The 56,594-nt window shown below is 63.0% G+C and carries 51 protein-coding genes (1 of these 51 running past the window's edge); 24 read left to right on the top strand and 27 right to left on the bottom strand.

From position 1 onward, the window contains the following. From truB to DM872_RS01015, 6 genes are all read left to right on the top strand, one after another. Positions 1 to 281, top strand: the final stretch of a protein-coding gene (truB, locus tag DM872_RS01040) for a tRNA pseudouridine(55) synthase TruB (protein ID WP_179057717.1). Its footprint begins 637 nt before the window's first position; only the last 281 of its 918 coding nucleotides appear in the window; its start codon lies beyond the left edge, outside the window; it ends in the stop codon at positions 279 to 281. Positions 282 to 375: 94 nt separating this feature from the next. Then, positions 376 to 645, top strand: a complete 270-nt coding sequence (gene rpsO, locus DM872_RS01035) for a 30S ribosomal protein S15 (RefSeq protein ID WP_044874075.1) — start codon at positions 376 to 378, stop codon at positions 643 to 645. Positions 646 to 797: 152 nt separating this feature from the next. Continuing rightward, the gene (pnp, locus tag DM872_RS01030; protein WP_179057716.1) at positions 798 to 2,906 is read left to right on the top strand and encodes a polyribonucleotide nucleotidyltransferase; all 2,109 of its coding nucleotides are present in this window, start codon (positions 798 to 800) and stop codon (positions 2,904 to 2,906) included. Positions 2,907 to 2,995: 89 nt separating this feature from the next. Further along, positions 2,996 to 4,414 carry a hypothetical protein gene (locus DM872_RS01025; RefSeq protein WP_179057715.1) on the top strand — a complete coding sequence of 473 codons (1,419 nt, stop codon included), beginning with the start codon at positions 2,996 to 2,998 and terminating at the stop codon, positions 4,412 to 4,414. 207 nt (positions 4,415 to 4,621) lie between these two features. Further along, complete coding sequence (locus DM872_RS01020; protein WP_120654518.1) at positions 4,622 to 4,981, top strand: BON domain-containing protein; 360 nt, start codon at positions 4,622 to 4,624, stop codon at positions 4,979 to 4,981. 57 nt (positions 4,982 to 5,038) lie between these two features. Then, positions 5,039 to 5,236 carry a CsbD family protein gene (locus DM872_RS01015; RefSeq protein ID WP_179057714.1) on the top strand — a complete coding sequence of 66 codons (198 nt, stop codon included), beginning with the start codon at positions 5,039 to 5,041 and terminating at the stop codon, positions 5,234 to 5,236. 45 nt (positions 5,237 to 5,281) lie between these two features. Here DM872_RS01015 and DM872_RS01010 read toward each other — a convergent pair whose 3' ends face one another. The 9 genes from DM872_RS01010 to DM872_RS00970 all read right to left on the bottom strand — a co-directional run bounded on the left by DM872_RS01010 (position 5,282) and on the right by DM872_RS00970 (position 17,000). Further along, entirely contained in the window at positions 5,282 to 6,736 is a 1,455-nt protein-coding gene (locus DM872_RS01010) for a rhomboid family intramembrane serine protease (RefSeq protein ID WP_179057713.1), read from the bottom strand. 189 nt (positions 6,737 to 6,925) lie between these two features. Then, positions 6,926 to 7,231 carry a DUF2845 domain-containing protein gene (locus DM872_RS01005; protein WP_179057712.1) on the bottom strand — a complete coding sequence of 102 codons (306 nt, stop codon included), beginning with the start codon at positions 7,229 to 7,231 and terminating at the stop codon, positions 6,926 to 6,928. A 55-nt stretch (positions 7,232 to 7,286) separates the two neighbouring features. Continuing rightward, positions 7,287 to 7,577: a DUF2845 domain-containing protein gene (locus DM872_RS01000; protein WP_179057711.1), complete on the bottom strand. Its 291-nt coding sequence runs from the start codon at positions 7,575 to 7,577 to the stop codon at positions 7,287 to 7,289. Positions 7,578 to 7,586: 9 nt separating this feature from the next. Then, a complete protein-coding gene (locus tag DM872_RS00995) occupies positions 7,587 to 10,505 on the bottom strand; it encodes a DUF748 domain-containing protein (protein ID WP_179057710.1) in 2,919 nt (972 codons plus the stop codon). A 91-nt stretch (positions 10,506 to 10,596) separates the two neighbouring features. Then, positions 10,597 to 11,616 (bottom strand): class I SAM-dependent rRNA methyltransferase, encoded by a 1,020-nt coding sequence (locus DM872_RS00990; protein WP_179057709.1) that lies wholly within the window; start codon positions 11,614 to 11,616, stop codon positions 10,597 to 10,599. A gap of 94 nt (positions 11,617 to 11,710) precedes the next feature. Beyond that, a complete protein-coding gene (locus DM872_RS00985; protein ID WP_179057708.1) occupies positions 11,711 to 12,889 on the bottom strand; it encodes an acetyl-CoA C-acetyltransferase in 1,179 nt (392 codons plus the stop codon). An 87-nt stretch (positions 12,890 to 12,976) separates the two neighbouring features. Continuing rightward, positions 12,977 to 13,852: an oxygenase MpaB family protein gene (locus tag DM872_RS00980; RefSeq protein WP_179057707.1), complete on the bottom strand. Its 876-nt coding sequence runs from the start codon at positions 13,850 to 13,852 to the stop codon at positions 12,977 to 12,979. A gap of 60 nt (positions 13,853 to 13,912) precedes the next feature. Beyond that, entirely contained in the window at positions 13,913 to 15,850 is a 1,938-nt protein-coding gene (gene acs / locus DM872_RS00975) for an acetate--CoA ligase (protein ID WP_179057706.1), read from the bottom strand. Positions 15,851 to 15,959: 109 nt separating this feature from the next. Continuing rightward, the gene (locus tag DM872_RS00970; protein WP_179057705.1) at positions 15,960 to 17,000 is read right to left on the bottom strand and encodes a DJ-1/PfpI family protein; all 1,041 of its coding nucleotides are present in this window, start codon (positions 16,998 to 17,000) and stop codon (positions 15,960 to 15,962) included. A 102-nt stretch (positions 17,001 to 17,102) separates the two neighbouring features. On the opposite strand from DM872_RS00970, the gene DM872_RS00965 reads away from it, so the two are divergent. Next, positions 17,103 to 18,077, top strand: coding sequence for a GlxA family transcriptional regulator (locus DM872_RS00965; RefSeq protein ID WP_179057704.1), 975 nt, complete (start codon positions 17,103 to 17,105; stop codon positions 18,075 to 18,077). Positions 18,078 to 18,197: 120 nt separating this feature from the next. Here DM872_RS00965 and pgi read toward each other — a convergent pair whose 3' ends face one another. The 11 genes from pgi to dksA form a co-directional block, all read right to left on the bottom strand. Further along, on the bottom strand, positions 18,198 to 19,862 hold the full coding sequence (pgi, locus tag DM872_RS00960) for a glucose-6-phosphate isomerase (RefSeq protein WP_179057703.1): 1,665 nt from the start codon (positions 19,860 to 19,862) through the stop codon (positions 18,198 to 18,200). Between the two features lie 70 nt (positions 19,863 to 19,932). Further along, positions 19,933 to 20,313, bottom strand: a complete 381-nt coding sequence (gene panD, locus DM872_RS00955; RefSeq protein ID WP_003457244.1) for an aspartate 1-decarboxylase — start codon at positions 20,311 to 20,313, stop codon at positions 19,933 to 19,935. Positions 20,314 to 20,393: 80 nt separating this feature from the next. Further along, positions 20,394 to 21,254 carry a pantoate--beta-alanine ligase gene (gene panC, locus DM872_RS00950; RefSeq protein ID WP_179057702.1) on the bottom strand — a complete coding sequence of 287 codons (861 nt, stop codon included), beginning with the start codon at positions 21,252 to 21,254 and terminating at the stop codon, positions 20,394 to 20,396. After that, positions 21,251 to 22,051, bottom strand: a complete 801-nt coding sequence (gene panB, locus DM872_RS00945) for a 3-methyl-2-oxobutanoate hydroxymethyltransferase (protein WP_179057701.1) — start codon at positions 22,049 to 22,051, stop codon at positions 21,251 to 21,253. Before panB ends, panC begins: the two co-directional genes overlap by 4 nt. 102 nt (positions 22,052 to 22,153) lie before the next feature. Further along, entirely contained in the window at positions 22,154 to 22,654 is a 501-nt protein-coding gene (gene folK / locus DM872_RS00940) for a 2-amino-4-hydroxy-6-hydroxymethyldihydropteridine diphosphokinase (RefSeq protein WP_179057700.1), read from the bottom strand. Between the two features lie 2 nt (positions 22,655 to 22,656). Beyond that, complete coding sequence (locus DM872_RS00935; protein WP_179057699.1) at positions 22,657 to 24,063, bottom strand: polynucleotide adenylyltransferase PcnB; 1,407 nt, start codon at positions 24,061 to 24,063, stop codon at positions 22,657 to 22,659. 680 nt (positions 24,064 to 24,743) lie between these two features. Continuing rightward, positions 24,744 to 26,171 carry a sigma-54-dependent transcriptional regulator gene (locus tag DM872_RS00930; protein ID WP_179057698.1) on the bottom strand — a complete coding sequence of 476 codons (1,428 nt, stop codon included), beginning with the start codon at positions 26,169 to 26,171 and terminating at the stop codon, positions 24,744 to 24,746. 22 nt (positions 26,172 to 26,193) lie between these two features. Next, entirely contained in the window at positions 26,194 to 29,148 is a 2,955-nt protein-coding gene (locus DM872_RS00925; protein WP_179057697.1) for a sensor histidine kinase, read from the bottom strand. Next, positions 29,132 to 29,308 carry a hypothetical protein gene (locus tag DM872_RS00920; RefSeq protein WP_003095129.1) on the bottom strand — a complete coding sequence of 59 codons (177 nt, stop codon included), beginning with the start codon at positions 29,306 to 29,308 and terminating at the stop codon, positions 29,132 to 29,134. Before DM872_RS00920 ends, DM872_RS00925 begins: the two co-directional genes overlap by 17 nt. Before the next feature lie 60 nt (positions 29,309 to 29,368). Next, positions 29,369 to 30,253 carry a tRNA glutamyl-Q(34) synthetase GluQRS gene (gene gluQRS, locus DM872_RS00915; protein ID WP_179057757.1) on the bottom strand — a complete coding sequence of 295 codons (885 nt, stop codon included), beginning with the start codon at positions 30,251 to 30,253 and terminating at the stop codon, positions 29,369 to 29,371. Between the two features lie 48 nt (positions 30,254 to 30,301). After that, the gene (gene dksA, locus DM872_RS00910; protein ID WP_077522916.1) at positions 30,302 to 30,745 is read right to left on the bottom strand and encodes an RNA polymerase-binding protein DksA; all 444 of its coding nucleotides are present in this window, start codon (positions 30,743 to 30,745) and stop codon (positions 30,302 to 30,304) included. Positions 30,746 to 30,938: 193 nt separating this feature from the next. On the opposite strand from dksA, the gene DM872_RS00905 reads away from it, so the two are divergent. Further along, a complete protein-coding gene (locus DM872_RS00905) occupies positions 30,939 to 32,114 on the top strand; it encodes a pyridoxal phosphate-dependent aminotransferase (RefSeq protein ID WP_179057696.1) in 1,176 nt (391 codons plus the stop codon). Next, positions 32,111 to 32,818 (top strand): DNA/RNA nuclease SfsA, encoded by a 708-nt coding sequence (gene sfsA / locus DM872_RS00900; RefSeq protein ID WP_179057695.1) that lies wholly within the window; start codon positions 32,111 to 32,113, stop codon positions 32,816 to 32,818. The genes DM872_RS00905 and sfsA overlap by 4 nt, the downstream gene beginning before the upstream one ends. Positions 32,819 to 32,821: 3 nt before the next feature. On the opposite strand, the gene DM872_RS00895 is transcribed toward sfsA, so the two are convergent. Continuing rightward, positions 32,822 to 33,145 carry a Rieske (2Fe-2S) protein gene (locus DM872_RS00895; protein WP_179057694.1) on the bottom strand — a complete coding sequence of 108 codons (324 nt, stop codon included), beginning with the start codon at positions 33,143 to 33,145 and terminating at the stop codon, positions 32,822 to 32,824. An 86-nt stretch (positions 33,146 to 33,231) separates the two neighbouring features. Continuing rightward, positions 33,232 to 35,529, bottom strand: a complete 2,298-nt coding sequence (locus DM872_RS00890; protein ID WP_179057693.1) for a TonB-dependent hemoglobin/transferrin/lactoferrin family receptor — start codon at positions 35,527 to 35,529, stop codon at positions 33,232 to 33,234. 225 nt (positions 35,530 to 35,754) lie between these two features. Between DM872_RS00890 and DM872_RS00885 the strand changes: the two genes are divergently transcribed. From DM872_RS00885 to DM872_RS00860, 6 genes are all read left to right on the top strand, one after another. Continuing rightward, complete coding sequence (locus DM872_RS00885; protein WP_179057692.1) at positions 35,755 to 36,462, top strand: energy transducer TonB; 708 nt, start codon at positions 35,755 to 35,757, stop codon at positions 36,460 to 36,462. A gap of 17 nt (positions 36,463 to 36,479) precedes the next feature. Further along, positions 36,480 to 37,544: a hemin-degrading factor gene (locus DM872_RS00880; RefSeq protein ID WP_179057691.1), complete on the top strand. Its 1,065-nt coding sequence runs from the start codon at positions 36,480 to 36,482 to the stop codon at positions 37,542 to 37,544. A 99-nt stretch (positions 37,545 to 37,643) separates the two neighbouring features. Continuing rightward, complete coding sequence (locus DM872_RS00875; RefSeq protein ID WP_179057690.1) at positions 37,644 to 38,543, top strand: heme/hemin ABC transporter substrate-binding protein; 900 nt, start codon at positions 37,644 to 37,646, stop codon at positions 38,541 to 38,543. Further along, entirely contained in the window at positions 38,540 to 39,577 is a 1,038-nt protein-coding gene (locus tag DM872_RS00870) for a FecCD family ABC transporter permease (protein WP_256873263.1), read from the top strand. Before DM872_RS00875 ends, DM872_RS00870 begins: the two co-directional genes overlap by 4 nt. Continuing rightward, positions 39,577 to 40,344 (top strand): heme ABC transporter ATP-binding protein, encoded by a 768-nt coding sequence (locus DM872_RS00865; protein ID WP_179057689.1) that lies wholly within the window; start codon positions 39,577 to 39,579, stop codon positions 40,342 to 40,344. Before DM872_RS00870 ends, DM872_RS00865 begins: the two co-directional genes overlap by 1 nt. Before the next feature lie 18 nt (positions 40,345 to 40,362). After that, complete coding sequence (locus DM872_RS00860) at positions 40,363 to 41,247, top strand: ChaN family lipoprotein (protein WP_179057688.1); 885 nt, start codon at positions 40,363 to 40,365, stop codon at positions 41,245 to 41,247. A 453-nt stretch (positions 41,248 to 41,700) separates the two neighbouring features. Here the strand turns inward: DM872_RS00860 and DM872_RS00855 are convergent, their stop codons facing one another. From DM872_RS00855 to DM872_RS00845, 3 genes are all read right to left on the bottom strand, one after another. Then, positions 41,701 to 42,501 carry a cyclic nucleotide-binding domain-containing protein gene (locus DM872_RS00855; protein ID WP_179057687.1) on the bottom strand — a complete coding sequence of 267 codons (801 nt, stop codon included), beginning with the start codon at positions 42,499 to 42,501 and terminating at the stop codon, positions 41,701 to 41,703. 105 nt (positions 42,502 to 42,606) lie between these two features. Beyond that, on the bottom strand, positions 42,607 to 42,879 hold the full coding sequence (locus DM872_RS00850) for a TfoX/Sxy family protein (protein ID WP_179057686.1): 273 nt from the start codon (positions 42,877 to 42,879) through the stop codon (positions 42,607 to 42,609). A gap of 264 nt (positions 42,880 to 43,143) precedes the next feature. Then, positions 43,144 to 44,703: a bifunctional aminoglycoside phosphotransferase/ATP-binding protein gene (locus tag DM872_RS00845; RefSeq protein ID WP_179057685.1), complete on the bottom strand. Its 1,560-nt coding sequence runs from the start codon at positions 44,701 to 44,703 to the stop codon at positions 43,144 to 43,146. 115 nt (positions 44,704 to 44,818) lie between these two features. Between DM872_RS00845 and mrcB the strand changes: the two genes are divergently transcribed. From mrcB to DM872_RS00830, 3 genes are read left to right on the top strand one after another with little or no spacing between them, the layout of a single operon-like run. Next, a complete protein-coding gene (gene mrcB, locus DM872_RS00840; protein WP_077522933.1) occupies positions 44,819 to 47,137 on the top strand; it encodes a penicillin-binding protein 1B in 2,319 nt (772 codons plus the stop codon). A 16-nt stretch (positions 47,138 to 47,153) separates the two neighbouring features. Then, complete coding sequence (locus DM872_RS00835; RefSeq protein WP_179057684.1) at positions 47,154 to 47,918, top strand: tetratricopeptide repeat protein; 765 nt, start codon at positions 47,154 to 47,156, stop codon at positions 47,916 to 47,918. Next, the gene (locus tag DM872_RS00830; RefSeq protein WP_179057683.1) at positions 47,918 to 48,247 is read left to right on the top strand and encodes a YqcC family protein; all 330 of its coding nucleotides are present in this window, start codon (positions 47,918 to 47,920) and stop codon (positions 48,245 to 48,247) included. The genes DM872_RS00835 and DM872_RS00830 overlap by 1 nt, the downstream gene beginning before the upstream one ends. Positions 48,248 to 48,256: 9 nt before the next feature. On the opposite strand, the gene DM872_RS00825 is transcribed toward DM872_RS00830, so the two are convergent. Next, positions 48,257 to 48,715, bottom strand: a complete 459-nt coding sequence (locus DM872_RS00825; protein WP_179057682.1) for a DUF4124 domain-containing protein — start codon at positions 48,713 to 48,715, stop codon at positions 48,257 to 48,259. A 409-nt stretch (positions 48,716 to 49,124) separates the two neighbouring features. On the opposite strand from DM872_RS00825, the gene DM872_RS00820 reads away from it, so the two are divergent. Beyond that, a complete protein-coding gene (locus tag DM872_RS00820; protein ID WP_179057681.1) occupies positions 49,125 to 50,849 on the top strand; it encodes an acetolactate synthase 3 large subunit in 1,725 nt (574 codons plus the stop codon). A gap of 2 nt (positions 50,850 to 50,851) precedes the next feature. Continuing rightward, positions 50,852 to 51,343, top strand: coding sequence for an acetolactate synthase small subunit (gene ilvN, locus DM872_RS00815; protein WP_028630051.1), 492 nt, complete (start codon positions 50,852 to 50,854; stop codon positions 51,341 to 51,343). Positions 51,344 to 51,393: 50 nt separating this feature from the next. Here ilvN and ilvY read toward each other — a convergent pair whose 3' ends face one another. Next, the gene (gene ilvY, locus DM872_RS00810; RefSeq protein WP_179057680.1) at positions 51,394 to 52,275 is read right to left on the bottom strand and encodes an HTH-type transcriptional activator IlvY; all 882 of its coding nucleotides are present in this window, start codon (positions 52,273 to 52,275) and stop codon (positions 51,394 to 51,396) included. A gap of 83 nt (positions 52,276 to 52,358) precedes the next feature. On the opposite strand from ilvY, the gene ilvC reads away from it, so the two are divergent. The 4 genes from ilvC (at position 52,359) to msrQ (ending at position 56,074) form a co-directional block, all read left to right on the top strand. Beyond that, complete coding sequence (gene ilvC, locus DM872_RS00805) at positions 52,359 to 53,417, top strand: ketol-acid reductoisomerase (RefSeq protein ID WP_265093677.1); 1,059 nt, start codon at positions 52,359 to 52,361, stop codon at positions 53,415 to 53,417. A 144-nt stretch (positions 53,418 to 53,561) separates the two neighbouring features. Further along, positions 53,562 to 54,377, top strand: coding sequence for a CDP-diacylglycerol--serine O-phosphatidyltransferase (gene pssA, locus DM872_RS00800; protein WP_077522940.1), 816 nt, complete (start codon positions 53,562 to 53,564; stop codon positions 54,375 to 54,377). 60 nt (positions 54,378 to 54,437) lie between these two features. Further along, positions 54,438 to 55,442 (top strand): protein-methionine-sulfoxide reductase catalytic subunit MsrP, encoded by a 1,005-nt coding sequence (gene msrP / locus DM872_RS00795; RefSeq protein WP_179057679.1) that lies wholly within the window; start codon positions 54,438 to 54,440, stop codon positions 55,440 to 55,442. Further along, positions 55,442 to 56,074 carry a protein-methionine-sulfoxide reductase heme-binding subunit MsrQ gene (msrQ, locus tag DM872_RS00790; RefSeq protein WP_179057678.1) on the top strand — a complete coding sequence of 211 codons (633 nt, stop codon included), beginning with the start codon at positions 55,442 to 55,444 and terminating at the stop codon, positions 56,072 to 56,074. The genes msrP and msrQ overlap by 1 nt, the downstream gene beginning before the upstream one ends. The last annotated feature ends 520 nt before the right edge of the window (positions 56,075 to 56,594 follow it).

Genomic DNA, 56,594 nt, shown 5'->3' with positions numbered 1-56,594 from the left:
CGATCAGCCTGGAGACTCTCGAAAAGGTCCACGCCGAAGGCGGTAATGAGGCAATCGATCAGTTCCTCCTACCGGTCGACAGCGGACTGGAACATTGGCCGCTGATCCAGCTTACCGAACACAGCGCGTACTACTGGCTCCATGGCCAGCCGGTGCGAGCTCCGGAAGCGCCAAAGTTCGGCATGATGCGAGTTCAGGATCATACCGGTCGCTTCATCGGTATCGGTGAAGTGAGCGATGACGGGCGCGTTGCGCCGCGTCGACTGATTCGGTCGGAATGACCGATCCGAGGGTGGCTGTTAATAGGCACGGTCAATCCTCCTTTTTAAACACGGGACGCAGGTTCCGGCCTATTACTCTCAGAGGAAGCCCATCATGGCACTGAGCGTTGCTGAAAAAGCCCAGATCGTTAACGAGTACAAGCAAGCTGAAGGCGATACCGGTTCTCCGGAAGTGCAGGTTGCCCTGCTGACCGCCAACATCAACAAGCTGCAGGATCACTTCAAGGCCAACGGCAAAGACCACCACTCCCGTCGTGGTCTGATCCGCATGGTTAACCAGCGCCGCAAGCTGCTGGACTACCTGAAGGGTAAGGACACCTCTCGTTACAGCGCCCTGATCGGTCGTCTGGGTCTGCGTCGCTAAGCGACACAGACGAGCTGGAAGCTGGAAACCGGAAGCTGGACATCGTTCCAGCTTTCGGCTTTCCAGCTTCTGGTTTTTTAAGGGATTGAAACGGGTCCGACTCCCGCCCTTCCCCCGATTTCCCCCAAGGCAACACAGAGAAGGAAAACACCGTGAACCCGGTAATCAAGAAGTTCCAGTTCGGTCAATCGACCGTAACCCTCGAGACTGGCCGTATCGCCCGTCAAGCCTCCGGTGCCGTACTGGTCACCATGGACGAAGACGTCACCGTTCTGGTGACCGTGGTCGGCGCCAAGCAAGCTGACCCGGGCAAGGGTTTCTTCCCCCTGTCCGTGCACTACCAGGAAAAAACCTACGCTGCCGGCCGCATCCCCGGTGGCTTCTTCAAGCGTGAAGGTCGTCCGTCCGAGAAAGAGACCCTGACCTCGCGCCTGATCGACCGCCCGATCCGTCCGCTCTTCCCGGAAGGCTTCCTGAACGAAGTGCAGGTCATCTGTACCGTGGTCTCCACCAACAAGAAGACCGATCCGGACATCGCTGCCATGATCGGTACCTCCGCAGCCCTGGCCATCTCCGGCATTCCCTTCGCCGGCCCGATCGGCGCCGCTCGCGTGGCCTACCACGAAGAGACCGGCTACCTGCTGAACCCCAACTACGAGCAGCTCAAGGCCTCCAGCCTGGACATGGTGGTTGCCGGTACCCAAGACGCCGTACTGATGGTTGAGTCGGAAGCCCAAGAGCTGACCGAAGACCAGATGCTGGGTGGCGTACTCTTCGCCCACCAGGAATTCCAGGCCGTGATTCAGGCCGTCAAGGAATTCGCTGCCGAAGCTGGCAAGCCGACCTGGAATTGGACCGCGCCGGCCGAAAACACCGCCCTGCTCAGCGCCATCAAGGCCGAGTTCGGCGAGGCCATCTCCCAGGCCTACACCATCACCATCAAGCAGGACCGCTACAGCCGCCTGGACGAGCTGCGTGACCAGGTCATCGCCCGCTTCGTTGGCGAAGAAGCTGGCCAGTTCCCGGCGGGTGAAGTGAAAGACGCTTTCGGCCTGCTGGAATACCGCACCGTTCGCGAGAACATCGTCAACGGCAAGCCGCGTATCGACGGCCGTGACACCCGCACCGTACGTCCGCTGAAGATCGAAGTCGGCGTGCTCGACAAGACCCACGGTTCCGCCCTGTTCACCCGTGGCGAAACCCAGGCCCTGGTCGTTGCCACCCTCGGCACCGCCCGTGACGCCCAGCTGCTGGACACCCTGGAAGGCGAGCGCAAGGACGCCTTCATGCTGCACTACAACTTCCCGCCGTTCTCGGTAGGTGAGTGCGGCCGTATGGGCAGCGCCGGTCGCCGCGAAATCGGTCACGGTCGCCTGGCCCGTCGTGGCGTTTCCGCCATGCTGCCGAAAGGCGACGAGTTCCCCTACACCATCCGTGTCGTTTCCGAGATCACCGAGTCCAACGGTTCCAGCTCCATGGCTTCCGTTTGCGGTGCTTCCCTGGCGCTGATGGACGCCGGCGTGCCGATGAAGGCGCCGGTTGCCGGTATCGCCATGGGCTTGGTGAAGGAAGGTGACAAGTTCGCCGTTCTGACCGACATCCTGGGTGACGAAGACCACCTGGGCGACATGGACTTCAAGGTAGCCGGTACCGCCAAGGGCGTGACCGCGCTGCAGATGGACATCAAGATCAACGGCATCACCGAAGAGATCATGGAGATCGCTCTGGAGCAGGCTCTGGAAGCGCGTCTGAACATCCTCGGCCAGATGAACCAGATCATCGCCCAGTCCCGCAGCGAGCTGTCGGCCAACGCGCCGACCATGATCGCGATGAAGATCGACACCGACAAGATTCGCGACGTCATCGGCAAGGGCGGCGCTACCATCCGTTCGATCTGCGAAGAGACCAAGGCTTCCATCGACATCGAAGACGATGGCAGCGTGAAGATCTTCGGCGAGACCAAGGAAGCTGCCGAGGCCGCGCGTCAGCGCGTTCTGGGTATCACCGCTGAAGCCGAAGTGGGCAAGGTGTACGTGGGCAAGGTCGAGCGCATCGTCGACTTCGGCGCCTTCGTCAACATCCTGCCGGGCAAGGACGGCCTGGTGCACATCTCGCAGATCAGCGACAAGCGCATCGACAAGGTCACCGACGTTCTGCAGGAAGGCCAGGAAGTCAAAGTCCTGGTTCTGGACGTCGACAACCGTGGTCGCATCAAGCTGTCGATGAAGGACGTAGAAGCCGCCGAGGCTTCGGGCGTTTGATAATCGCCGCACGATGAAAGAGAGGGCCCCTTGCGGGCCCTCTTTTTTTGCCCGGACAATGGCGAACCGCCATCGTGCCTGGAACAGTCATGGACAAGACGCTCTGCCAGTACCATCCCGCCCAACCCGCAACCTGGCACTGCGTGCCCTGCCAGCGCCATTTCGGCGATTGCTGCATTCCCCTGAATGCAGATGCGCCTGACGACAGCCCCGTCTGCCCACTGTGCCGCAGCCAGCTGACCTTCCTCGGCGCGGCCAACACCGCCCAGCCCTTCTGGGAACGCCTGCCTCAATTCTTCGCGTATGGCCTGCAGACCGGCCCGATGGCCTTCAGCGCACTGTTGGCCCTCGCAGGCCTGTTCATGCCGCGATCGCTGATCCTCTGGGTCATCCTGTTGAGCATCGCCACCAAGTATTTCCACAGCGTGATCGAGTCCAGCAGCGAAGGCGTTCGCGAAGCGCCCTCACTGGTGAGCGCGTTCGCGGGTGAAGGCTTTTCGTTGTTCTTCAAGCAGATGGCGGTCTTCGCCATTGCGCTGGGGGCATTGTGGCTAGCGGCGGACTTCAACAGCGAGACGATCTTCTGGGTGGTGAACATCGCCATCGTGCTCCTGCTGCCGGCCAGCATCATCCGCCTGGCGCTGAGCAAGGAACTCAGTGCGGCGCTGAGCCCAGACCAGGTGGGTGAAGTGATCAAGGCCATGGGCTGGCGTTACCTGATCCTCTGCGCCTTTCTCTTCATCCTCTGGCAGTCGCCCAGCTACGTGGCCTGGATGCTATCCGGTGGTCTGCCGAAGGTGGTGCTGATGCCCATCGCCACCTTCCTCTTCGGATACTTCGGCGTGGTGATGTGCAGCATGATGGGCTATGCCGTGTTCCAGTATCAGGGGGCGTTGGGCTTTGCCATTGCCGAGGAAGGCACCCAGCAGGGTTTGCCGGAAAGCGAGTGGCGCCGCCGCAAAGCACTCGTGGAAGCCGAGATTCGCCTTAAGGAAGGACAGAGTGACGGAGCACTGGAAATACTCACCAACGCCTTGCAGCGTGATCCTCAGGACCTGCGCCTGAACGAGCGTTTCCACCAGTTGCTGTTCGGATTGGGGGCCCGGGAGCGCTGTCTGCGGCACCTGGAGCATTACCTGCCCCTGGTCGCCCGCCAGAATTCTGCGCTGGCTGCCACGGCGCTGCTCAACGCCCGCCAGTTCCAGGCCGATTTTCTTCCGGGCGACGCCATGGTGTGCGAGCAGATCGCAGGCGCCTTGCTCGATCGCCACAAGGTTCGCGAAGCCCTGAGTCTGCTGCGCAACCTGCACCAGCGTTTTCCTGACTATCCGCACATTCCCCGCGCCTACCTGCTGGCGGCGCGCGGTTTCGCCGAAGGACTCGGGCAGGTGGAGCCGGCGCAAAAGCTGCTGGCCTACATCCGTGCACGCTATCCGGCTTCGCCCTTGCTGGACCAGGTCACTGCCCTGGAAGACACCATCGCGCGACTAAGCAACGTGGCACGCTGAGGCGGCTTTTATCGTGCAGTCTGCAAGGCCGCTCGGGAGAGAACTTGCAGACTGCATGTGGTGGCCCTTTTGGTGATTCTCCCATCTGGCTGATTTGATTGGTTTTTTTCTTTTATCGGAAGCTGGCACAGGCCTTGCGACATTCCTGGGGACCCTGCAGCCAGGAAGCTGCTGCAGATGTTCCGAAGAAAAGAGGAGAACCCCCTCATGAAACAGTCTTTCACCAAGTGGACCTTTGCCGCTGTTACTGCTGCCGCCATCAGCCTGCCGTTCGCTACCGGCGCTTATGCAGAAACCAGCGGTCAAACCATGCTGGCAGCTAGCGACACCGTTCAGAAGGCCGAAGAGGCTGTCTCGGACACCTGGATCACCAGCAAGGTCAAATCGACATTCCTGGCCGACAAAAACCTCAGCGGCATGGACATCAAGGTCGAAACCAACAAGGGCGTGGTCGCACTGTCCGGCATGGTGAAAACCGATGCCGAACGTGACTTGGCCATTGAAACCGCCAAGAACATCAAGGGTGTCACCGCCGTTTCCGCCGACGGCCTGAAGTCCGCCGATTAACCCTTGGCCGGGCCGCCTCTTTCCGAGCGGCCCGGCAACAGCAATGGGAGCATCTCTATGAACGCCGACATCATCAAAGGCAAATGGAAGCAGCTCAACGGCCGCATGAAGGAGAAGTGGGGCGACCTTACCGACGACGACCTGGACGTGGCTGAAGGCCATAGCGAGTACCTGGTCGGCAAGTTGCAGGAGCGCTACGGCTGGAGCAAGGAACGGGCGGAGCGGGAAGTCCGCGACTTCAGTACTCGACTCTGACGCTGCTGGAAAAAGAGAAGCCCCGCAATTGCGGGGCTTTTTCTATCAGCGCGCGAGGTGTTGCTGGTACAGCGCCAATTGGCGCGTCTGTTCCGCTTCGGGGAAGGCTCGGCGCAGGTATTGGCCTAGTTCACCGACTCCGCGCAGGTCTTGGCGCTGGCCCAGTTGCTTGGCCAGTTGCAGGGTCAGCCCGGGAAGCTGCGGTGGTACCGGATTCGTCTGGCAGAGTCGGCGCCAGGGTGCCAGCGCGCGCGTGCTGTCCCCGGCCTTGATCAGGCGTTGCAGCAAGTGCAGCAGTACGGCGGGATGCTGCAGCAGGCGTTGCTGCGGATCGGCGACATCGTCGGCCAGCTTCTGCAGCAGGGGCAGGGTGGCCGCTTGTTCCGGCAGGCTGAAGAGTTGCTTCAGTACCGCGGTCAGCAACGGTTTGTCCTGGCGACTCTTGGCCACGGGATAGAGCCGTTCCAGGAGCGCCAGCCGGCCCGGGTAGCGCTGCAGCAGGTCGAGGCCGCGCGGGGTGGCCTGATCGAGGGCGAAACGGCCGATGAGCTGGTCGAGGGCTGCCAGCTCGCGCTTGAACGGCGCGTCCGGATCTTCCTTGTTCAGATAGGCCTCATCCACCTTGAGGAATCCCACCTTGTGCAGCGTCCAGGTCGAGAGGAAGCCGAAGGCCAGACCGCCGAGGTGCGCGTAGTAGTTCACGTGGTCATCGGCCAGCAGTACGCCGTAAAGCTCCTTGCCGAGCCATGCGGGAAATATCCACAAAGCCGGCGCCTTGAAGTAGCCGATCAGGGGGCCCAGCCAGTAGAAGAAGCGGATCTTGCGCAGGCCGTAGACGCCGATGGTCATGCCCATCAGTCCCGATACCGCCCCCGAGGCACCGATGCCGGCGACCCAGACCGGGTCCATGGCCCACCAAAGCAGGTGCGAAGCGAGGCCGCTTGCCAGGTAGAGGCCGAGATAGACCCAGCGTCCGAGTGCCGCTTCCAGGGCGAAGCCGCAGATGAACAGGAAAATCATGTTGCCCAGCAGGTGATCGAAACTGCCGTGCAGGAACATGGCGCCGGACAGCCCCTGGACACTGAACTTGTTGGGAATGAAGCCGAACCGCTGGGCGCTGATAAGGTCCCGCGCTGCTTCGGCCTTGAGCCGTGCCTGCTGCCACGCAGGGTCGGCCTGGTAGGCCGGGAGGCGGTGCAACCAGTCCTCGAATTCCAGGTCGCGGAGGATGATGGCCGCCAGGTATTGGCGGCGCATGGCGTCGATGCTGTGACGCTGGTCGGCGTCGAACTTCTCGCGCTCCACCAGGTGGTCGATGAACAGCGCGCGCTCACGGTTGAGCAGGCCGCCGTCCAGGTAGATTTGCTGCGCTTCTTCGACGCGTGCCTGGTCGCCGCCCTGGTAGACGAGGTAGATCAGGGTGTTGAGCAGGATCAGCAGCAGGGTGATGACGGGCGGGCGTCGCCAGTCGAGGGGTTGATCAGCGGGAAGGATGATCATCGCGCGCGGCTCAGTTGCGCTTGCTGTCGATTTCGTTGACGAGTTTGCTCTCGCAGCGGAAGGTGCCAGCGGTGGCGTCAAAGGTCAGCAGGAGGGTGGCTGCAAGGGCGCAGGCAAAGGCTTTCATGGGGGGCGGCATCCTGTCCGGGGGAAGAGTGCGCAGAGCCTAGCATTCCGTCCGAGCGGCTGTCAGTTGCCCCGTTTGCTGTCGATATTGCGCAGTCGATTGCCCTCGAAACGGAGGAATTGGTACATGCCGTTGCGAGGCCCGTAGACCCATTCTTCGACCCGGACCTCGTTGCGCCGGTAGTACTCGTCGACCACCTCCTTGAAACCCAGGTCGGCACGGCTGATGGGTTCGCCGCACTTCTCCAGGACTTCGCCGGTGGTGTCATCGAGGCTGATGAGGTTGCTGTTGCAACGCAAGGTGGAGGAGGCGTGGGCGTTGCCCAGGGCCAGCAGCAGCGAGGCGAAGAGAAGGACGCGGCACTTCACGGGAATGTCCGAATGGCGGGAGGTCGCCACAGCCTACACCCGGCGCCGATGGGCGTCAGCGATTGCGCCGGGTTTCAATGCGCACCAGGCGATTGCCCTCGAACGTCAGGATGCTGAGCATGCCGTTGTTGGGGCCATAAACCCATTCCTCCACGTTGAACTCGCGACGGTCATAGGAGCCCAGGGTGTAGCCGACTAGGTCGCGGTGCACCGGTTCTCCGCATTTTTGCAGGACCTCGAAGGTGCGGTCGCCGAGGCTGATCAGCTTGCTGCCGCAGCGCATGCTCTCCGCCCCGGCCGGAGCGGCCAGGACGAGGGTCAGCAGGGCGAGCGGCAGCGTACGCATGGAGGGCTCCTACTCGCTGTCCAGGTGCAGCGGAGTGATCACTTCTCCGGCCTGGTTGGGGTCCACCAGGCTGACGTCGAGCAGGAAGATGCGCTCATCGCCAAGACCGCCACGGTCCACCAGGTAATCCTTGATGGTGGCAGCGCGGGCCTGGCCCAACTGGCGCAGCAGCAGATCGCTCTGTGCCCAGGACGCCAGCACCGCATCGCGCAGCTTGGTCGTGCGCTGCTCGTTGTCCAGTTCCTTCCACTCGGCCGGAGGCTGTTGTTTCAGGCGGGTGCGGTAGATGCCTTCCAGCATAGGCCCTTTCTCGTCGTCCGGAACCTCGATCTGGCTCGCCTCGGCAGGCACCTTGTCGCCCCGGCGCTGGGCGATCTTGTAGTAGGTACTCTGGTATTCCCGCTCCAGTCGCTGCTGGGCCAGCAGCGGGCCGTCGGCGGTCTTGGCGCTGGCGCCTTCCACCTCCAGGCGCAGCGCCGGTCGCTTCTTCAGTGCGTCGGCCAGGGTGTCCAGGGCCTTCTGTGCATCGGTGTCGAGCTCGCTGCTGCCGGCGGGGAAGGGAACCTGGCCAAGATCTTCGCTGCTACCCCCCACCAGGCCGGCAACGAAGTTGAAGGGCGCCTGCACGGCGCGCAGCACCAGGTTGCGCAGGGTCTGCCAGACGATGGGCGCAACGCTGAATTGCGGGTCGTTGAGGTTCCCGGCCACGGGGAGCTTGATGTCGATCTTGCCTTCGGTGTCCTTCAACAGGGCGACGGCCAGGCGCACCGGCAGGTCCACCGCGTCGGGGCTGGATACCTGCTCGCCGAGCTGCAACTGTTCCAGCACGAGATGGTTTTCGGCTTTCAACTGGCCCTTCTCGATCTGGTAATGCAGGTCCAGGTTCAGCCGCCCCTTGCGGATGCGGTAGCCGGCGAACTTGCCGGAATAGGGGGTCAGGGTGGTCAGTTCGACACGCTTGAAGCTGGTGGCGATATCCAGGCTGTCCAGCGGATCGAAGGGGTTCAGGCTGCCTTTGATGGTGACCGGCGCGTAACGATCCACCTTGCCATTGATTGCGACCTTGGCCGGTTTGGGATTGCGGTTGTCGAGGGTGCCGATCTCGCCGTTGAGCTGCTGGATGGCGGTGGCGAAGTTCGGTGTCAGGCTGAAGTCGGCGAAGTTGGCCGAGCCGTCCTTGATCTCGATGCCGCCGATGCGGATGCCCAGGGGCTTGGCGGCGGGTTCCGGTTTGGCGGAAGTGGTGGCTGGAGTGCCAGCCTCGGCGGGTTGCTTGATCACCAGGTCACTGGCGTTGGTGGTGAGGTCTTCATTGATGATGAAGCGCGCGTAGGGCTGGCTCAGGCTCACCTTGTCGATGTTCAGGGTATCGCCGTGCTGGTAGTTGAGGCCTTCCACCAGCAGTTGCTGCCATTTGACGAAGTCACGCTCCTTGATGGTGTCCAGGGTGTGCATCTGGTTCACCAGGGCGCGGCCGGTAATGGCCAGGGCCAGCGGTTCGGTGCTCTTGAGGTCGACGTTGAGGTCGCTGTCGAGCATGCCGCTGCGCAGTTCCAGGTGCACGAACGGGCTGAGGTAGGCCTGGGCCACCCGCAGGTCGATGTCGCGGGTCTGCACCTGCAGCTTGGCGGTCGTGGGCTTGAGCTGGACCTGGCCCACCGCCTGCAGCTTGCCCTGCTTGCCGAGGCCGGTGTCGAGGCTCAGGTTGAAGGGGGACTCGCCGCGGCTGTCGAAGTCCTTGAGGTCCAGGTTCAGCGGCCCCAACTCCAGTTGCACCGGTTCCTTGGGCACCCGATCGGCCAGGTGCACCTTGTAGCCGCGCAGTTGGGCTTCGCGCAGCAGCACCAGCCAGGGCTTGCCCGGCTCGGCCTTGTCATCGACGGCCTCCTGGGTGGTTTTTTCGTCGCTCCTGGCTGCCGGCTTGGCTTCGCTGGCGAACAGTTTCTGCCAGTCGAGCTGGCCGTCGGCTTCACGGGCAGCCCAGGTTTCCAGGTTCTGGCTATGGATCTTGCCGATCACCACTTCCTGCTTGATCAGGTCGAGGGAGCTGTCGCTGACCTCCAGCGTCTCCAGTTTGACCAGGGCGCGATTGTCCGGCGCCTTCATGGCGAAAGGCGACACCTTGATCCAGATCTTGTCCAGGTTGAGCTGGGTGCCCTTGGACAGGTTCAGCTTGTACTCGGTGGACAGGCTGATCACGCCTTGCTCCAGCACCAGGGGCACGGCATCGCGGACGTAGGGCCAGAAGGCCTTCATCTTGCCTTCCGTGAGCTTCAGCTGGCCGCTGGAACTGAACGGTACCAGGCTGATCTGGCCTTCCCAGTCGATCCGTCCGCCATAGGGGCCGGTGGCGACCAGGGACATCTCGGAGCTGTCATCGGGCAGCGTACTGAGATTGCGCAGTTCCAGATTCAGCGAGTCGTAGACGAACTCGATGGGCTCGCTCGGGCGCAGGTCCTGGAAATGCAAACCGCCCTCGCTCAACTTGATGCGGTCGATGCGCAGGGGAAAGGGATCGCCAGCCGGTTCTTCCGCCTTGGGTTCGCTGGGAGGCAGCTTGAACAGCTGGGTCAGGTTGAGCTTGCCGTCCTTGGCGAACAGCACCTCGGTGGTGGACTTCTCCAGCTCCACATCCGCAAGGTGCAGGGCGCCGGACCAGAGGCTGTCCATTTCCAGATTGGCATAGAGTCGTTCGAAGCCGACCTGCTCGGCCCTGTCTTCGCCGATATGCAGCCCCCAGAGGGTCAGTTCCAGGCTGAAGGGGTTGAGCTGGATGCGCTCCAGCCGTGCGGGAACCGTGGCGTACTGGGCCAATTGCTGGTTGGCCACCCGCAGGGCGATCCCCGGGATGATCAGAAAGCCAAGCAGGCTATAGAGGGCTACGACGATCAGCAGGGCGCAAACGGCCCGTTTCAATCCTTTGTACATGAGGCGTCAACTATCCCGGCGAAGAATGCCTTGGATTATGGCACGGCCTCAGGGTTCCGCCTGACGGCTGGCTCTCGTTACCGAACGGCTTTCAGAGCTGCAGGATCAGGGTCTTGAGCGGTGGACGCGCATCCTGGGAAGGGAAGTCGGGGGCCGGTGCCAGCGGTTGGCAGTCACGGGCTGGACGGCCCAGTTTGCTGGCGCAACGCAGCACCAGTTCGCGCCAATCGTCCATGGCCACCTTGGCCAGGTTGTTGTTGCAGATCAGCACGCCGCCTTCCGCGGTCGCCAGCAGGGCCGGCTTGAGCAGGCTCTGGTAGTCACGCAGCAGGTCCACGGTGCCGAAGGCGCTCTTGGCCCAGGCCGGCGGGTCGAGGAACACCAGGTCGAACTGCCGTTGCTCCAGGCGCGGGTAGCTGGGCAGCTTCTGCCCGTGGCGGCGGGCGATGGGTTGGCCGGCCAGTTGGCGGATCGCCGGGAAGTAATCGGATTGCACGAAGTGCATGGGGGCCAGGTCCGGGTTCAGGGCGCCGTTTTCACGGCCGACCGCGAGATTGCCCTCGGCGAAGTCCAGGTTCCACACCTCGCTGGCCCCACCGCCAGCGGCGCTGAGGCCAACACCACAGGTATAGGCGAACAGGTTGAGCACGGACTTGCCGGCGCTGTGGTCCTTGACCCAGCCACGGGCATTGCGCAGATCGAGGAATAGCAGCGGGTCCTGCCCCGCGTGTCGGCCACGTACCCGGTAGTTCAGGCCCCACTCGCGACCCACGAGGTCTTCCAGGGCGGCCGGTTCTGCCTGATAGATGGGATCGCGACGATCGATCCGCGAATTGCCCTGGGAACGGTCGTTGTAGACCAGCAGCAGTTTCTCGCCGAGGCATTCGTCCACCGCAGCGGCCAGGTCCAGGAGTGGGCCGCGTTCCAGTGTCTGGTGGAAGCTTTGCACCATCAGCTGGCGACCGTAGCGGTCGACGGTCAGGCCTGGCGCCCCTTCCTGGCTACCGTGGAACAGCCGATAGCAATCGGTGCCTTGGGCATGGAGTTCAGCCAGCAGCGGCTGACGGGCATCGAGTGCGGCGCGCAGCGCCTGGATGAGAGCGGAGGACATGCGCGGCGTCTCGCAAAAAGGGGCGCGCAGTTTATCAAAGCGGCTTTGCCGTAGGTTGGGCTTCGCTGGGCTCAGCCCAACCTACAGAACCGGCTTAGCGCTCGATGGCCAGGGCCACGCCTTGACCGCCGCCGATGCAGAGGGTCGCCAGACCCTTCTTGGCGTCGCGCTTGATCATTTCATGCAGCAAGGTCACCAGCACGCGGCAGCCGGAGGCACCGATGGGGTGGCCGAGGGCGATGGCTCCGCCGTTGACGTTGACCTTGGCGGCGTCCCAGCCCAGTTCCTTGCCGACTGACAGGGACTGCGCGGCGAAGGCCTCGTTGGCTTCGATCAGGTCCAGGTCGCCCAGACTCCAGCCGGCTTTTTCCAGGCAACGGCGGGTGGCCGAAACCGGGCCGATGCCCATGATCGCCGGATCGACACCAGCATTGGCATAACCGGCGATGCGGGCCAGCACCGGCAGGCCCAGGGCTTTGGCCTTCTCCGCGCTCATCAGCAGCACGGCGGCAGCACCGTCGTTGAGCGTGGAGGCGTTGCCGGCGGTGACGCTGCCGTCCTTCTTGAAGGCCGGCTTGAGTTTGGCCAGGGCTTCAGCGGTGGTGCCGGCGCGCGGCTGCTCGTCGGTGGCGAAGGCGACCGGATCGCCTTTCTTTTGCGGAATCAGGATGGGGGTGATCTCATCCATGAAACGCCCGGACTCGATAGCGGCCGCGGCCTTCTGCTGAGAGGCGGCGGCAAAGGCGTCCTGCTGCTCGCGGTTCAGGCCGTATTTTTCCACCAGATTCTCGGCAGTGATGCCCATGTGGTAATCGTTGAAGGCGTCCCACAGGCCATCCTGGATCATGGTGTCCACCAGCTTGGCGTGACCCATGCGCAGACCGGTGCGGGCACCTGGCATGACGTAGGGCGCCAGGCTCATGTTCTCCTGGCCGCCGGCGATGATCACCTCGGCGTCGCCGCAGCGGATGGCCTGGGCTGCCAGGTGCAGGGCCTTGAGGCCAGAGCCGCAGACCTTGTTCAGGGTCATGGCGGGAACCGCATGGGGCAAGCCGGCCAGGATGGCAGCCTGGCGCGCCGGGTTCTGGCCGCTGCCGGCGGTGAGCACCTGGCCCAGGATCACTTCGTCGACCTGCTCGCCCTTGAGGCCGGTTTGCGCCAGCAGCTGGCGGATTACGGCGGCGCCCAGCTCCGGGGCGGGGATGTTCGCCAGGGAACCCTGGAAGCTGCCGATGGCGGTGCGGGTGGCGGCAACTATTACGACGTCTTGCATGGATCTGTCCTCGCGGCGGTGAATGGGGTCAGGCAATGACCGGGCAAGCAGCGATCGTGGCACAGGCAATTTGACCGGACCACACTCTCAACGGGGGGGCAGCCCCATGCGTCGGCGCGCACGATGGACTGCGCCATTGCGCATGGCCCAGCGCAGCAGCGGCGCCACCCGCCAGACCAGGTCCCGTACCACACGGCGCTGCCAGGGGCGCTGGTGCAGGTCGAGCATGGCGCTGGCCCAGTCCGGCATCAGGTCGATGCCAGCCTGCATCATCAGTACGCCGAAGGGCTTGGCCACTGCGCTGGGTGCCGGGGCACCGAGGAGCACACGCACCACTTCCCGGCTGCGTTCGTCGCAGACAAGTTGCGGGCGCATCGCCTCCAGGTAGTCCGCCACTTGCTGGCGGGACTTCGGTACGTCCCGCGCACCGAGCCGTTCGGCCACGAGGGCGATCTCGGCGTAGTAACGGTCCTGTTCCTCCCCGGAAAGGTGCGGGTTGAGGTAGCGAAGATGGGCCTTGAGGAAGCAACTCACTTCGGCCACATGGACCCAGGTCAGCAGAGCCGGGTCGCTGGCGGCATAGGGGCGTCCGTCCGGCGCGGTGCCCACCACCTGTGAATGGATGGTGCGGACCTTGTCGATCAGCCAGTCGGCATCCTTGCGGGTGCCATAGCTGGTGCCGGAGATGAACTGGCCGGTGCGGCGCAGGCGGCCGAGCATATCCGCGCGGAAATTGGAGTGGTCCCAGACTCCGGAAAGCGCCAGGGGGTGCAGCATCTGCAACAGCAAGGCGCTGATGCCGCCGATCATCATCGAGGTGAAATCGCCGTGAACCTTCCAGGTCACCGAGTCTGGGCCGAACAGGCCGGGGTCGCCCTTGGGGTTTTCGAAATCGAGATGGCCAAGGGCGAGACCGGTAAGGCCGATGATCTGGCTTTCGATACGGCGACGAATGAATTCCATGCAGCGAGGGCTTCCGGGCGAAGGCGCCAGCCTCCAGGGAGACTGGCGCCTTGAGGGGGCTTACTGGTTGAGGCGCTTGTCGATCAGGTTCTGCACCACTGACGGGTCGGCCAGGGTGGAAGTATCGCCGAGGTTATCCAGCTCGTTGCAGGCGATCTTGCGCAGGATGCGCCGCATGATCTTGCCCGAACGGGTCTTGGGCAGGCCCGGCGCCCACTGGATCAGCTCGGGCTTGGCGAAGCTGCCGATCTCTTTGCTTACCAAGGCGAGCAGTTCCTTCTTCAGCTCTTCGGTCGGTTCCAGGCCCTTCATCGGGGTCACGAAGGCGTAGATGCCCTGGCCCTTGAGGTCGTGCGGGTAACCCACTACGGCGGCCTCGGCCACGGCGTCATGCAGAACCAGGGCACTTTCCACTTCGGCGGTGCCGATGCGGTGGCCGGAAACGTTGATCACGTCGTCGACGCGGCCGGTGATCCAGTAGTAACCGTCTTCGTCGCGACGGGCGCCGTCGCCCGTGAAGTAGTAGCCGGGATAGGCGGCGAAGTAGGTGTCGATCATCCGCTTGTGGTCGCCATAGACGCTGCGGATCTGACTAGGCCAACTGGCCTTTATCGCCAGTACGCCCGCGCCGGCACCGTCGATTTCCTTGCCCTTCTCATCCAGCAGCACCGGCTGCACGCCGAAGAAGGGGCGGGTGGCCGAGCCGGGTTTCAGGGCGGTAGCGCCGGGCAGCGGGGTGATGAGGATGCTGCCGGTTTCGGTCTGCCACCAGGTGTCGACGATGGGGCAGCGGCAATCGCCCACCACGTGGTAATACCACTCCCAGGCTTCCGGGTTGATCGGTTCGCCGACGCTGCCGAGCAGGCGCAGGCTGGCGCGGGAAGTCTTCTTCACCGGTTCCTCGCCTTCGCGCATGAGGGCGCGGAGGGCGGTGGGAGCGGTATAGAAGATGTTCACCTGGTGCTTGTCGATCACCTGCCAGAAGCGCGAAGCGTCCGGGTAATTGGGGACGCCTTCGAACATCAGGGTGGTGGCGGCGTTCGCCAACGGGCCATAGACGATGTAGCTGTGGCCGGTGACCCAGCCCACGTCCGCGGTGCACCAGTAGATGTCGCCGTCGTGGTAGTCGAACACGTACTTGTGGGTCATCGCTGCGCCCAGCAGGTAACCGCCAGTGGTATGCAGCACGCCCTTGGGTTTGCCGGTTGAGCCGGAGGTGTAGAGGATGAACAGCGGGTCCTCGGCATCCATCCATTCGGGCGGGCAATCCTCGCTAACGCCGTGCAGGGCCTCGTGGTACCAGAGGTCGCGCCCGTCCTGCCAGTCGATCTTGCCTTCGGTACGCTGCACTACCAGCACCGAGGATACGTTCGGGCAGTCCTTCAGGGCCTTGTCGACGTTCTGCTTCAGCGGGACGTACTTGCCGCCGCGCACGCCTTCGTCGGCAGTGATTACGGTGCGGCAATCGGCGTCGAGGATGCGGTCACGCAGGGCATCCGGGGAGAAGCCGCCGAATACCACCGAATGCACGGCTCCAATGCGCGCGCAGGCCAGCATGGCGTAGGCCGCCTCGGGGATCATCGGCATGTAGATGCAGACCCGGTCGCCTTTCTTCACGCCACGGCTCTTCAGCACGTTGGCCAAGCGGGCCACGTGGCTGTGCAGCTTGCGATAGGTGATCTGCGCGGATTCGCTGGGGTTGTCGCCTTCCCAGATAATGGCGATCTGCTCGCCGCGCTGTTCCAGGTGGCGGTCGATGCAGTTGTAGGCGACGTTCAGCTTGCCGCCCTTGAACCACTCGGCCTCGCCTTTCGCGAGGTCGCTGTGGTGCAGCTGGTCCCAGGGCTTGAACCAGGTGAGGAAGTTGGTCGCCTGCTCGCTCCAGAACAGCTCTGGCTGTTCCACGGACTGCTGGTACAGGCGCAGGTAGGCATCGTTGTCGATAAGGGCGTGCTTGCGCACGGCGTCCGGCACGGGGTGAAGGCTGATCTCGTACATGGCGGGTCCTTGTTGTTGTAAAGCCGAGATGGCGACAAGGGTGCATCCAAGCCGTCGCCGGGTTCAAGGGTTGTCCATGGAGTTTTGAACCTGCGGCCCGCCGGATCGTTCAGGGACGTGGATACTCCAGTTGGGCGGCGACGAAGGCGGCGGTGGCGCTGCCATAGCGTGCGGCGATCTCGTCCAGCGTTTCGTCCAGCACCCGGCCGGGCGCCGCATCGCTATCAGGGAGGGCCGGTTCCCCACCTGCGGGGGCATCGGGCAGCAGCGCCAGGCCGTAACGGGTACTCACCGGACCACCGCCCACGGCCAGCACTGTGCTGCGGAAACTGCGGGCCCAGGCATCGGCCCGCAAGGCGAGGGTGGCTTCATCGATCCCGGCCCGCATCGGCAGGGTCAGGTTCTCATGGCGCCAGAAGGCCAGGTAATTGGCCGCGGCCGTCAGGTAACCCCCGGGGCCAAAGGCGAAGGCCTGGCTCTGGTGCTCGACGGACCAGTCCGCCAGACCGATCTCGCGTGCGAAGGCGAGTGCTTTCTCGGGGCCGGCGATGGCTTCCACCAGCGCCACGGACACGGGTAGCGCGGCACTGACGCCCGAGCTGGTCAGCAGCTTGCCGTCCACCACATAGCGCCGGTCGACCTGCCAGCGGGCGTCGGGAAAGTCTGCCTCGCGTTGTGCCTGCGAATACCAGTGGCCGGTCGCCCTGCGGCCGTTGAGCAGGCCGGCGTGGCCCAGTACCAGCACGCCGTCGCAGATACCCACGATGGTGGCGCCTTTGGCGGCCTGTCCGGCGACGAAGGCGGTAAGGACGGCATCGTCACTGTGGTGCACGGCGGGAACGATCAGGTAGTCCGCCCCCTGTGGATAACGTTGTTCGAACGCGGCAGTGGTCGCCTGCGCTTCGAGCCGCAGCGCCGGCATCATCTGCAACGGCCCTTCGCGGGTGGACAGGGCCATCACTTCGGCGACCCCGGCGCGGCTGAGCAGGCCGAAGGGCACCAGGTAGTCCACCAGTTCGGTCATGCGGTTCTCGCCGACTACGGCCACCAGCGGCTGTCCGCGACCGAAGCGCGGCTGGTAGGGCTGGAGTGATTCTGCGTGGGCCAGCAGGGGGAGGTGAAGGGTCAGGACCAGCAGGAGGGCGCGCATCAGGCTTCTCCGAAATTAGGGATTACCAGTGTGGCGCGCAGGCAAATGTCAGGAATGACAGCTATCAGTGAATATCTGCCAGCCCATCGTTCGAGTATTTCCATGCCGCAACCCCATTCTGTGCTGCTACTGGTTTTCCCGGACTTCCAGCTGCTGGATGCCACCGGCCCGGCTGAAGTGTTCGCCGCTGTCGCCGGACACCTGCCGAAGGAGGCCAGTCCTGCCTATGTCTTGCAGTGCGTCTCCGTCAGCGGTGGGCTGGTGCGTTCCAGCACCGGGCTGGAACTGATGACCGAAGCCCTGCCGGAGCCGAGCAGCCTGGCGGGCAGCACGCTGCTGGTGGCGGGCGGCTATGGGGTGCAACGGGCGATGGCGCAGGGCGTGCTGGCGCGCTGGCTCAAGGACGCGGCAACCCAGGTGGCGCGTTGCGGCTCGGTGTGCACCGGGGCCTTTCTGCTCGCCCAGGCCGGACTGCTCGATGGCCGCCCGGTGGTGACCCACTGGAAGTACGCGGTGTTGCTGAAACGGCTGTTCCCGAAACTACTGGTGCAGGAAGACGCGCTATTCGTTCGCGACGGGTGCTTCTACAGCTCGGCGGGGGTAACGGCCGGCATGGACCTCTGCCTGAGCCTGGTGGAGGAGGACCACGGCCGTACGGTCTCGCTGCAGGTGGCCAAAGGGCTGGTGATGTACCTGCGCCGGCCAGGAGGGCAGCGGCAGTTCAGCGTCGAACTGCTGGCGCAGCAGGCGCCCTCGGGAGGCGTGCTGGAGAAGCTGGTCCAGTGGTTGCGCGGTCGCCTGCACGAAGCATTGGACATCGAGGTGATGGCGGCGGAGATGGCGGTATCGCCCCGGACGCTTCACCGGCATTGCCAGGCGGAGCTGGGGGTGACGCCCGCGAAGCTGCTGTTCCAGCTGCGGCTGGAAGAGGCTTGTCGATTGCTGGAGGCGGGGGCTTCATCGCTGAAGCGTACGGCGGAGAAAAGCGGTTTCGGCAGCGAATACAACCTGCGGCGGGCGTTCGTTCAGGCGCTGGGGGTAACGCCGAGCGAGTATCGGCAGCGGTTCTGTCGGTAGATACAAAAGATGGAAGCAAATGTTGTGGGGGCGAATTCATTCGCTAACCGGACTGAAGGTTCGGCCCGGAGCTTTGTAGGGCGCTTCGCGCCCACTGCGAATGAATTCGCCCCCACAAGATCAACCGCGGTGACGCGCGCGGAAGAAGTCGATCAGGCCCTGGGTCGAGCCGTCCTCGGCCTGGGCTTCCTCCTGGCCGGTGAGGCGTGAATAGACCGCCTTGCCCAGTTCCTTGCCGAGTTCCACACCCCATTGGTCGAAGGCATTGACACCCCAGAGCACGCTCTGCACGTAAACCTTGTGTTCGTACATGGCAATCAACGCACCCAGGCGGCGCGGGCTGATGCGCTCCACTACCAGGGTATTGCTCGGGCGATTGCCGGGCACGACCTTGTGCGGTGCCAGGCGCTGTACTTCCTCTTCGGGCAACCCCTTGGCGCGCAGTTCCGCCTCAGCCTCTTCACGGGACTTGCCGAGCATCAGCGCCTGGCTCTGGGACAGGCAGTTGGCGAACAGCCACTGGTGGTGGTCGGCCACCGGGTTGTAGCTGGAGACCGGGACGATGAAGTCCGCCGGAATCAGCTGGGTGCCCTGGTGCAGCAACTGGTGATAGGCGTGCTGGCCGTTGCAGCCGACACCACCCCAGATCACGGGACCGGTGCCGGCGGTGACGGGGGTGCCGTCCTGGCGCACGCTCTTGCCGTTGGACTCCATGTCCAGCTGTTGCAAGTGGTCGGTGAAGTTACGCAGGTAGTAGTCGTAGGGCAGGATCGCGTGGCTGTGTGCGCCCCAGAAGTCGCCGTACCAGACACCGAGCAGGCCGAGGATTACCGGGATGTTGCGGTCGAACGGCGTGCTCTGGAAATGCTGGTCCATGCTGTAGGCGCCGGAGAGCAGTTCCTTGAAATTGGAGATGCCGATGGACATGGCGATCGGCAGGCCAATGGCGGACCAGAGCGAATAACGACCCCCAACCCAGTCCCACATCGGGAAGATGTTCTCTTCGCGGATGCCAAAGGCCACCGCCGCTTCCTTGTTGCTGGAAACGGCGATGAAGTGCCGGTACAGCTCTTCTTCGCTGCCACCCTGAGCCAGGTACCAGGCACGTGCGGCCTGCGCGTTCTTCAGGGTTTCCAGGGTGCTGAAGGACTTGCTGGAGACGATGAACAATGTGGTTTCAGCGTTCAGGCGGCAGGCCAGTTCGCGGAACTCGCTGCCGTCGATGTTCGCCAGGTAGTGGCAGCGCACACCTTTCTGCGCGAAGGGCAGCAGCGCTTCGGAGACCAGTTGCGGGCCGAGGAAGGATCCGCCGATACCAATGTTCACCACGTCAGTGATGGGTTTGTCGGTGTAACCGCGCCACAGGCCGTTGTGTACGTAGCCCACCAGTTCGGTCATCTGATGCAGAACGCGATGGACTTCAGGCATCACGTCGACGCCGTCCACCCAGACCTTGTCGCCAATGGGGCGGCGCAGTGCGGTGTGCAGCACCGGACGGCCCTCGGATGCGTTGATCACGTCACCCCGGAACATGGCCTTGATGGCATCGCCGAGCTGGGCTTCTTCCGCCAGCTTGACCAGGAGGTCCAGGGTGTCGGCACGGATCAGGTTCTTCGAGAAGTCCAGCAGCAGGCCGCAGGCGCTGTGGCTGAACTGCTTGAAGCGCTCGGAATCTTCGGCGAAGGCCTGACGCAGGCTGAAGCCGGCAAGGTCCTGGCGATGCTGGCGGAGCGCGGCCCAGGTGGGCAGTTGGGTGACATCGAGCGGCGTCAGGTGGTGATCCATGGAGTACCTGTGTGCGACTTATGAAAAAGCCCGGATAGGTCCGGGCTTCGGGTCATTCAGCTGTCCGGTCTCAGGCAACCTGTACCGGAATCGCGTTGCTGGTATGGCTGAGTTCGTTGCCCGGAGCCATGTACAGCATACGCGGTTTGAAATTGGCAAGTTCCGCTTCGCTGTAGTGAGCGTAGGCGCAGATGATCACGCGATCACCCACTTTGGCCTTGTGCGCCGCGGCGCCGTTCACCGAGATCATCCGCGAACCGTTTTCGCCGCGGATGGCGTAGGTGGTGAAACGCTCGCCGTTGTCGACGTTATAGATCTGGATCTGTTCGTACTCGCGGATGCCGGCGAGATCGAGCCATTCACCATCGATGGCGCAGGAACCTTCGTAGTCGAGCACGGCGTGGGTGACTTCGGCGCGGTGCAGTTTGGCCTTGAGCATGATGGCGTGCATGGCTTTTCCTCGTCAGGATGCGGGCGGCGGCAGAGTTTGCCCGAACCCCCGAGGGGGTTCAAGGCTATGACGGGCGTCGATCAGGCTTGCGCTTCGAGGTTGAAGGCAAGGTTGTCGATCAGGCGGGTGTTACCCATGAAGGCGGCACCGAGGATCACCAACTGATGGTCCTTGTTGCCGGCGGGGCGCAGATTCAGCGCTTCGCGGACTTCCAGGTAATCCGGGCGGAAACCGGCCCTGGCCAGTTCGGCCTGGCCTTCCTGTTCCAGTGCGGCGAAATCGCGGCGGCCTGCGCGGATGGCGGAGGCCAGTTGCTGGAGGGTGCGGTACAGGGCGGGGGCGGCCGCGCGCTGGGCGTCGTCCAGGTAACCATTGCGAGACGACAGGGCCAGGCCATCTTCGGCACGGACCGTGGGTTCGCCCATGACCTGGATCGGCATGTTCAGGTCGCGCGCCAGCTTGCGGATGACTGCCAACTGCTGGAAGTCCTTCTCGCCGAATATCGCGAGGTCAGGCTGGACCATGTTGAACAGCTTGCTGACTACGGTGGCGACGCCCTCGAAATGACCAGGGCGGCTACCGCCACAGAGACCTTCGGACACCAGCGGCACATTTACGCGGGTCTGGCCGTCCATGCCGTCCGGGTACATCTCTTCCACGTCCGGATGGAACAGCAGTTGGCAGCCAGCGGCCACCAGCTTCTCCTGGTCGGATACCAGGGTGCGCGGATACTTGGCCAGGTCTTCGCTGGGGCCGAATTGCAGCGGGTTGACGAAGATGCTGGCGACCACGAAGTCGGCTCGCTGGCTGGCCTTCTCCACCAGGGCGACGTGCCCGGCGTGGAGGTTGCCCATCGTCGGCACGAAGCCGATGCGCTTGCCCTCGTTGCGTGCGCGGGCGATGGCGGCACGCAGTTCGCGGACGGTCTTGACGGTGATCATGCGGAGAATCCGTGTTCGGCGGCGGGGAAAGTGACGTCCTTGACGGCCTGGACATAGGCGGTGAGCGCAGCCTGGATGCTGGTCTGACCTTCCATGAAGTTTTTCACGAACTTGGGTGCGCGGCCGGTGAGGGACAGGCCGAGCATGTCGTGCAGGACCAGTACCTGGCCATCGGTGGCGCTGCCTGCGCCGATGCCGATTACCGGGATTTTCACCGACTGGGTGATTTCGGCGGCCAGCTCGCTGGGCACGCATTCCAGCAGCAGCATGGCTGCGCCGGCTTGTTCCAGGGCCATGGCGTCGGCGCGCAGTTGGCGCGCCTGGGCTTCCTGGCGACCCTGGACCTTGTAGCCGCCGAGAATGTTCACGGCTTGCGGGGTCAGGCCCAGGTGGGCGCAGACCGGCACACCGCGCTCGGCCAGCAGGCGGATCGGATCGGCGAGCCAGGCGGCGCCTTCCAGCTTGACCATGTGGGCACCGGCCTGCATCAGCGCGGCGGAATTGGCGAAGGTCTGCTCGAGGTTGGCATAGGCCATGAACGGCAGGTCGCTGATGATCAGCGCGCCCTGGTTACCGCGTTTCACGGCTGCAGTGTGATAGGCCATTTCGGTCACGCTGACCGGCAGGGTGCTGTCATGGCCTTGCAGGACCATGCCAAGGGAATCACCCACCAGCAGCACATCCACGCCGGCCTGGCAGGCGGCCTGGGCAAAAGTGGCGTCATAGGCTGTCAGCATGGCGATCTTCTCGCCTTTCAGCTTGAGCTCTTGCAGGGTGGTCAGGGTCACATCAGGCATGAAAACGTCCTCATCGGCACCAGTTTGCACCGGCGCGGGGCAACGGGACGCTTATAGTCCCGATGGGGGGGCATGAAGTCAATTGCAGGTGTTACCGACCTGTTACGGCGTTACCGCCAGGTCGGGCAGGCGCTCGAGGCCTTCGAAGGGGCAGGCGTCCAGCAGCGTTTGCAGCGGGCGCCCATCGGGCAGCTGCAGGTCACCGGCGATTTCCGCCAGGGGATAGAGCACGAAGGCGCGGGCATGCATGTGGTAGTGCGGAACCTGCAACCGCGGCTCGTCGATCCGGCGTTGGCCGAACAAGAGAATGTCCAGGTCCAGCGTGCGGGGGCCCCAGCGCTCGTCCTTGCGTACACGCCCCTGCGCAAGCTCGATGGTTTGCAGGGCATCCAGCAGTTCCAGCGGTGCGAGTTCGGTTTCCAGGGCCGCGACGGCATTGACGTAGCGGGGCTGGTCCGGCGGGCCGAGCGGATCGCTGGCATAGAGCGAGGAAACGGCAGCGAGCCGGGTGCGGGGCAGGTCGCCCAGTGCTTCGAGGGCGCCACGCAGCTGGCTGACGGGTTCGGCGAGATTGCTGCCGAGGCCGATGTACACGCGCTCCATGATTACTCGCCCGGAGTGCCGGGGGCGTTGTCGCTACGCGGGCCACGACGGCGGCGGCTGCCACCGCGACGGCGACGCTGACCCGAGGGCTGCTGGTCATCCTTGGCGCTCAGCTCGCGGATCATGTTGCGGCGCTGGCTGTCGCTGGCGTCCTGGTAATCGGTCCACCAGTCGCCCAGGCCATCGGTTTGCTCGCCGGCGCTTTCACGCAGCAGCAGGAAGTCGTAGCCGGCACGGAAACGCGGATTTTCCAGCAACAGGTCGGCGCGCTTGCCGCTGCGGCGCGGCAGGCGTTCCTGCATGTCCCATATCTCGCGGATCGGGATGCTGAAACGCTTGGGAATGGCAGTGCGCTGGACCTGTTCCATGATCAGGCCGTGGGCGGCTTCCTGCATTGCCGGTATCGGCGGCATGCCGCGTTCCTGCAGCTGCGCCGCACGGGCGGGCAGGGCCGGCCACAACAAGGCGGCAAAGAGGAACGCCGGGGTAACGGGTTTGTTCTGGCGGATGCGCTCGTCGGTGTTGATCAACGCCTGGCGGATCAGTCGACCGGTGTATTCGGGGTCACGTTCCAGCGCAGCGGCGCTGGCCGGGAACAGCGGGGCGAAGAGGTCGTATTCCACCAGCAGCTCGAAGGTGCGCTCGGCCTTGCCGCTGAGGAACAGCTTGAGCACTTCGTCGAACAGGCGCGCGGAGGGAATCTCGCGCAGCATCGGTGCCAGGCGGCGAATGGGCGCGGCACTGTGTTTCTCGATCTCGAAGTCCAGCTTGGCGGCGAACCGCGCGGCACGCAGCATGCGCACCGGGTCTTCCTGGTAACGCTGCTCGGGGATACCGATCAGGCGCACCAGCCTATTGCGGATGTCATGCACGCCGTGGGCGTAGTCGAGGATGCGTTCGGTGGTCGGGTCGTAGTAGAGCGCATTGATGGTGAAGTCACGACGCTGGGCGTCGTCTTCCAGGCTGCCGTAGACGTTGTCGCGCAGGATTCGACCGCTTTCATTGCGCGAGGCCTGGTTGCTGTCTTCCTCGTCTTCACCTTGCGGGTGATTGGCGCGGAAGGTGGCGACTTCGATGATCTCCCGGCCGAACTGCACATGGGCCAGCTTGAAGCGACGGCCGATCACCCGCGCATTACGGAATTCGGCACGCACCTGTTCCGGGGTGGCGCTGGTGGCCACGTCGAAATCCTTGGGGCGCAGGTTCAGCAGCAGGTCGCGGACGCAACCGCCAACGACATAGGCCTGATAACCCGCCTTCTGCAGGCGGTCTACGACCACCACGGCGTTGCGGCTGATGCCCGAGCGGTGCAGCGAGTGCTGATTGTTGCCCAGTACTTCGGGTGTGCTGCGCGGATGCTGCGCGCGGCGCAGGGGGGATCGGAAAGACTGGAACAGCTTCTTCAGCATGGGATGCACTGTTTTGCGGAATGGACGGCCAGAAAAGGATATGGGCGCACGATGGCCGCGGATTCTAGCACTGGGAGGGGGGATGGAGAAGAAAAGGTCTGAGAGAAGGCAAAGCTACTGGGGGAGCCGAAGCTCCCCCCCAAATTGGTGCGTGCTTTGTTTTTATTGTTTCGGGCTTGGTGTTTTTGTTGTTCGACCCGGTCCAGCAGGCACTTCACCTCTGGATATGCCCTCCAATCGAGGGTTAATAGCAAACGGATTGCTTTGGACGCTGATGGTGCCTTGATCATTCCATGACCCAACCAGTACGGGTGCTGTCTCGGGACAGTTTTATTGTTCTCGGTCTGGCTGTGGGGCGAGCCCCAAGGGCAATTCCTCTCCAAAAGAATCAGTTAGCTGCGCCTCCGCTGTTTTGTTTTTGTTGTGCTGGAGTCGATACGTCTTGTTTTTATTGTGGGGTTCAGCGTTTGTTATTGTTGTTGTGCCAGAGATAAAGCAGAAGCCATGCCAACTTTTGAGATTCCTTGTAAATCAAGGCTTTGCGGGGGTCGATGGCTGAGCGAGGGGCAAAAAAAAGCCGGGTTTTCGTTACCTTTAAACCCGGCTTTGTTACGTGATGTTAGGCGGGGTAACAGCAAACGGAACCTGTTGTGTTTCCGTGCTGTCACCCTCGCCGGCGCTCAAGGCCCGGCTGCAGCGCCCGATTTGCGGCGCGGGATGCCCAGGCGCTGGCGGCGTTCCCACAGGCATTTGCGGCTGATACCCAGTTTGCGGGCCAGCTCGGTTTCGGTCATGTGGTCCTGGTGCTCCAGCACGAAGTGCTGGAAGTAGTCTTCGAGCGACAGGTCTTCAGTGGGCTCGTGGGCTGTGTTGTTGGCCTGGGCCGGCGCTGCGGCTTCGTTGAAGTCCAGGTCGTCCAGGTCATCCAGCTCGATGTCGATGCCCAGCAGGTCTGCCGAAATGTCCGGGCTCTCGCACAGGATCACCGCGCGCTCGATGGCGTTCTCCAGTTCCCGCACGTTACCTGGCCAGTTGTAGTGGCGGATGGCCTGTTCGGCATCCGCGGCGAAGCGCAGGCTTTCGCGTCCCATCTGGGAGCACTGGCGCGCCAGGAAGGAGCGGGCGATTTCCAGCACGTCGTTACCGCGCTCGCGCAGGGCGGGCAGCTTCAGGGAGATGACGTGCAGGCGGTAATAGAGGTCCTCGCGGAACTGGCCGGTCTTGGCCAGCGTCTTGAGGTCGCGGTGGGTGGCGGCGATCAGGCGCACATCGACCTTCTGCGATTGCACCGAACCCACACGGCGAATCTCGCCTTCCTGCAGGACGCGCAGCAGACGCGCCTGAGCTTCCAGCGGCAGTTCGCCGATCTCGTCGAGGAACAGGGTGCCACCGTCGGCGGCTTCCACCAGACCGGCACGGCCGGCGGTGGCGCCGGTGAACGCACCTTTCTCGTGGCCGAAGAGTTCCGACTCGATCAGCGTTTCCGGAATGGCCGCGCAGTTCACCGAAATCAACGGTGCCTTGGCGCGACGGGAAAGGTTGTGCAGGGCGCGGGCCACCAGTTCCTTGCCGGTGCCGGACTCCCCCTGGATCAACACGGTGGAGTCGGTCGGGGCGACCTTGCGGATCTTGCTGTAGAGCTCGAGCATCGCCGAGCAGGACCCAATGATGCCGATCTCGCCATCGGCATTGGCGGCAGCGGCCTTGTCACCGCCACGGCCCGCAGTGGGGCGCTCGCTCGGGGTCGACCTGGCTTCCTGGCGCTCCTTGAGGATGCGCGAGACGGCCTGGAGCATTTCGTCATGGTCGAAGGGCTTGGCGATGTAGTCCACCGCGCCCATCTTCATCGAGTCCACCGCCGAGCGCAGGCTGGCGTAGCTGGTCATGATCAGCACCGGGGTGCCCTGGGCCAGTTTGATCAGTTCGGTACCGGGAGCGCCGGGCAGGCGAAGGTCGCTGATGATCAGGTCGAAACCGGGAATGCTGTAGCGCTCCTGGGCTTCCTGCACGGAGCCTGCCTCGCTGACCTGGTACTGGTTGCGTTCCAGCAGGCGTCGCAGGGCTGAGCGAATGATGGTTTCGTCTTCGACGATCAGAATATGTGGCATTAATTCGGCTCTCTAGACGGTCTCAGCCCACGGCGGATGTAGCTTCGACAAAACGAGGCAACGTCACCCTGATTCGGGTGCCGCGCTGGCTCTCGGAGTCGGCCGGGCTTTCGATGGTTATCTGTCCATAATGCTCTTCCACGATCGAATAGACCAGTGCAAGGCCAAGGCCGGTCCCTTTCCCTGGGTCCTTGGTGGTGAAGAAGGGTTCGAACAGGCGGTCCATGATCGCCTTCGGAATGCCGCTACCTTCGTCTTCCACGACGAGATCGACGGTGTGTTCCGAGGCTTCACTCGTCACGCGGATGGCGCTACCCACGGGGGACGCGTCGCGGGCGTTGGACAACAGGTTGATCAGGACCTGGGCGAGACGCTGCGGGTCGCCTTCGACGACGTGCTGCGGATCGCAGAGGTTGAAGAAGTTCACATCGATGCTGCGCTTGTTCAGTGACAGCAGTCCAATGGCGTCCTGCGCGACCTCAGCCAGGCACACCGGCTCGCTGGCCTGCTGGCGGCCACCGGCGTGGGCGAAGCTCATCAGCGACTGAACGATACGCGTGACGCGCTTGGTCTGTTCGAGGATCTGGCTGCTGAGTTCCTTGATCTCGGAATCGCCTTCGCGCTCTTCGCGCAGGTTCTGCGCCAGGCAGGCGATGCCCGTGATGGGGTTACCGATTTCGTGGGCAACGCCGGCCGCGAGGCGGCCGATGGATGCAAGGCGCTCGGAGTGCACCAGCTTGTCTTCCAGCAACTGCGTGTCGGTCACGTCTTCCACCAGCAGCACCAGTCCGCTGCTGCCAGGGGCCAGGGGTTCTTCGATCGCCGCCTTGTGCAGGTTGAGTGCACGCACCTGGCCGTCCAGGGTCAGGCGCTGTTTGTGCAGGTGCTCGTCGGGCAGATTGATGAAGCCTTCCAGCAATCCTTTCCAGGGCTCGGCGATGGTGGACAGGCGCGATCCCACGACGCGCTGGGCGGGAATCTCGGTCAGTTCCTCCATGGCGCGGTTCCACATCAGGATTTCCTGGTCCTTGGCCAGCGAGCAGACGCCCATGGGCAGTTCCTGCAAGGTCTGGCGGTGGTAACGGCGCAAGGCGTCTAGTTCGGCAGCCAGGCCGGTGAGGCGCGAGTGGTAGTCCTCCAGCCGGCTTTCGATGAAGTGGATGTCCTCGGTCACGTAGCCTTCGCTGCCGGATTTGTAGGGCAGGAAGGTTTCCACCATGTCCTGGGCAACGCTCGGGCCCATCAGGCCGGAGAGGTTGGCTTCGATGCGGTCACGCAGGCGGCGCAGGGCATAGGGGCGGCGTTCGTCGAAGGGCAAGTGCAGGTCACGCAGCGCCTGTTCGACTTCCTTCTGTGCCGTCTTGGCGCCCAGGGGCTTGGCCAGCTGGCTGGCGAATTCCTGCGGCGAGCTGGCCACCAGTTCGCGGCGTTGTGGGCGGCGTACGTTGTCCACGGTGCAGGCTTCGGCGGCGCTGCGTTCTTCGGGGCTGGCTTCGGTGAAGAGCGAGACCAGGGTGAAGATCAGCACGTTGGCTGCCAGGGAGGCGATGGCCGCGATGTGCCAGCTGGTGTCGTCGAGCACGTAGATGGCGTTGAACAGCGGCAGGTAGACGCCCTGCAGGTTGCCCACCAGTGGCAGCAGCATGGCGAACAGCCATACGATGAAGCCTGCCAGCAGGCCTGCGATGAAGCCGCGGCGGTTGGCCGTCGGCCAATAGAGCACCGACAGCGCGCCGGGAAGGAACTGCAGGGTGGCGACGAAAGCGACGATGCCGAGGTTGGAGAGATCCTGCTCGGCGCCCAGCAGCAGGTAGAAACCGTAGCCGGCCATGATGATGAAGGCGATCAGCGCGCGACGGGTCCACTTCAGCCAGCGGTAGATGTTGCCTTCGGCGGGTGGCTGGTAGAGCGGCAGCACCAGGTGGTTCAGGGCCATGCCGGAGAGCGCCAGGGTCAGCACGATGATCAGGCCACTGGCAGCGGACAGGCCCCCGACATAGGCGAGCAAGGCCAGCACCGGATTGTCGACGGCAATACCGAGGCCGAGCGTGAAGTATTCAGGGTTGGTGGTGGCGCCCAGCTTGAGGCCGGCCCAGAGAATCAGCGGAATGGCCAGGCTCATCAACAGCAGGAACAGGGGCAGACCCCAGCTCGCGCTGACCATGGCGCGTGGGTTGAGATTCTCGGTGAAGGTCATGTGGTACATGTGCGGCATGACGATCGCTGATGCGAAGAACACCAGCAGCAGCGTGCGCCATGGACCTTCTTGCAGAGGCGTGTGCAGGGTGGAGAGGGCGGCCTGGTTCTGCAGTAGCCACAGCTCCAGTTCGCGTGGGCCGCCGAATACGCCGTAGAGGGCATAGAAGCCGATACCGCCCAGGGCCACCAGCTTGACCACCGATTCGAAGGCGATGGCGAACACCAGGCCGGCGTGCTTCTCGCGGGTGGCGATATGGCGTGCGCCGAAGAGGATGGTGAACAGCGTGATCAGGGCGCAGAAGCTGAAAGCGACGCGGTTGTGCACCGGCTCGCGGGTGAGGATGCCGATCGAATCGGCCACGGCCTGGATCTGCAGCGCCAGTAGCGGCAGCACGCCGATGATCATGATCACCGTGGTCAGCGCACCGGCCCAGGTGCTGCGGAAGCGGAAGGCGAAGAGGTCCGCCAGGGATGAAAGCTGGTAGGTGCGCGTTATGCGCAGGATCGGATAGAGCAAAACCGGTGCCAGCAGGAACGCCCCCGACACGCCGAGGTAGCTGGCAAGGAATCCGTAGCCGTATTGATAGGCGAGCCCGACGGTGCCGTAGAAAGCCCAGGCGCTGGCGTACACGCCCAGAGACAGGGTGTAGGTCAGCGGGTGGCGGATGATCCAGCGCGGGACGAAGCCCCGGTCACTGAGCCAGGCCACGCCGAACAGGGCCAGAAGATAGGCAGCGCTGATCAGGATCAGCTGGGTGAGGCTAAAGCTCATCAGCATCGCGTTGACTCTGCAGAATGAAGGTCACCACGATCAGGATCAGCCACAGCAGGTAGGGGCGGTACCAGGCGCCGTTGGGGTCGATCCACCAATCCATGATGGCGGGGGAGAACAGGTAGATTCCCACCACCAGGAGCAGGACCAGTCGATAGATGTACATGCCGCAATTCTCGTCGTGTCTGCCGCGATGGTAGCGAATGCCCGGTACGGCGGCGAGTGGCTAGCGCAGCTGTGTTTCGGCCAGTGTTCGGCAACGCGGTATGCGCGTGGCATCCCAATGGGCGATTCCCCAGTCCAGTGCTTCTCGGGGGCTGCCTTCGGCCAGTTCGGCGGGTGGTTCCTGGCCGAGGGTGCGCAGCGCGCGTGCCAGTAGCGGTCCGGCGCTGTCCGCCGGCAAGGGCGGCGAGCGATAGGACTTGCCCAGCTTATGGCCATCCGGCTGGATGATCAGTGGCACATGCAGATAGCGCGGCTGACGGAATCCGAGCAGTTCCTGCAGATAGAGCTGACGCGGCGTGGAGTCCAGCAGGTCGGCGCCCCGCACGATATCGGTAACACCCTGCCAGGCATCGTCCAGCACCACGGCCAACTGATAGGCATAGAGCCCATCGCGGCGGCGGATGACGAAATCGCCCACTTCTCGTCCCAGGTGCTGGCGGTATTCACCCTGCACGCGGTCGACGAAGTGGTATGCCAGCTCCGGTACACGGATGCGGATGGCGGCATCGTGCAGGGGATGCTGTGCGTTGCGACAGGTCCCCGGATAGATACCCAGGCTGCCTTCCAACTGCTTGCGCGAACAGGTGCAGGCATAGGCCAGGCCCATCTCATAGAGACGGTCGATCACCTTGGCGTACGCCTCGTGGCGGTCGCTTTGACGCACCATTTCGCCGTCCCACTCAAAGCCGTAGGTTTCCAGGGTTCGGAGGATCGCCGCTTGGGCACCTTCAACTTCCCGTGGAGGATCGAGGTCTTCCATGCGCAGCAGCCAACGGCCGCCGACTGAGCGGGCATCGAGGTAGGAGGCGAGGGCGGCGACCAGCGAGCCGAAATGCAGATAGCCGCTGGGCGTGGGGGCGAAGCGCCCGATATAGGCAGGGGACATCACGTTGTGGACAAAGCGACGGGGCGCCATTGGCGCCCCGTTTCGGCATCAGGAGCCGAGTTGCTTTTCCTTGATCTCCGCCAGGGTCTTGCAGTCGATGCAAAGGGTGGCGGTGGGGCGGGCTTCCAGACGGCGAATGCCAATCTCGACGCCGCAGGAGTCGCACCAGCCGTAATCGTTGTCTTCGATCAGCTGAAGCGTCTCGTCGATCTTCTTGATCAGCTTGCGCTCGCGGTCGCGGGCCCGCAGTTCCAGGCTGAATTCTTCTTCCTGGCTAGCGCGGTCGGCCGGATCGGGGAAGTTGGCAGCTTCGTCCTGCATGTGGTGCACGGTACGATCCACCTCTTCCATCAACTCCAGCTTCCACTTGTTGAGGATGTTGGTGAAGTGAGCACGCATGCTGTCGCTCATGTACTCCTCGCCCTTGGTCTCTTGGTAGGGCACGAAGCCACGAATCAACTGGCTGTTCTGTTGTTTTGCATTGGTGGGCATGGATGGCCGCCTCTCACTTTCTTAATCCATTGCGCAGGATTATGGTCCATCGCCGGCGGTGCCGGCCCTGCGGCTGCAAGCGGGCGAACTTACCAGATCAAATCCGGGTACGCCACTCCCCGGCGTCGTACATGCTGCAGCGTCCAGGGACCATTGGTTAGAATCCTCTCTTTGCCTTAATAAAGGAAGGCCAATGGCCCAGTCCTACAGTGCACGCAGCCGCGCCATCGAACCCTTCCACGTCATGGCTCTGCTGGCTCGCGCCAACGAACTCCAGGCGGCGGGTCATGATGTGATCCACCTGGAAATCGGCGAGCCGGACTTCACCACCGCCGAGCCCATCATCCAGGCCGGACAGGAAGCCCTGGCCGCCGGGCATACCCGTTACACCGCCGCTCGCGGCTTGCCGCAACTGCGCGAAGCCATCGCCGGCTTCTACGCATCGCGCTATCGGTTGAACATAGACCCGGATCGCATTCTCATCACCCCCGGAGGCTCCGGGGCGCTGCTGCTGGCCAGCAGCCTCCTGGTGGACCCGGGCAAGCACTGGCTGCTGGCCGACCCCGGCTATCCCTGCAACCGCCACTTCCTGCGGCTTGTGGAAGGTGGAGCGCAGCTGGTGCCGGTCGGACCGGAAACCCGCTATCAGTTGACCCCGCAACTGGTCGAACGGCACTGGGATTCCGACAGTGTGGGGGCGCTGGTCGCCTCGCCGGCCAATCCTACGGGCACGGTGTTGCACGCTGATGAACTGGCAGCGTTGTCGCAGACCCTGAAGGCTCGCGGTGGTCATCTGGTGGTGGATGAGATCTACCACGGCCTGACCTACGGGATGGACGCCAGCAGCGTGCTGGAAGTGGATGACGACGCTTTCGTACTGAACAGCTTCTCCAAGTATTTCGGCATGACCGGCTGGCGTCTCGGTTGGCTGGTAGCGCCCGCCGATGCCGTGCCTGAACTGGAGAAGCTGGCGCAGAACCTCTATATCAGTGCGCCTTCGATGGCCCAGTACGCCGCGCTGGCCTGCTTCCAGCCGCGCACGCTGGAGATCTTCGAGCAGCGCCGCGAAGAGTTCGCTCGCCGCCGCGACTACCTGCTCCCGGCCCTGCGCGACCTGGGCTTCCGCATTGCGGTCGAGCCGGAGGGTGCCTTCTATCTGTATGCGGACATTTCCGCCTTTGGTGGCGATGCCTATGCCTTCTGTCGGCATTTCATCGAAACTGAACATCTGGCCTTCACGCCGGGCCTGGATTTCGGCCGCTACCAGTCCGGTCATCATGTGCGCTTCGCCTATACGCAGAGCCTGCCGCGCCTGGAAGAGGCGGTGCAGCGGCTGGCGCGCGGCCTGAAGACCTGGGCGGGCAAATGAAGTTCGCCCCAGCCCTGGAAGAGGGCAGGCTGCTCAAGCGTTACAAGCGTTTCCTCGCGGACATCGAGACCGCTTCGGGAGAGCAGTTGACCATTCACTGCCCCAACACCGGCTCGATGTTGAATTGCATGAGCGAGGGCTGCCGGGTCTGGTTCAGTCGCTCCAACGATCCCAAGCGCAAATTGCCCGGGACCTGGGAAATCGCCGAAACACCCCAGGGGCGTCTGGCCTGCGTCAACACTGCCCGTGCCAATGCCCTGGTTGAGGAAGCGTTGAAGACGGGCCTGATCCCCGAACTGGCGGGTTTCGCCAGCCTCAAGCGTGAAGTCGCCTATGGGCAGGAAAACAGCCGCGCGGACTTCCGCCTGGACTTCGCTGAGGGTCCGGCCTTCATCGAGGTGAAGAGTGTCACGCTGGGTTTCGATGGCACGCTGGTCGCGGCATTTCCGGATGCGGTCACCACGCGGGGCAGCAAACATTTGCGCGAGCTCGCTGCGCTGGCTCGCGATGGCGTACGGGCCGTGCAGTTGTATTGCGTGAACCTGTCGGAGATCGAGGCGGTGCGCCCGGCCGAGGAAATCGATCCGGCTTATGCGGCGGCCTTGCGTGAGGCCGTTTCTGCCGGTGTCGAAGTGCTGGCCTATGGGGTCGAACTGACGCCGGAAGAAGTGCGCGTCTGTCGCCGTCTTGATGTGAGGATCTGAGCTTCAGGCTGCATCCAGCAGCCAGATGCCTTCGGCATCTTCGACAATGCCCACCGACTCCAGCACTTCACCGACACAGGGGCCGGTGACGCATTCGCCGGACTCGATCAGGAACAGCGCACCATGGGCGGCGCATTGGATCAGGCTGCCGCTGTGGTCGAGAAACTGGTCCGGCGTCCACTCCAGGGGAATGCCCCGGTGTGGGCAGCGGTTCTCATAGGCATGGACCTGCCCGTGCCGGCGCACCAGCAGAATCTTCAGGTCATCTACGACAAAGCCCCGACTCTGACCTTCGGCCAGCTCATCGGGGCGGCAAAGCAGGATCATCGGCTTCTCCACGGCAGGCGCGCATTATCGCGCGCCGCCGTGGATTGCCAAGAGGGGCACATCCGTGTGCTGAACCTTGAAAGGCGTCAGATTTCCCAGACCAGGTTGACCGAGGCGTTGCGGCCCGGTTGGGTGTAACGGCCCAGGCTGCGGCTGTTGGCGTCCAGGCCCTGGACGTCGCCCCACTGCCAGTATTCCTTGTCGGTCAGGTTGAACAGGCCGGCGTTGACCGAGAAGGCATCGGTGACCTGCCACCAGGTGTTCAGGTCCAGGGTCCCGTAGCCGGGTGTTGCGAACTGCTCGGTGATGCGCAAGCTGGCGTTGTTCGTCTGGTCGATGCGGTCCTTGCCCTTGACCAGGGTCCAGGCCAGTTCGCCGCCGAACTTGCCGGTCGGCTCGGCATAACCCAGGCCAATGACGGCCTTGAGCGGGTCGATGCTGTTGATCGGCTCGCCGGTTTCCTCGTTCTTGCCGCGTGCATAGGCAATGGACCCGATCAGGCGAGTACCGGTGGGCAGGCCGAACTGATTGAGGAACAACTCCCCCTTCGCCTCGGCGCCACGAATGGTCACCTTGTTCAGGTTCTGCGACTGGAAAGTGAGCAGGTTGTTGCCGGTCGGGTCGGGGATGGTCACCTGATCGATGAAGTCCTCGTAGCGGTTGTAGAACAGCGCCACGCCGAAGCTGCCGGTGTCGTACTTGCCGCGCAGGCCCACTTCATAGCTGTCGCTGGTTTCCGGCTTCAGGCTGGTATTGGCGATGGTCTGGTAGCCCATCCCGGCGTTGACGAACTCACCGAAGATATCCACAGGCTCTGGTGCCTTGAAGCCGGCGGCGTACTGGCCGTAGAGGCTGTGGGCGTCGTCCAGGCGGTAGGTGACCCCCAGCTTGGGCGACAGTTGGTTGTCGCTGAAGTCCGAAGGATTGCGGTTCACCGGATTGCTGTTCAGGTATTCCGCGGTCACGTCGGGCTTGAGCTCGTAGTAGTCGTAGCGCAGGCCTGGCAGCAGGGTCCAGCGGCCAATCTCGATGCTGTCCTGGACGAACAGGGCGTATTCGTGGGTGACTGGATCGGGGAAGTCGCTCAGCGGGAAGGTTTCCGCGCCGAAAGCCGGCGGCAGGGGCTGGCCGGTGCTGACGCGAATCTCGTTGCCCTTGCGCAGGTCGCTGCTTTCCAGGCGCTTGAGGTCGACGCCGTAGATCAGGTGGTGCTGGGTCGCGCCGACAGCGAAATGCTTGTCGAGTTGGCTGTTCAGCGACCAGAGCTTTTCCTCGTAGGTCGAGTCGCGGGTACGCAGGCGTTCGAAGGCCGACGCCGGCGGTACCGGGTTGCGGTTGAAGGCCACCCAGCTGTAGCGGCTCTGATCGGTCTGCTGGCGAATCTTGCTGTCCTGATGGTTGAGCTGCCATTTCAACTGATCGGCGAAGACGGTATCCAGCTCCAGCTGGTGTTCCAGACTGATGCGCTCACGGTCGGTGCTGTCGGTGGCGTTGCTCGCCGCGATCAGGGCGTTGCTGAACATGCCGCCGCCGAGCGAAGTGGACGTCAGGGTCGAGGCTTCGCTGAGCACGCGGGTGTCCACGTCGTCATGGAAACTCTCGTAGCTCAGTTGCAGGCGATCGTTGCCCGCATAGTTCCAGCCGATCTTGGCCAGCAGGTTGTCGGTGGTGAAGTCCTGGGGGTTGGCTTCCTCGCGGCCGGCACCGGTGCCGCCACGGCCGCCGAAGGTCTCGACTTCGTCGCCGCTGCGACGGCCCAGATGAAGCACGCCATCCACCACGCCCTGGCGACCGGCGAAGGTGGCGCTGCGCAGCCAGCTGTTGTCGGCGCTGCTGTAGCCGGACTTGAGACGGGCGTAGGCGTCATCGCCTTCGTCCAGATAATCGGCGGCGTCCTTGGTCAGGAAGCTCACCGCACCGCCGATGGCATCGCTGCCGTACAGCGAGGAGGCCGGGCCGCGGATGATTTCCACCTGCTTGACGATATCCGGGTCGATGTAATTGCGCTGGGCATTCAGGAAGGGGCCGAAGTTGAAGGCGTCCGGCACGGACACGCCATCCACCTGGGTCAGCACGCGGTTGCCGCCGATGCCGCGGATGGTGAAACCGGACAGGCCGAAGCGGCTGCCGGCCCCACTCACCGAAACCCCCGGCTCGTAACGCACCAGGTCGCGAATGTTGTTCACGTTCTTCTGGTCGATGTCGCGCTCGGTCTGCACCGACACCGTGCTGGGAACCTCATCGAGGCGCTGCTCGCTGCGGGTAGCCGTCACGGTCATGGTGTCGAACTGGGTGGCGGCCTTTTCGGCAGCCAGGACGAGAGAAGGGCAGAGCAACATCAGAGCAAGCCCGGATCGACGGGCAAAGGGCGGACGCAGCGGCATGGGAGGCTCCCGGTAACAAGGGCGTACCAGCAGCCGACATGAGTTCGCCAGAGGATTTCCGGCGTCCTGGCATCCGTTTCCAGCGATATGTCCGCTTTTTCCGGGTTTTTTCTGTCAGGTCTTACTGGTGATCGCAGGTTGATATCGGCGCAGAACCATAATGACGTTGACAGTCAAATGCAAATAATAATCAAATGAATTCGTATTGATTATTGGTCGGTCTCGATGCCGCGCTTCCTGCCCAGCTTCGCTCTTGTTCTGGCTCTGCACCTTGGTGTGGGCTGGCTGCTGCATGGGCTCCGAGCAGAGCCGGGCGCGGCCGTGCGAGCTCCCGAGGCGATGCTGATTCAGCTGGTGAGTCCGGAACCTGCCCCCGTAAAAGCCTCTGCTCCGGCGATGCAGCCGGCGCTCCCGACCAGGCCGACTCAGCCGGTAAAGGTCGAACGGCCGGCGCCCAAGCCCGTGGTGGCGAGCAAGCCCCGCCCGGCTCCTGCCAAACCCGTCGTGCCGGCCGAGTCCACAAAAGCTAAGACCGATGCGCCGACCAAACCGCAGGCCGTTGCGGCCAGCGCGGCGCCAAGTCGTCCTGCGCAGGCAGCCGCCGCCAGTGCACCTGCGGCAGCGTCCAAACCGATTGCCACTGAAGTTTTCAGTCGTGAGCCGTCGTTCCTCACGCCGCCCAAGCCCCCCATTTATCCGGCCCAGGCCAAGCGTCGTAATCAGCAGGGCCTTGTGCTGGTCGAGGTGCGGCTTGATGAGAAAGGTCTGCTTCGAGAGATACGGCTCCTGCGCTCCTCCGGCGTCGAGAGCCTGGATAGATCCGCCTTGGATGCGGTAGCCGCGTGGCGCTTCCGCCCCGAAACCCAGAACGGCCAGCTTGTGCCTAGCCGCGTGCACATCCCCATTGAGTTCGCCCTTTCGGCGAGTCGCTGAATCACAAGGAGCTTCAGATGAGCTTGCAAACTTCGACCACCAGCCCGGTTTCCCCCCTTTACCAGGCGTGGCAGACACTGCGTTCCGAGCAGCCTCGCCTGCGCGCACGTGACGCCGCCCAGCGCCTGTCCGTGAGCGAGGCCGAACTGACCGCCAGCCGCCTTGGCGTCGATACCGTGCGCCTGCGCCCCGACTGGGCCGTTCTGCTGCCTGCCCTGGGCGAGTTGGGCTACATCATGGCGCTGACCCGCAACGAGCATTGCGTGCATGAGCGCAAGGGCTATTACCGCGAAGTCTCGGTCATGGCCAACGGCCAGATGGGCCTGGTGGTCTCCGCCGACATCGACCTGCGTCTTTTCATGGGTGGCTGGGCGAGCGTGTTCGCGGTGGCTGAGGAAACCCCGCGTGGTACCCAGCGCAGCGTGCAGATCTTCGATCAGCAAGGCACCGCCGTGCATAAAGTCTTCCTCACCGGCGACAGTGATCTGGCCGCTTGGGAGCCGCTGGTGGAGCGCTTCCGCGCTGAAGAACAGAGCGACGAGCTCGATCTCCGGCCGCAGCCTGAGCCGGTACAGGCCAAGCCCGATGCCGAGATCAATGTCGACGCCCTGCGTGAAGGCTGGGCCGCCCTGAAAGACACCCACCACTTCTTCGCCCTGCTGAAAAAACACGGTGCCGAGCGCACCCAGGCACTGCGCCTGGCTGGTACCCAATGGGCGGAACAACTGGATACCGCTGAGCTGCCGCGCCTGATGGAAGAAGCCGGTGCCCGTGAAGTACCGATCATGGTGTTCGTAGGCAACCGCCACTGCATCCAGATCCACAGCGGTACCGTCAGCAACCTGAAGTGGCTGGATACCTGGTTCAATGTGCTCGATCCGGAATTCAACCTGCACCTGCAGACAGCCGGTGTGACTGAGCTGTGGCGCGTGCGCAAGCCCAGTACCGATGGCGTGATCACCAGCTGGGAGGCCTTCGATGCCGAAGGGCAGTTGGTCGTGCAATTGTTCGGCGCGCGCAAACCCGGTATTCCTGAGCGTGAGGACTGGCGGGCACTGGCGGAAACCGCGCCGGCGCTCTGAGGTCGAGCAGCCAGGGGCGCGCTGCGCCCCGATCCAGGCCAACGCCCTGTGAAAACAGGGCGTTGGCGTTTCCCGCATTCAGCGATGGAGTTGTTTTCGATGCGTCTAGTTGTCGGTCTGGCCAGCCTTTGCGCAGGCATCCTGTTTTCTCACCAGGCCGCTGCGGCCGAAGCGCTGCCCCAGCGCTGGGTCAGCGCCGGTGGTTCCGTCAGTGAGTGGGTCGTGGTCCTGGGTGGCCAGGCCAAGCTCGTGGGCGTGGATACCACCAGCCAGCATCCCGAGTCACTGAAGAACCTTCCCAGCATCGGTTACCAGCGGCAGCTGGCGGCGGAGGGGATTCTCTCGCTACGTCCCGACGTCCTGGTCGGTACCGAGGAAATGGGGCCGCCGCCGGTGCTGGCGCAGATCACGGCCGCTGGGGTGCGCATCGAGCGCCTGGCGTCCACGCCCGACCTCGCCACCCTTGAAAAGAACCTCAAACTGATCGGCGCCTTGCTGGGCGACGAAGCCCGTGCCGGGCGGGCCCTTGCCGACTATCGTCTGCGGCTGCAGAGACAGGCTGACTGGATTGCCCAGGCGCAGCAGGTGCAGAAAGCGCCGCGCGTACTGTTCCTGCTGGGGCATTCCGGAAGCACACCGATGGCCGGCGGCAAGGACACGGCTGCCGCGTGGCTGATCGAACGTGCCGGTGGGCAGAATCTCACTGACCATCAGGGTTACAAGGCAATTTCCAATGAAGCGCTGGCCGCGCTGGACCCGGACGTCGTGGTGATCGCCGATCGCCGTCTGGAAGGCGATGCCGCTCGCGAGGCGCTGCTCAAGCAGAATCCGGCCCTGGCCGCGACCCGCGCCGCCCGCGAGGGTCGCCTGCTCAGCCTCGATCCGACACTGCTGGTGGGAGGACTGGGTCCGCGCCTGCCTGATGGCATGGCTGCGCTTTCCGCAGGCTTCTATCCTTCGGCTCCGGCCCTGACCGAGAAAAGCCCGAGCCAGCCATGACCGCGTCTGTCGCTTCCCGTCCATTGTTCATCGCGCTGGGCGTACTGCTGTTCCTGGCGCTCTGGTTGTCGCTGGCGCTGGGGCCGGTCAGCTTGCCCCTGGGTGAAACCCTGCGTGCAGCCCTGCGCATGGCGGGCCTGCCGTTCTCCGCCCAGGGTCTTGAGCAGGCCGAACTGATCGTTGGGCAGATTCGCCTGCCACGTACCCTGCTCGGGTTGGCGGTGGGTGCGGTGCTGGCCTTGTCCGGCGTCGCCATGCAGGGGCTGTTCCGCAACCCGCTGGCGGACCCCGGTCTGGTGGGGGTGTCCAGTGGTGCCGCATTGGGTGGCGCCGCCGCCATTGTTGGAGGCGCCGCACTGGGCGGATTGCCGGACGCATTCGCGCCCTATCTGCTGTCCATCTGCGCCTTTGCTGGTGGCCTTGGGGTGACGGTGCTGGTCTATCGACTGGGGCGCCGCGACGGTCAGACCAGCGTGGCCACCATGCTGCTCGCGGGCATCGCCCTTACGGCGTTGGCCGGTGCGGTGATCGGCCTGTTCACCTACCTGGCCGACGACGCCACCCTGCGCAGCCTGACCTTCTGGAACATGGGCAGCCTCAACGGTGCCAGCTATTCGCGGCTATGGCCGCTGCTGATCGTCACCCTGTTCGTCATCATCTGGCTTCCACGTCGGGCCAAGGCACTCAATGCCATGTTGTTGGGCGAATCAGAGGCTCGTCACCTGGGGTTCGACGTGGAACGCCTGAAGCGCGAGCTGGTGTTCTGTACCGCGCTCGGTGTGGGCGCCTCAGTGGCGGCGGCCGGCCTGATCGGCTTCATCGGCCTGGTGGTGCCGCACCTGGTACGCCTGGTTTCCGGTCCTGATCACCGAATCCTGCTGCCCGCGTCGGCATTGGCCGGGGCCAGCCTGATGCTGCTGGCGGATCTGGCCGCACGCCTGGTGCTGGCGCCGGCGGAATTGCCCATCGGTATCGTCACGGCGCTCATCGGCGCGCCGTTCTTCCTTTATCTGCTGGTGCGAGGTCGTAGCTGATGCTGCGCGTTGAACAACTGGACGTGCTGCGCGGCGGCAAGCAAGTGCTGACGGGCGTCGATCTGGAACTGCAACCCGGCGAGGTGCTGGGCGTGCTCGGGCCCAACGGGGCAGGCAAGAGCACCCTGCTCGCGGCCTTGTGCGGCGAGGTGTCGCCTGCAGGCGGGGATGTCAGCCTCGATGGCCGTGCGCTGGCCGAGTGGAACGGTCCGCAGCGTGCACGGCGCCTTGCAGTGTTGCCGCAAAGCTCCACGCTGAGCTTCGCGTTTCGCGTCGAAGAGGTCGTGGCCATGGGGCGCATGCCTCACGACACCGGACGAGAACGCGATGCCGAGGTCGTGGCGCAGGCGCTGGAGGCGGCGGATGCCAGCCATCTTGCCGGCCGCAGCTATGTGGCGCTTTCCGGGGGCGAGCGTCAGCGCGTGCACCTGGCCCGGGTGCTGGCGCAACTCTGGCCGGGGAAAGCCGGGCAGATACTGTTGCTCGACGAACCCACTTCGGCGCTCGATCCCTTGCACCAGCACATCACCCTGCAGGCCGTGCGTGCCTTCGCCGAGCGCGGGGTAGCGGTGCTGGTGATCCTCCATGACCTGAATCTGGCCGCGCGTTACTGCGATCGCCTGCTGTTGCTCGCCGATGGTCGACCGCATGTGCTGGGCTCGCCGGAGCAGGTGCTTCAGGCGGAACCACTCAAGGCCGTCTTCGGCCTGGAGGTGCTGGTGCAGCGCCATCCGGAGCGGGGCCATCCCCTGATTGTTGCTCGCTGAATCAAACAAGGACTTTCCATGCGTGTTTTCCTGCTTTTCTTCTGCAGCCTGCTGGCTGCCTGTCAGACCCTTCCACCACCGCCAGCCTGGCAGAGCCCCGAGGGGCGCGATCGACCGGAGCTGGGTGAAATCCGTGACCTGCGCACCGGGGAGCTTCTGACGCCGGAGCAACTGGTCGAACGGCTCGCTGCCCAGCCGCGCGTGCTGGTTGGCGAGCAGCATGACAATCCGGATCACCATGCCCTGCAGCTTTGGCTGCTGCAGGCCCTTGAGAGTCGCCGTGATCAGGGCAGCCTGTTGCTGGAGATGCTTGAGCCCGAACAGCAGGCCAAGGTGGATGCTGTGCGCCGTGGGCCGATGCCCAGTGACCTGCCCCAGGCGCTGGCTTGGCAGAAGAACTGGAACTGGGAGTTATACGGGCCGATTGTCCACCATGCGCTGACGCAGCCTTATCCGCTTCTGGCGGCCAACCTCGACCGCAGCGAGATCAAGCGCATCTACAAGGAGCGCCCGGTTCTGCAGGGCAAGCTGTCCACCGCTGAGTCCGTGCGTGAACCGTTGCTGGAGCAGATCCGCGATTCGCATTGCGGCATGCTCCCGGGATCGCAGATGCCAGCGATGTTAGCCGTGCAGCAACAGCGTGACCGCCGCATGGCCGAGCGGCTATTGGCGGCACCGGCCCCGGCGATGCTGTTCGCCGGTGCTTTCCACGTGCGTCGCGACCTGGGCGTGCCCCTGCACCTGGCGGATCTGGGCAAGGCTGATGGCAATGCCGTGCTGATCCTCTCCGAGGTGGGCAAGCCGGTGGAGCAGGGTGCAGCCGACTATGTCTGGTACACCGCGGCGCTTGCCCCTATCGATCACTGCGCCAACCTGAAGAAGCAGATGGCTCCGGCGCGCTGAGGCACGCCGGATGAAAATCGCGGGCAAAAAAAGACCCGGCAATTTGCCGGGTCAAAAACCGTGATTAGCCTGATGAGGAGATAACCTGAAGAGTCCGACTGCTTGGAATCTCAGCTTACCGGCTGATCTCGCGATCAGTTGTGCCAATAATAACGATTATCATTACCGAGTCAAGCGCCGATTCCGACTTTTCTTCATCCGTTGATTCCATAAGCAGAAACCCCGGCCTGTGCCGTAATACTGTTCAGTTAGCCCCGCCCACGAGGTGTCCCTGTTGTTGTAGGAGCGAGCTTGCTCGCGAAGCTTTCCGGGATATCGCCCATTCGCCAGCAAGCTGGCTCCTACAGCGTTTCCCCGCTGCAGAAACCAAGAACGCCGCTCACCCGGTAAGGGATTAGCGGCGTTCTTATGTGAACAGCATTACGGCCTGTGCCGGGGTTTCTGTTGTCTGGATCAGTTTCGCTCGGGGGATAGCCGAAGCTGGGTGACTTCCTTGTTCAGCAGGTCGATGCGGCGCGCCATGCTCTCGATGAGGCTGTGGGCGATCCGCGGATTGCTCTGCATCAGGCTGAGGAACTGCTCCTTGGGGATCACCATCACGGTGCAGGCCTCGCTGGCCACTACCGTGGCGCTGCGGCGTTCACGGGTGAACACGGCCATGGCGCCGAAGATTTCATCCTTCTGCACGTCGCCGACCTTTTGCCCATCGACGAAGGCTTCCGCATGGCCTTCGATGATGATGAAGACGTGGTCAGCTTCGTCGCCCTGGTGAATCAGCTCCTCGCCCGCGGAGAAGTGCTGGAAGCCGGTGGATGGGCGTACGTCCGGTTGCTTCAGGCGCGCCACGGCATCCGAGAGCAGGGCGGTATGACCCACCAGGTACTGGATGAACAGTTCCTGGCGCTTCTCGTTGCCATAAATGTGCTTGAACACTTCGCTGCGGCTGAACGGCAGCAGGCTGATGGGCTCGTCGCTGCTGTAGCGGCAGGAGGGAAGGTCGATGCCTTGGCGCAGGCCGATCAGGTCACCCTCCTGGAGATAGAAAAGCGGGCGCTCGTCGACGATGGCATGGATCAGGCCGTTCTCGATCAGGAACAGCTGGTTGCCGGGCATCAGCGGTGACAGGTCTTCGATCTGCTCCAGGCGTAGTGCGGGGCCGCTGGGTTCCAGCCCGTCGAGCAGCTGCCCGGGGATGCTTTGCAGTCTGTTGATCAGCTGATCGGCGTAGGCCGGTTGCTCCCCAAGTAGGTACATGGCAGTAATTCCTTGAACTGTCTGGAATGGCATCGCACACGAAGGTCCCTGAAACAATAGGGACCTCGGGCCGGCTCGTAAATCTCTCTTGATGGAGGTTGTGAGCTAGCTCTTGTTGTGGGCGACTGGAGTATCCAGCTGATGGTTCAGTTCTGCCTTGTGGCCAGGGGGCAGGTCGTTCCAGTGGATGTCCAGCAGGGCACCCTCGATGGCATAGAGCAGAACCTTGGACGCCCGGAAGCCTCGTGCCCGAACGGCTTTGTAGGCACCGACAGCGCCAAGCCTGCGCAAATCGGAAGCGCTGTGGATGCCGACGGCATGCAGCCACTGTGCAGAAGTCTTGCCCAGATTCTTCATGTGTTGCAGTTCGTCGTTCATCGAGCCTCCTTGCGATGGAATGGCACGAGAGGAGCAGGGCCTATGGATAAGTGTAGCGGCCATTCTTGGGGCGTGGCCTTGTGCTATCGCTCAATCCTCGTGCGCTCCCTGCACGGAATACGATCACTGCTGACGATAGGGCGGGCGCAGGCTTCAACTGTCTGCACGGGTAATCGGCGGGGAAGTTCCGGCTACCGGCTGAGTGCGACCCAGCCGGCAGTATAGAAGCCGCGACGGATGTTGCCCGGCGCGGCGAGGGGGCGGTCAGACGCCCGGCAGGTGTTGGCGGATGAGTTCCACCAGGCCATCGAGGCTGGCGGGCTGATCAGTGTCGATCCGTTTGCTTTGTGCCTGCTCGATGGTATCCAGCGGTTCGCGGCTGGCCAGTTGGGCGCGCACCACATCCATGGTGGCGTCAGACGGGTCGTTGCCTTCGGCCCGACGCTGCTCCAGCCAGGCTTCGATCACCGCTTCCGGCGCGTGGCAGTCGAGGATCAGGAACGGTGTGCCGGTCTCTTCGGCAACCTGGCGGGCAGCCTTGCGTTGGTCCTGTTTCAGGAAGGTGGCGTCCATCACTACCGGGAAGCCGGCATGCAGGATCACGCGCGCCAGTTCGTTGAGGCGTTCGTAGGTCGCCTTGCTCGCGTCAGCGTTATAGATGCCGTCCTGCAGCCCTTGCGCACCGGCTGGCTGTTCACCGAACAGGCGCTTGCGCTCAACGTCCGAACGCAGGCGAATGGCGCCCAGGGACTCCACAAGGCGCAGCGCGACGTGGCTCTTGCCGGAACCGGACACGCCACTGGTGATGGCCAGGAAGGGTGACGGGATGGCGCTGTAGCTTTCCGCGAGGCCCGCATAGTTGCGGTACTGGCGAACAGTGGCGGCCTTTTGCACGGCATCGTCCTGGTGAGCCAGGCTGAACAGGGCGATCTTGGCGCGAACCAGCGCGCGGTAGGCCTTGTAGAAGTTGAGCAGCTCCAGTCCCTCGTAGTCGCCGCTGTGTTCCAGATACTGGCTGACCAGGCGGCGGGAAAGGGACTTGAGGCCGCGGTCTTCCAGGTCCATGGCGATGAAGGCGATGTCGGCGTAGACGTCCGTGAAGCGGAAGGGTTCGTTGAACTCGATGCAGTCGAAGAGCACAACTTCGCCGTCGATCAGCGTCGCGTTGCCGAGATGGATATCACCGTGACACTCGCGAATGAAGCCTTCCTGCTTGCGTCGCACGAGCAGGGGCTTGAGGCGCTCGTGGCTGCTTTCGGCCCAGGCCTCGAGCGCATCCAGTTGTTGCAGGTCGGCCTTGTCGCTGAGCAGCGGGCGGATCTGCTCGAAGTTCTGGCGGACGGGCATCATCACTGCATCAGCAGTGCCCAGCGGGTGTTCGAGGGCTACTTTCGGTGCGGCCAGGTGGAAGCTGGCGATCTGCCCGGCCAGTGCGTCGACATGGGCGGGGGTCAGCTCGCCGCGAGCCTGCAATGCGCTGAGCAGGTTTTCCTGGGGGAACTGGCGCATCTTCAGCACGTACTCGATGGCCGCGCCGTCGCCATTGATTTGCGGGGCCTCGATGCTACCGGTGATCGGCAGGACTTCCAGATAGAGATCGCGGGTCAGGCGCTGGTTGAGGCGCAGTTCTTCCTCGCAGAAGTGCCGGCGGCCTTCGAGGTCGGTGAAGTCGAGGAAGCCGAAATTCACCGGCTTTTTCACCTTGTAGACGTAACTTCCGGTCAGCAGCACCCAGGAGATGTGCGTCTCGATGACCTGGAACCCGTCCACCGAGTGGGGGTAGAGGGCGGGATTCTGCAGGGCGGCTATCAGGGACTGGCTCACGGGCATTCCTTGTTCTGTCGCTGTGGAAGGGCGGCATTATCGCCTCTACAGGCGGCCCTGCAAACCGTCAGGGCGTGCCTGTTGGCTGTGGATAAAGTGCGTATAATGCGCCGCCATGACTCGTCCCCGATCCCCCAAATCCCGCTCTAAACGCCGTTCCAGCGGCCTTCGCCCCTGGTTGGGCTGGGCCGTCAAACTGGGCCTCGTAGGCCTGGTAGTGCTGGCCGGTTTCGCCATCTATCTCGACGCCGTGGTGCAGGAGAAATTCTCCGGCAAACGCTGGACAGTGCCGGCGAAGGTGTATGCCCGTCCGCTGGAGCTGTTCGTTGGCCTGAAACTGTCCAAGGACGATTTCCTGAAGGAACTCGACGCCCTGGGCTACCGGCGCGAGAGCGTGTCCAACGGCCCGGGCGCCGCCGCCGTTTCCGGCAGTACCGTAGACCTCAACACCCGTGGCTTCCAGTTCTACGAAGGTGCCGAGCCGGCGCAGCGGGTGCGTGTGCGCTTTTCCGGCGACTATGTGGCGGGCCTGAGCCAGGCAAGCGGCGCTGATCTCGCCGTGACTCGCCTGGAACCGCTGCTGATCGGCGGGCTGTATCCCGCCCATCATGAAGACCGTGTGCTGATCAAGCTGGATCAGGTACCGGCCTATATGGTGGAAACCCTGGTGGCGACGGAGGACCGCGAGTTCTTCAATCACCACGGCGTTTCCCTCAAGTCCATTGCCCGTGCCTTCTGGATCAACGCCACGGCCGGTGAGCTGCGCCAGGGCGGCAGTACCCTGACGCAGCAGCTGGTGAAGAACTTCTACCTGACCAGCGAGCGCAGCATTTCCCGCAAGGCCACCGAGGCCATGATGGCGGTACTGCTGGAGCTGCATTACGACAAGCGCGAAATCCTCGAGGCCTACCTGAACGAGGTGTTCCTCGGCCAGGACGGCCAGCGTGCCATCCATGGCTTCGGCCTCGCCAGCCAGTACTTCTTCAGCCAGCCCCTGGCCGAACTGAAGGTGGACCAGATCGCGTTGCTGGTCGGAATGGTCAAGGGGCCGTCCTACTACAACCCCCGTCGATTCCCGGAGCGAGCGCTGGAGCGCCGCAATCTGGTGATCGATCTACTTGCCGAGCAGAGCGTCATCACGCCTGCCGAAGCTGCTGCAGCCAAAGCGAAGCCCCTGGGCGTGAGCAAGCGCGGCAGCTTGGCGGACAGCTCCTACCCGGCCTTCCTCGATCTGGTGAAACGCCAGCTGCGCCAGGATTACCGCGAAGAGGACCTGACCGAAGAAGGTCTGCGCATCTTCACCAGTTTCGATCCCATCCTGCAGTCCAAGGCGGAAACCTCGCTGGACGAAACCTTGAAACGCCTGGCAGGGCGCAAGGGCGTGGATCAGGTGGAATCGGCCATGGTCGTGAGCAATCCGGAAACCGGTGAGATCCAGGCACTGATCGGCAGCCGCCAACCGCGCTTCGCCGGTTTCAACCGCGCCGTGGATGCAGTGCGCCCCATCGGCTCGCTGATCAAGCCGGCGATCTACCTCACCGCACTGGAGCGTCCGAGCCAGTACACCCTGACCAGTTGGGTGGCTGACGAACCCTTCTCGGTGAAAGGGCAGGACGGACAGGTATGGCGTCCGCAGAACTACGATCGCCGTGCCCACGGGACTATTTACCTCTATCAGGGGCTGGCCAATTCCTACAACTTGTCGACTGCCAAGCTGGGTCTGGAACTGGGTGTGCCCAATGTGCTCAAAACTCTCGAGAGGCTGGGTGTATCTCGTGAGTGGCCGGCTTATCCGTCGATGTTGCTTGGCGCCGGTGCGTTGAGTCCGATGGAAGTGGCGACCATGTACCAGACACTGGCCAATGGGGGCTTCAATACGCCGTTGCGGGCGATCCGCAGCGTGTTGACTGCCGAGGGCGAACCGCTCAAGCGTTACCCCTTCCAGATCCAGCAACGCTTCGATCCGGGTGCCATCTACCTGGTGCAGAACGCCATGCAACGTGTGATGCGTGAAGGTACGGCGCGCTCGGTGTACAGCCAGTTGCCGTCATCCCTGACCCTCGCGGGCAAGACCGGCACGACGAATGATTCGCGTGACAGCTGGTTTGCGGGCTTCAGCCAGGATCTGCTGGCCGTGGTCTGGCTGGGGCGCGACGACAATGGCAAGACACCGCTGACGGGGGCCACAGGCGCACTGCAGGTGTGGACCAGCTTCATGCGCAAGGCCGATCCGCTGCCCCTGGATATGCCGATGCCGGATAACGTGACTCAGGCATGGATTGATCCGCACAGCGGCCAGGGCTCTGACCAGAGCTGCCCAGGCGCAGTCCAGATGCCGTACATTCGTGGCAGCGAACCCGCACCAGGCGCACCCTGCGGCCTGGGAGCACCCGTGGACTCGGTGATGGACTGGGTTCGCGGTTGGATGCAATGAACCGAGAGGACGAAACGTGAGTAAAGCCTGGATTCCCGCCCTTGCGGCAGCCGCCTTGCTGGCCGGTTGCTCTACCCCGCAGCGAGGCGCCATTCCCGTGGTCGACTCCGGCGCGCCCCTGTCCGAACTGGAGCAGGGAACCTCCAACCGCGGTGGCTACAAGCAGGCACCTGCGGCGCCTCGCAGCATTCCCGAAGATTCCGGCGTGGTAGTGATGGTGCCGGGCGCCAGTTCCGGCGCGCCCATTACCGCACCGGCATCCAGTGCGCCTATCAGCGGCAGTATCACCAGCGGCGGTATTACTCCCGGTCCCATTACAGGTGGTCCGGCTGCCACAGCGCCCAGCGCCCCCATTACGGGTTCCAGCAATTACACCGTTCCCAGCTACAGTGCTCCCGCACCCAGCGCTCCGACCGGCATCCCCAGCAATGCGGGCGGTCTGGCGGCCGACGAACAGCTTGACGGTCCGGTGCTGGCGCTGCTGACCACCGCCCAGCAGCAACAGGGTGGTGGCGACCTCAATGGCGCCGCTGCCAGCCTGGAGCGTGCGCAGCGCATCGCGCCCCGTGAACCGCAAGTGCTCTATCGACTGGCCGAAGTGCGCCTTGCCCAGGGCGATGCCGCCCAGGCCGAACAATTCGCCCGTCGTGCGCTGACCTACGCCAATGGCCGTCCGGCCATGCAGGCCAGCCTGTGGGATCTGATCGCACGCTCCCGCGATCGCCAGGGCGACCCGTCCGGTGCCGCGCTTGCGCGTAACAAGGCGAAGGTCAATCTCTGATGGACCCGCGCTGCGTCGAACTGGCCGATCAGCTCCTGTTCATCGAGCGGGAGCTGCGTGCCCTGGATTGGTGGGAGGAAACGCCACCCAGCGCGGAGGCTCTGGCGAGCCAGACCCCGTTCTGTGTCGATACCCTGGCGTTTGAGCAATGGCTTCAGTGGATCTTCCTGCCGCGCATGAAGCTCATTATCGAGAATGACCTGGAGCTGCCGCATGCGTCGGGGATCCGCGCCATGGCGGAAGAGGTTTACCGGGGGCGGCTCGTCGAAGTGGCCAAGCTGCTCGACGCCATCGGGGCGTTCGACCAGTTGATAGGTGGGGCGAACTGAGGCAGTGCCTCAGTTGCAGTTGTCGCCGATCGCCTTCTCGGCTTCTTTGATGCGGGACTGGCGCTCTTCCTCGGTCAGCCGCTGAACTTCCCCGTTGACCTCGGCACGCAGGCGCGGGTTGTTCTGAAGTTGCGCCAGGTTGGTGCGGATGGTGTCGCAGTACTTGCGACGCTCCGCTTCCTGGGTCGCGACATCCGCCTTCACCTTCTCATCGATGGCTTTCTGATCGCCCACCGGTTTGCTCTCCGGGAGTGGGGCCGCAGGCTGGCTGGTTTCGCTATCCGGACTCGGCAGGCTGGGGCGCGGTTTCGGTACCGAGGTGTTCACGCTGGTGGCCTGCTGGCCTTCCGGCGGCTGTGCGCCAAAGTGGGTGACACCCTGGGCGTCGACCCATTTGTAGACCTGGCCGGCCATGGCGGACGAGCTCAGTGCCAGCAGCAGGCTGCCGGCGAAAATCATGCGGTGCATGCGGTTTCCTTCTGGTGGCGGAGAATCCTCCGCTAACTATAACCAAAAGCTACCTGTCCTGATCCTGCGTCGCGTCACAGCAATCCATGCAAGATTCCGCAACGGATTACTTGACTTGTAGTGTAGTAATCCGAAGAATCCAGGGTTCGCTATTCCAGTGGGCCGGCCGCAAGTCGGAAGCTGTAGTAGTCGATGAGGTGCACACCCGCGCCGACCTGTAACACCCGCAACGCGTTACCTCGCGCTGGGTGGGAAAGCCCCGCAACAACTCTCAGGGGCCGACCCAATGCTTGTTCAGTCAGTAGCTGACGTAGTCGGCGACCACCAGTCGCTCACGCGCTGATTGCAGGCAAACCTAATCAGGCTGTCCGGTCGCGGGCGGTTATCTGGCGTTCTAGAGGTGAAAAACGTGGAGCTTTTATCTGGCGCTGAAATGGTCGTCCGCTCGCTGCGTGACGAAGGCGTTAAGTACATTTACGGGTACCCGGGTGGTGCCCTCCTGCATATCTACGATGCCCTGTTCAAAGAAAATGAAGTGACCCATATCCTGGTCCGTCATGAACAGGCTGCTACCCATATGGCTGACGGCTACGCCCGCGCCACCGGCAAACCCGGTGTTGTGCTGGTGACGTCCGGCCCGGGTGCGACCAACGCCGTTACGGGCATCGCCACCGCCTACATGGACTCCATCCCGATGGTGATCCTGTCTGGCCAGGTGCCGAGCAACATGGTCGGCACCGATGCCTTCCAGGAAACCGACATGGTCGGTATCTCCCGCCCGATCGTGAAGCACAGCTTCATCATCAAGCATCCCTCGGAAATCCCCGAGGTGATCAAGAAGGCGTTCTACATTGCTCAGTCCGGCCGCCCCGGCCCGGTTGTCGTCGACATTCCGAAGGACATGGGCGATCCGACCCAGAAGTTCGAATACAGCTACCCGAAGAAGGTCAAGCTGCGTTCCTACAGCCCTGCAGTTCGCGGCCACTCCGGCCAGATCCGCAAGGCTGCCGAGATGCTGCTGGCAGCCAAGCGCCCGATCCTCTATGCAGGCGGTGGCGTGATCATGGGCAACGCATCCGAGCAGCTCACCGAGCTGGCCAAGATGCTCAACCTGCCGGTCACCAACACCCTGATGGGCCTGGGCGCCTTCCCGGGCAGTGATCGCCAGTTCGTCGGCATGCTCGGCATGCACGGTAGCTATACCGCCAACCTGGCGATGCACCATTCCGATGTGATCCTGGCCGTCGGCGCGCGCTTCGATGACCGCGTCATCAACGGCGCAGCCAAGTTCTGCCCGAACGCCAAGATCATCCATATCGACATCGACCCGGCTTCGATCTCCAAGACCATCAAGGCCGACATCCCGATCGTGGGGCCGGTCGACAGCGTGCTGTCCGAGATGGTCGCCATCCTCAAGGAAATCGGCGAAACCCCGAACAAGGAAACCGTCGCTGCCTGGTGGAAGCAGGTCGAGGAGTGGCGCGCTGGCGGTGATCTGTTCCCCTACGACAAGGGCGACGGCAGCATCATCAAGCCGCAGACCGTGATCGAGACCTTGTGGGAAGTGACCAAAGGCGATGCCTACGTCACCTCCGACGTGGGCCAGCACCAGATGTTCGCGGCGCAGTACTACCGCTTCAACAAGCCCAATCGCTGGATCAACTCCGGCGGCCTGGGCACCATGGGCTTCGGTTTCCCCGCAGCCATGGGCATCAAGCTGAGCTTCCCGGAAACCGACGTCGCCTGCGTGACCGGTGAGGGCAGTATCCAGATGAACATCCAGGAGCTGTCCACCTGCCTGCAGTACGACCTGCCGGTGAAGATCATCAACCTCAACAACGGTGCGCTCGGCATGGTCCGCCAATGGCAGGACATGCAGTACAACAGCCGTTACTCGCACTCCTACATGGAATCGCTGCCTGACTTCGTCAAGCTGGCCGAGGCCTACGGCCACGTCGGCATTCGCGTGACTGATCCGAAGGATCTGAAGGCGAAGATGGAAGAAGCGTTCTCGCTGAAAAACCGCCTGGTGTTCCTCGATATCCAGGTCGACTCCAGCGAGCACGTCTACCCGATGCAGATTCGGGATGGCGCCATGCGCGACATGTGGCTGAGCAAGACGGAGCGGACCTGAACATGCGACACATCATTTCCCTGCTGCTTGAGAACGAGCCGGGCGCTCTGTCCCGCGTGGTCGGCCTCTTCTCCCAGCGCAACTACAACATCGAAAGCCTGACGGTTGCTCCGACCGAGGACCCGACTCTGTCGCGTCTGACCCTGACCACCATCGGCCACGATGAGGTGATCGAGCAGATCACCAAGAACCTCAACAAGCTGATCGAAGTGGTCAAACTGGTGAACTTGTCGGAGAGCGCTCACATCGAGCGCGAGTTGATGCTGGTCAAGGTCAAGGCCACCGGTGCTCAGCGTGCTGAGGTCAAGCGCACCACCGACATCTTCCGCGGCCAGATCGTCGACGTGACTTCCAGCGTCTACACGATCCAGCTGGCGGGCACGAGCGACAAGCTGGACAGCTTCATCCAAGCGATCGGTACCAGCTCGATCCTGGAAACCGTACGCAGTGGCGTCACCGGGATTTCCCGTGGCGACAAAGTGCTGACGATCTGATCGCAGTCATGAAAAACCCCGCCTGGTGCGGGGTTTTTTTTGCCCGGATTTTACTGGCGGCGATTCCAGAAGGCTGCGATCAGCGGGTCTTTGAGACGTTTTTCCAGGGCGAACAGGCCGATATCGTAAGGGGCCAATGGCGGCTGGATGTCGTAGATGCGGATGCGGGCGGTCAGTGGGCTGTTGTCGAGCACGATCTGCGGCGCCACGCCGATACCAAATCCCAGGCTCACCATGCTGACGATGGCCTCGTTGCCGCTCACCTGGGCATAGATGCGCGGCTTGATGCCGTGATTTTTCAGCCAGCGGTCGGTCCGGGTCCGGGCCAGGCCTTCTTCCGAAAGAATCATCGGTACGTCCTTCCAGCTCTGCGCTGTGGGCTGCCTGAGTTGTTCGTCTGTCAGCAGTTGTGGTGACTGTGGGCCAATGAAGCGCAGCTCCGAGCGGGTAATCGACTGGAAGTCGACACCGGCTGGCAGGTTGTCGGGGCGGGCTCCGATGGCAAGATCCTCCTGCCCTTGTTGCACCCGCTCGACGGCCTTTGCAGGGTCACCGGTGTGCAACTTCATTTCGATGCGGGGGTAGTCCTGGCGGAAGCTGCTCAGGATGTCGTAGAGGAAGCTGTAGCTCGCCGTTACCGAGCAATACAGGGAGAGTTCGCCGTGCAGGTCCAATTGGTCCTGCATGAGTCGCTGGCGGATGGCATGCCAGCCGTTCATGACCTCGCTCGCGTATTCGCGGAACTGCCGCCCCTCGCGGGTCAGCTGAACCGAGCGACTGTCGCGTACGAACAGTGGTGCGCCAAGTTCGTCCTCGAGTTGCTTGATGCTGCGACTGAGCGCGGAGGGGCTGACATGCTGCTCGCGGCTGGTTTTGCCGAAGTGCAGGTTGTCTGCCAGGGAAAGAAAGAGCCTGAGGGAGTGGTTGTCCATGAGTGTTTCATATTCCGGCACATTGCGTTGCGAATATATCATTTTACGCAATGGAGCAGATCGCTTAATGTGCCCTTGTCGCGGTGCATGCACCCCATCCCTTTCGCTATAAAAGAGTCAGGAACATGAAAGTTTATTACGACAAAGACTGTGACCTCTCCATCATCCAGGGCAAGAAAGTTGCCATCATCGGTTACGGTTCCCAGGGCCACGCCCACGCGTGCAACCTGAAAGATTCCGGTGTTGACGTGACTGTCGGCCTGCGCGCCGGTTCCGCCACCGTTGCCAAGGCCGAGGCCCATGGCTTGACCGTCAAGAGCGTGCCGGAAGCCGTTGCTGCCGCTGACCTGGTAATGATCCTGACCCCGGACGAGTTCCAGTCCAAGCTGTACAAGGAAGAAGTCGAGCCGAACCTGAAGAAGGGTGCCACCCTGGCCTTCGCCCACGGCTTCGCCATCCACTACAACCAGGTTGTACCGCGCGCTGACCTCGACGTGATCATGATCGCGCCGAAAGCTCCGGGCCACACCGTTCGCTCCGAGTTCGTGAAAGGCGGCGGTATCCCTGACCTGGTAGCTATTTACCAGGACGCTTCCGGCAACGCCAAGAACGTAGCCCTGTCCTACGCTTGCGGCGTGGGCGGCGGCCGTACCGGCATCATCGAAACCACCTTCAAGGACGAGACTGAAACCGACCTGTTCGGCGAGCAGGCTGTTCTGTGCGGCGGTTGCGTTGAGCTGGTGAAAGCCGGTTTCGAAACCCTGGTCGAAGCTGGCTACGCGCCGGAAATGGCCTACTTCGAGTGCCTGCACGAGCTGAAGCTGATCGTCGACCTCATGTACGAAGGCGGCATCGCCAACATGAACTACTCGATCTCCAACAACGCCGAGTACGGTGAGTACGTAACCGGTCCGGAAGTCATCAACGCCGAATCCCGTCAGGCCATGCGCAACGCTCTGAAGCGCATCCAGGATGGCGAATACGCCAAGATGTTCATCCAGGAAGGTGCTTCGAACTACGCTTCGATGACTGCCTACCGCCGCAACAACGCTGCTCACCCGATCGAGCAGGTTGGCGAGCGTCTGCGCGCGATGATGCCGTGGATCTCCGCCAACAAGATCGTCGACAAGACCAAGAACTAAGGTCTTTTCCGATCCCCAAAGAACGCGGCCTTGGCCGCGTTCTTTCGTTATGGTTGTACTGTTCTGGTATAAAGCCTGTTTGCCGGGCGGCGCGTTCAAACGAGTCGCCTACCACCCCTTGAATTCGCTGCAAGGATGTTGTTCATGAGTGAACGCCCCGAAGAACCGCATCAGGCCCCCGAAGACGACAGCCTGCTGCCCATCGACGAACATGTCGAGGAAGGCCAGGACGCTGAGGGCCGTAAAGTTCGGCATCGCGGCATCTACCTGCTGCCCAACCTGTTCACCACCGCGAATCTGTTCGCCGGGTTCTATGCCATCATCAATGCCATGAGCGGCAACTTCTCGGTGGCGGCTGCCACTATCTTCGTTGCCATGGTGCTGGACAGCCTCGATGGACGAGTTGCGCGCCTGACCAACACCCAGAGCGCCTTCGGGGCCGAGTACGACTCGTTGTCGGACATGGTCGCTTTCGGTGTCGCTCCGGCGTTGCTGGCGTTCGAGTGGGCACTGAGTGGTCTGGGCAGTGTCGGCCTTACCGTGGCCTTCATATACGTCGCCGGTGCCGCTCTGCGTCTGGCTCGCTTCAATACCCAGATTGGCAAGGTGGACAAGCGTTTCTTCATCGGTCTCGCCAGTCCTGCTGCGGCCGGGGTGGTCGCGGGTACGGTCTGGGCCTTCAGCGATTTCGGCATCAAGGGTTCGAACATGTCGTTCATCGTGGCCCTGCTGGTTGCCCTTGCCGGCATGCTGATGGTGAGCAACATCAAGTTCTACAGCTTCAAGGACCTGGACCTGAAAGGTCGCGTGCCCTTCGTGGCCATCCTGGTCGTTGTGCTGGCCTTTGCGGTGGTCTTCAGCGACCCGCCGCGTATTCTCCTGCTGATCTTCCTGGCTTACGCCGCGTCCGGGCCGGTGCAATACTTGCTCCAGCTGCGTCGTCGCAAGCAAGTCGAGTGATGTAATTTCTTCGCGGCTCCGCAGTCCATTGGGCATCCCAGCCCGAATTGCGGAGCCGCCATGCTGATCCAGATCCCACCTTCCTCTGCGTGCCGCGAGCACGAAGTCACGCCTGAATCCGTCTACCTCTCCCGACGTCAGTTGATAGCCGCTGCCGGCGGGTTTGCCGCAATGGCCGCATTGCCCGGTCATTCCCTGGCCGCATCGACCTACCCCGATGTCGAATCAGTCCAGGGTCCGGCCTGGTTCAACGAAAAGCTGGCGGGTACCCATTGGCGGGCGGTTACTCCGGGTAGCGAATCGATCACGCCCTTTCAGGATGCGACCCACTACAACAACTTCTATGAATTCGGAACCAACAAGGGGGATCCGGCGCGCCATGCGGAGAGGATGCAGCTCGAGCCATGGACTGTGCATATAGAGGGTGAAGTGGCCAAGCCAGGTACTTACTCGATAGAGGATCTGGTGAAGCCTCATGGGCTGGAGGAGCGCATCTATCGACTCCGGTGCGTGGAAGCCTGGTCCATGGTGATTCCCTGGCTCGGCTTCCCCTTGGCGGATTTGCTGAAGCGAGTCGAACCTACCAGTAATGCCAAGTACGTCAGCTTCGAAACCCGGCTCGCACCAGATGAGATGGCCGGCGTACGCTCCGGGTTCTCCCTTATCGATTGGCCTTATGTGGAAGGATTGCGGCTGGACGAGGCTATGCATCCGCTAACCATTCTGGCCGTGGGAATGTATGGGCGCGTCTTGCCGAATCAGAACGGTGCACCGCTTCGATTGGTGGTGCCCTGGAAGTACGGCTTCAAGAGCATCAAGTCGATCGTGCGAATCAGCTTGGTCAGCGAGCAGCCACCTACGACATGGCAATCCATCGCTCCGGAGGAATATGGCTTCTATTCCAACGTCAATCCTGAGGTGGATCATCCTCGCTGGAGTCAGGCTCATGAGCGAAGACTTCCCAGTGGGCTGTTCAGCCCGAATATCGTGCCGACGCGCATGTTCAATGGCTATGACGAAGTGGCCAGCCTCTATGTCGGGTTGGATCTGAGGAAGTACTACTGATGCGATTCAAGCTTTGGCGATTGTTCGTGTTCCTGGTAGCGCCGATCCCTGTGGGGCTGTGGCTTTATCAGGCCTGGATATTTGCTCTGGGTCCCGACCCGGGCAAGGTGCTCGTTGACCGTCTGGGGTTGGCGGCGCTCTGGTTGCTGCTTATCACCTTGTCCATGACGCCGCTGCAGAAGCTGACCGGCTGGGGAGGGTGGATTGCGGCTCGTCGCCAACTGGGGCTTTGGTGCTTCACCTATGTGGTGCTGCACATCACCGGTTATGCCGTCTTCCTCCTTGGCCTGGACATGCAGCAGCTCCTGATCGACCTGGGCAAGCGCCCCTATATATTCGTGGGTGCCTTGGGGTTCAGCGGTTTGCTTGCGCTCGCTGTAACGTCCAATCGCTTCAGCATCCGTCGGCTGGGCAAGCGTTGGAAGCAATTGCACAGGCTGGTTTACGCCATCCTGGCCATCGCATTGCTGCATATGCTTTGGGTTGTCCGTGCCGATATGGCCGAGTGGGCCGGCTACGCGCTTGTCGGCGCCGCCTTGATGTTGCTGAGACTCCCATTGGTAGAGCGCTGGTTGCCCAGGGTATTTGCAACTTTCAGGCGAAATGACAAAAAGGTTTCAATTAAGTGTTGACGGCAGATTCTGCATCCCTATAATGCGCACCTCTCCCAGCGACGAAGCAGAGAAAGAGCTTGAAAATCAAGCACTTAACTGATTGGAAGCGCGCGGGGAGTGGTGATCGGTTGGTGGTGGTAGTGCTGGCCGCTTCAGTCTTCCGAAAGGAGTGAATGAAGGTGATCATCGAGGTGTTGACAGCGAGTTTGAACGCTGTAGAATGCGCCTCCCGCTGACGAGAAGAGTGAATCGGATCGGAAGCGCAAGCGGTTGAGTAGAAAAGAGATTTTCGAAAAACAGCTTGACAGTAAGAAAGGCTGCTGTAGAATGCGCGGCCTCGGTTGAGACGAAAGGCTTGATCGAAACGCTCTTTAACAACTGAATCAAGCAATTCGTGTGGGTGCTTGTGAGGTAAGACTGATAGTCAACTGATTATCAGCATCACAAGTAACACTCGTGAATTCGAGAGTTTATTTGCGATTGCTGAGCCAAGTTTAGGGTTTTCTCAAAACCCAAGCAGTATTGAACTGAAGAGTTT

The organism is Pseudomonas taiwanensis (genome assembly GCF_013393345.1).
GTDB lineage: Bacteria > Pseudomonadota > Gammaproteobacteria > Pseudomonadales > Pseudomonadaceae > Metapseudomonas > Metapseudomonas resinovorans_C.
This window is presented reverse-complemented; position numbering and strand designations above follow the sequence as displayed.

Coding starts and splice junctions, on each gene's coding strand:
- rpsO (WP_044874075.1), top strand. CDS start 376: ATGGCACTGAGCGTTGCTGAAAAAGCCCAGATCGTTAACGAGTACAAG.
- DM872_RS01025 (WP_179057715.1), top strand. CDS start 2,996: ATGGACAAGACGCTCTGCCAGTACCATCCCGCCCAACCCGCAACCTGG.
- DM872_RS01020 (WP_120654518.1), top strand. CDS start 4,622: ATGAAACAGTCTTTCACCAAGTGGACCTTTGCCGCTGTTACTGCTGCC.
- DM872_RS01015 (WP_179057714.1), top strand. CDS start 5,039: ATGAACGCCGACATCATCAAAGGCAAATGGAAGCAGCTCAACGGCCGC.
- DM872_RS01010 (WP_179057713.1), bottom strand. CDS start 6,736: ATGATCATCCTTCCCGCTGATCAACCCCTCGACTGGCGACGCCCGCCC.
- DM872_RS01000 (WP_179057711.1), bottom strand. CDS start 7,577: ATGCGTACGCTGCCGCTCGCCCTGCTGACCCTCGTCCTGGCCGCTCCG.
- DM872_RS00995 (WP_179057710.1), bottom strand. CDS start 10,505: ATGTACAAAGGATTGAAACGGGCCGTTTGCGCCCTGCTGATCGTCGTA.
- DM872_RS00990 (WP_179057709.1), bottom strand. CDS start 11,616: ATGTCCTCCGCTCTCATCCAGGCGCTGCGCGCCGCACTCGATGCCCGT.
- DM872_RS00985 (WP_179057708.1), bottom strand. CDS start 12,889: ATGCAAGACGTCGTAATAGTTGCCGCCACCCGCACCGCCATCGGCAGC.
- DM872_RS00980 (WP_179057707.1), bottom strand. CDS start 13,852: ATGGAATTCATTCGTCGCCGTATCGAAAGCCAGATCATCGGCCTTACC.
- acs (WP_179057706.1), bottom strand. CDS start 15,850: ATGTACGAGATCAGCCTTCACCCCGTGCCGGACGCCGTGCGCAAGCAC.
- DM872_RS00970 (WP_179057705.1), bottom strand. CDS start 17,000: ATGCGCGCCCTCCTGCTGGTCCTGACCCTTCACCTCCCCCTGCTGGCC.
- DM872_RS00965 (WP_179057704.1), top strand. CDS start 17,103: ATGCCGCAACCCCATTCTGTGCTGCTACTGGTTTTCCCGGACTTCCAG.
- pgi (WP_179057703.1), bottom strand. CDS start 19,862: ATGGATCACCACCTGACGCCGCTCGATGTCACCCAACTGCCCACCTGG.
- panD (WP_003457244.1), bottom strand. CDS start 20,313: ATGCACGCCATCATGCTCAAGGCCAAACTGCACCGCGCCGAAGTCACC.
- panC (WP_179057702.1), bottom strand. CDS start 21,254: ATGATCACCGTCAAGACCGTCCGCGAACTGCGTGCCGCCATCGCCCGC.
- panB (WP_179057701.1), bottom strand. CDS start 22,051: ATGCCTGATGTGACCCTGACCACCCTGCAAGAGCTCAAGCTGAAAGGC.
- folK (WP_179057700.1), bottom strand. CDS start 22,654: ATGGAGCGCGTGTACATCGGCCTCGGCAGCAATCTCGCCGAACCCGTC.
- DM872_RS00935 (WP_179057699.1), bottom strand. CDS start 24,063: ATGCTGAAGAAGCTGTTCCAGTCTTTCCGATCCCCCCTGCGCCGCGCG.
- DM872_RS00930 (WP_179057698.1), bottom strand. CDS start 26,171: ATGCCACATATTCTGATCGTCGAAGACGAAACCATCATTCGCTCAGCC.
- DM872_RS00925 (WP_179057697.1), bottom strand. CDS start 29,148: ATGCTGATGAGCTTTAGCCTCACCCAGCTGATCCTGATCAGCGCTGCC.
- DM872_RS00920 (WP_003095129.1), bottom strand. CDS start 29,308: ATGTACATCTATCGACTGGTCCTGCTCCTGGTGGTGGGAATCTACCTG.
- gluQRS (WP_179057757.1), bottom strand. CDS start 30,253: ATGTCCCCTGCCTATATCGGGCGCTTCGCCCCCACGCCCAGCGGCTAT.
- dksA (WP_077522916.1), bottom strand. CDS start 30,745: ATGCCCACCAATGCAAAACAACAGAACAGCCAGTTGATTCGTGGCTTC.
- DM872_RS00905 (WP_179057696.1), top strand. CDS start 30,939: ATGGCCCAGTCCTACAGTGCACGCAGCCGCGCCATCGAACCCTTCCAC.
- sfsA (WP_179057695.1), top strand. CDS start 32,111: ATGAAGTTCGCCCCAGCCCTGGAAGAGGGCAGGCTGCTCAAGCGTTAC.
- DM872_RS00895 (WP_179057694.1), bottom strand. CDS start 33,145: ATGATCCTGCTTTGCCGCCCCGATGAGCTGGCCGAAGGTCAGAGTCGG.
- DM872_RS00890 (WP_179057693.1), bottom strand. CDS start 35,529: ATGCCGCTGCGTCCGCCCTTTGCCCGTCGATCCGGGCTTGCTCTGATG.
- DM872_RS00885 (WP_179057692.1), top strand. CDS start 35,755: ATGCCGCGCTTCCTGCCCAGCTTCGCTCTTGTTCTGGCTCTGCACCTT.
- DM872_RS00880 (WP_179057691.1), top strand. CDS start 36,480: ATGAGCTTGCAAACTTCGACCACCAGCCCGGTTTCCCCCCTTTACCAG.
- DM872_RS00875 (WP_179057690.1), top strand. CDS start 37,644: ATGCGTCTAGTTGTCGGTCTGGCCAGCCTTTGCGCAGGCATCCTGTTT.
- DM872_RS00870 (WP_256873263.1), top strand. CDS start 38,540: ATGACCGCGTCTGTCGCTTCCCGTCCATTGTTCATCGCGCTGGGCGTA.
- DM872_RS00865 (WP_179057689.1), top strand. CDS start 39,577: ATGCTGCGCGTTGAACAACTGGACGTGCTGCGCGGCGGCAAGCAAGTG.
- DM872_RS00860 (WP_179057688.1), top strand. CDS start 40,363: ATGCGTGTTTTCCTGCTTTTCTTCTGCAGCCTGCTGGCTGCCTGTCAG.
- DM872_RS00855 (WP_179057687.1), bottom strand. CDS start 42,501: ATGTACCTACTTGGGGAGCAACCGGCCTACGCCGATCAGCTGATCAAC.
- DM872_RS00850 (WP_179057686.1), bottom strand. CDS start 42,879: ATGAACGACGAACTGCAACACATGAAGAATCTGGGCAAGACTTCTGCA.
- mrcB (WP_077522933.1), top strand. CDS start 44,819: ATGACTCGTCCCCGATCCCCCAAATCCCGCTCTAAACGCCGTTCCAGC.
- DM872_RS00830 (WP_179057683.1), top strand. CDS start 47,918: ATGGACCCGCGCTGCGTCGAACTGGCCGATCAGCTCCTGTTCATCGAG.
- DM872_RS00825 (WP_179057682.1), bottom strand. CDS start 48,715: ATGCACCGCATGATTTTCGCCGGCAGCCTGCTGCTGGCACTGAGCTCG.
- ilvN (WP_028630051.1), top strand. CDS start 50,852: ATGCGACACATCATTTCCCTGCTGCTTGAGAACGAGCCGGGCGCTCTG.
- ilvY (WP_179057680.1), bottom strand. CDS start 52,275: ATGGACAACCACTCCCTCAGGCTCTTTCTTTCCCTGGCAGACAACCTG.
- pssA (WP_077522940.1), top strand. CDS start 53,562: ATGAGTGAACGCCCCGAAGAACCGCATCAGGCCCCCGAAGACGACAGC.
- msrP (WP_179057679.1), top strand. CDS start 54,438: ATGCTGATCCAGATCCCACCTTCCTCTGCGTGCCGCGAGCACGAAGTC.
- msrQ (WP_179057678.1), top strand. CDS start 55,442: ATGCGATTCAAGCTTTGGCGATTGTTCGTGTTCCTGGTAGCGCCGATC.